The organism is Rathayibacter sp. AY1B7 (assembly GCF_002932735.1).
Lineage (GTDB): Bacteria > Actinomycetota > Actinomycetes > Actinomycetales > Microbacteriaceae > Rathayibacter.
Window position 1 is genome coordinate 108,962 of record NZ_PSWK01000002.1, and the last position, 56,093, is coordinate 165,054.

The window sequence follows — 56,093 nt, forward strand, 5'->3', positions numbered from 1 at the left end:
CCTACCCCTCCGGCACCGGCACCGCCGAGGTGGATGCCGACGCACTCCAGGCCGCGTGGACCGGTGCGCTGGAGCGGTACTCCATCACCTACGCGAGCCGCTCGACCTACGGCAGCGCGCGCGTCCAGTTCGCCGACGGCGCCGTCGACGTCGCGGTGCAGGCGGTCGACCAGCCCTTCGCCGAGATGCACCGGCTGAAGATCGTGGACGGCTCCTGGTTCACCGCCCGCGACTCCCAGCGCCTCGCTCCCGCCCTCGTCGTCAACGAGCGCTTCTGGGAGCGGATCGGGAGCCCGGATCTGCGCACCCACCCGGTGGTCACCCTGCTCGGCTCCGAGCGCGACGTCACGGGCGTGGTGGTCGGCGTGACTCCCTCCTCGCAGTTCGAGACGGATCCGTCGATGATGATGCTCGCGGACGCCTACCCGGCGGTCGCCCGCGACGCCGACCCGCAGTACGGCGGGCAGGGCGTGCCGAACTACGAGATGTGGGTGCCGCTCGACCTGGCCGAGCCCCTCGCCGCGGCGGTGGAGCGCGACGTGGCCGGCGCCCTGGGATCCGACTTCGAGGTGTCGGTCGACCGGCAGGACTACCTGGTCTACGACTCCGACCCCTTCGGCGTGCTGACCTGGGTGATCGGCGGCGTGGCGGGCCTGGTGCTGGCGCTCGGCGCGCTCGGACTGCTCAACATCGCCCTGGTCACCGTCCGGCAGCGGATCCGCGAGATCGGCATCCGACGCAGCTTCGGCGCCTCCTCCGGCCGCATCTTCTTCTCGATCATGATGGAGAGCGTCGTGGCGACCGTGGTCGCCGGAGTGGTCGGCGTGACGATCGCGGTCATCCTCGTCACGAACCCGTGGACCGTGGCCTTCGTGCAGGACAACGGGATCGCCGACATCCCGCCTTTCCCGGCCGAGGCGGCGCTGCTCGGGCTCGGGGCGGCGACCCTCGTCGGCGCGCTCGCGGGCCTGGTGCCGGCGATCGTCGCCGTGCGGGTGAAGGTGATCGACGCGATCCGCTACTGAGGCCCGCCGAGGGTGACGACGAGCTCGTCGCCCTCGAGCACGGCGCGTGCGTCGGAGTAGTGCGCGATCCGGGGCAGACCCCGGGTGCTCGCGCTCTCGTGGCTCCCGACGACGATCACGCGCATGCCGGCGTCCAGACCCGCCCGGATGCCGGCCTCGGCGTCCTCGAACACCAGCGCGTCCTCGGGGGAGACGCCGAGCAGGGCCGCGGCGGCGAGGTAGCCGTCGGGAGCAGGCTTGCCGTTCGCGACGTCGTGCGCGGTGACGACGGTGTCGGGGGAGGGGACGCCCGCCGCGGCCAGACGGGCGGCCGCCAGTGCCGGGCTCGCGGACGTGACCAGGGCGACGCGCTCGCGGGGGAGTGAGGCGAGGAACGCCGTCGCGCCGGAGATCTCGACGGTGCCCTCGGTGTGCTCGAGCTCGTACGCGTCGAGCTCCGCGACGATCGCGTCGACGTCGCTGCCGGCCGGAGCGAAGCGGCGGACGCTGTCGGCGGCGCGGACACCGTGAACGGCGCCGAGCACCGCGTCGTGGTCGAGAGCGAAGCGCTCGGCGAAGGCGCCCCAGATGGTCTCGACGACGGCCGTCGAGTCGACGAGCGTCCCGTCCATGTCGAAGAGGGCGGCGCGGGCTCGCAGGAGGTGGGGCATGCGTCCATCCTGGCGGTCGGCGGCCTCCGGCGTCTGCCGGAGCGGACAGCGCTCGGACAGCGCGCGATCAGCCCGCCCTCAGGCCATGCATCGTGTCGCGGCGCTACGGTGGTCCGAGATCGCGGGCAGACGCCCGGAGGGGAGTGGAGGACGCCATGACGGACGACAACGGAACCGGCACGGACCAGGGCGCGAGCACGGGCGGCGAGGCCTCCGGACCCCGCGCCGGGTGGTACCCGGACCCGGCGGGCTCGTCCCGTCAGCGCTGGTGGGACGGGACCGGCTGGACGGAGTCGCTCCGCGACGCGCCGGCGGCCACTCCCACCGCCCCGGCCGAGAGCGGGTCGGCGCAGGCCGCCGTGACTCCCGTTCCGCCGACCGCACCGACTCCGCCCGCGCCGCTCGCCGAGCGTCCCGCCTACGGGGAGACGTCGAGCGGAGCGGCGACGAGCTACGGGCAGTCGGCCTCGGGTCGGTATCCGCAGCAGCCGTCGTCCGCCGACCCGCAGCAGAGCTACGGGCAGCAGGGCTACGGCCAGCAGGGCGCCGGTCAGCAGCCGCAGCCGCAGCAGCCCTCCGGCCAGCAGCAGCCGCAGCAGGGCTACGGCCAGCAGGCTCCCCAGCAGTACGGCCAGCAGGGGTACGGCCAGCAGCCCTACGGCCAGCAGCCGCAGCAGCCCTACAACCAGCAGCAGCCGCAGTACCCGGCCTACTCCGCGGCTCCCGGAGCACCCGTGCAGCAGCGTGACACGAGCATCGTCACGTCCACCCCGTGGATCTGGGTGGTGGTCCTCCTGCCGCTGCTCTCGGCGCTGTCGATCTTCCTCCTCCCGCCGAGCGCGATCGTCGACTCGTCGATGGCCTCGACCTACGGGCCGAGCTCCTCGATGGGGATGTCGACGGCCTACCTCGTCGGCCTCGGCGTGCTCCAGGTCGTCGGCTTCCTGATCTACGCGGCGGAGGTCGTCTTCGCCTTCCTCGACTGGCGCCAGCTGAAGCGAGCCGGCCTGCAGCGTCCGTTCCACTGGGCGTGGGCCTTCCTCGCCGCTCCCTACGTCTACGTGATCGGCCGCAGCGTGGTCGTGAAGCGCGTGACCGGCGGCGGCCTCCTCCCGCTCTGGGTCTTCCTCGGCGTCGTGGTCGTGTCGTTCCTCATCGCGATCGGCTGGACGGTGTCGCTCTTCTCCCAGATGACGCAGGCCTTCGCTCCCGCGGGCTTCTGAACCCGTGCGCGCCGCCGATCTCGTCCTGACCGGCGGCGCCGTCTTCACCGCCGACGCCGTGCGCTCCCGAGCGCACGGCGTCGCTGTCGTCGGAGGGCGGATCGTCGCGGTCGGCGCCGACGCCTCCGACCTGATCGGGCCGCGCACCGAGGTGGTCGACCTCGAGGGCCGGATGCTCGTCCCCGGCTTCCAGGACGCCCACGTGCACCCGGTCTGGGGCGGCGCCGCGCTGCTGCGCTGCTGGCTCGGAGCGGGTGGATCGCCCGCCGAGCACCTGGCGACGGTCGCCGGGTACGCGGCTCGGGAGAGCGGAGCGGAGTGGATCCTCGGCGGCGGCTGGAACCTGCCCGACTTCCCCGGAGGAACCCCGACCGCCCGCGAGCTCGACACGGTCGTCCCTGACCGGCCCGCCTTCCTCACCAACGCCGACGGGCACGGCGCCTGGGTCAACTCCGCCGCACTGCGCCTCGCGGGGATCGACCGCACGACGCCGGACCCCGCCGACGGCCGCATCGAGCGCCTGGCCGACGGCACCCCCTCCGGCACCCTGCACGAGGGGGCGATGGACGCGGTCCGCCGCCATCTCCCGCCCGCCAGCGCGGACGAGCTCCACCGCGCGCTGCTCCTCGGGCAGGAGACCCTGCACTCGTTCGGAGTGACGGCGTGGCAGGACGCGATCATCGGCTCCTACGGCGATGTGGGCGACCCCGGTCCGGTGTACCGCCGCGCGGCGCTGAGCGGCGAGCTGACCGGGCGCGTCCGCGGTGCGCTGTGGTGGGACCGGGGCCGCGGCGTCGAGCAGATCCCGGAGCTCGTCGAGCGGCGCGCGGCGCTCGCCGCCGACCGCTTCGCGCCGACGACCGTCAAGATCATGCAGGACGGGGTCGCCGAGAACTTCACGGCGGCGATGCTCGAGCCCTACCTCGACGGGCACGGCGGCCACGGTCACGGCGACGGCCTCTCGATGGTCGACCCGCGCCTCCTGAGCGAGGCCGTGCCGCTCCTGGACGCGGCCGGGTTCCAGGTGCACTTCCACGCGATCGGCGATCGCGCCGTGCGCGAGTGCCTGGACGCCGTCGAGCGGGCGATCGAGGCGAACGGGCGCCGCGGCAACCGCCACCACCTCGCCCACCTGCAGGTCGTGCATCCGGACGACCTGCCGCGCTTCCGTGCGCTCGACGTCGCGGCCAACCTGCAGATGCTGTGGGCCTCGCTGGAGCCGCAGATGGTGGAGTTGACGCTGCCGTTCCTCGGTGAGCGGCGCGGCTCGTGGCAGTACCCGTTCGGCGACCTGCTCCGCTCGGGCGCGGTGCTCGCCGCGGGGAGCGACTGGCCGGTGTCGACGGCCGACCCGCTCGCCGCGATCCACGTCGCGGTGAACCGGCTCTCGGCGCCGTCCGAGCGCGAGCCGGGGTGGAGCGAGGAGGTGTTCCTCCCGGGGCAGCGCCTCGACCTCGCCACCGCCCTCTCCGCCTCCACGGCCGGCTCGGCGTGGGTGAACGGCCTGGAGGGCGAGTCGGGCTCGATCGCCGTGGGACTCGCGGCGGACTTCGCCCTGCTGGACCGGGACCCCTTCGCCGGCGACCCCCGGGCGATCGGGGACACCCGGGTGCTGGGCACCTGGATCGGCGGCGAGCGCGTCCACACCGCAGCGGACGCGCCCGCCTGATCCGGGTCGTTCAGGAGGCGGCGCTCAGCAGGTGATCGCTCCGCCGATGATCCCCGCGAGCAGCCCGCCGGTCGCGGAGGCGATCGCGCCGGGACCGGAGATCGCACCGATCACCCCGCCGGTCGCGGCACCGCTGACGCCGCTCCCGGCGACGCAGTGGCCCCATTCGGGCGAGCTCCAGTCGCTGTTCAGGTGCAGGCCGCCCACCGCCGAGCGGGACGCCGAGTCCGGGGCGAAGTGGAAGGTGAGCGTGTCGGAGTCGTCGATCGACCAGTGGCCCGACACGGTGCGGCCGCGTCCGACGTCGATCCTCTCCGGGAGTGCGTCGGACGTCTCGGCGCCGTCCGTGAAGCCGACCCCGCCGCCCGCCAGCTCGACGATCCGCGTGTCGTCGGTGACGTCGAAGGTCACCGTCGACGCCGATCCGCCCCGTGCCTCGAGGTGCACCCGGCTGCTCGTCTCCTGCCTCGCCGGCTCGGCGTGCGCGGCCTGCGCTGTGAACAGCGGCACCGCCAGCAGAGCGGCCGCCGCCGCGACCAGTGCCGTGCTCGTCCTCTGTCGTTCCATCGTCGTTCCCTCCCTCGGATTCCGATCCAGGAGGGAGGGCTCAGCGCCGCCGGTCGACGAGGGCGAGGACGACGGACGCCACCGCTGCCGCGACGGCGGCGGTGACCACGACGTCCCACGGATCCTCGGCGCCCACCGCGGTCGCGACGAGGTGCCCGGCCAGGACGCCGACGAACAGAGCCGGCAGCATCAGCCAGATGCGCCGTCTGCGTCGTGCCGCCGTACCGGCCTGTTCCCTGTCGCTCATGCTCGCCCTCCTGGATTCACCATACAGGTATGGAGTACCAGGCGGTCGCGACGCGCGTCGAGGAGGTGGCGCGATCCGTCAGGCCTCGCTGCGCTGGATGAGGCGGGAGAGGACGATCGCGGAGCGCGTGTGGTCGACGTTGGGCGCGATGCGGACCTTCTCGAGGGCGAGCTCGAGGCTGGGGATGTCGCGCGAGCGGATGTGGACGATCGCGTCGGCGGAGCCGGTGACCGTGCCCGCGTCGACGACCTCGGGGACCGCGGAGAGGATGCGGCGGAGCTCGTCCGGAGCGACGGTGCCGCGGCAGAAGAGCTCGACGTAGGCCTCGGTGGCCATGCCGTCGACCGCGGGGTCGACCTTGATCGTGAAGCCGCGGATCACGCCGTCGGCCACGAGGCGGTCGACGCGGCGCTTCACCGCGGAGGCGGAGAGCCCGACCACGCCGCCGATGTCGCCGTAGCCCGCGCGGGAGTTCTGGCGCAGCAGATCGAGGATCTTCCGATCGATGTTGTCCATGCTCCGAGGATAGGCGCGGCCGGAGCGGCGCCTGGACGGCAGCAGAGTGCCACTGGAGATTCGTGACGCCCGGCTATATAGTTGCTCTCGGTCAATAGTTGATCGCAGTCAACTAGAACCTCCGCCGTGCTGAAGAGGAGCCCATGTCACACCCCGAACACCGCGCCGCATCGCGCGGAACCACCGCGCCGCACGCCCCCGCCGGGCCGGACGGCGCCATGTCGCACCGCCAGGTGCTCGAATCGCTCAGCGGCCTGCTGCTGGGCATGTTCGTCTCGATCCTCGCGGGCACGGTCGTGTCGACCTCGCTGCCCCGGATCATCTCCGACCTCAAGGGCGACCAGAACGCCTACACCTGGGTCGTCACCGCGACCCTGCTCGCGACCACGGTCTCCACCCCGCTCTGGGGCAAGTTCGCCGACCTGTTCAACCGCAAGCTGCTGATCCAGCTCGCCCTCGGGCTGTTCGTCATCGGCTCCGCTCTGGCCGGCTTCTCGCAGGACACGAACATGCTGATCGTCTTCCGCGTGTTCCAGGGCCTGGGCGCCGGCGGACTCGCCGCGCTGAGCCAGATCATCATGGCCGACATCATCAGCCCCCGTGAGCGCGGCAAGTACGCCGGCCTCTTCGGCGGCGTGATGGCGATCGGCACCGTCGGCGGCCCGCTCCTGGGCGGCGTCGTGACCGACGCGTTCGGCTGGCGCTGGAACTTCTTCATCGCGATGCCCGTCGCGATCGTCGCGATCGTCCTCCTCCAGATGACCCTCCGCCTCCCCGCGCACCCGAAGCGCAAGGTGCGGATCGACTACCTCGGCGCCGTGCTCATCGCGGGCGGAGTCTCGCTCCTGCTGATCTGGGTCTCCCTCGCCGGCAAGAACTTCGACTGGGCCTCGTGGGAGACCGCGGTCATGGTCGGCGGTGCCGTCGTGCTGCTGATCGCCGCCGTGATCACCGAGCTCACCGTGGCCGAGCCGATCATCCCGATGGGGATGTTCAAGAACCGCACCTTCAGCCTCGCCGTCGTGGCGAGCATCTCGGTCGGCGTCTCGATGTTCGGCGTCGCCGTCTTCCTCGCGCAGTACATGCAGCTGGCCCGCGGAGCCACGCCGACCCAGTCGGGCCTGCTCACCATCCCGATGATGGCCGGCCTGCTGATCGCGTCGACGATCTTCGGCGGGATCATCTCCCGCACCGGCAAGTGGAAGGCGATCATGATCAGCGGCGGCGTGCTCGCCGTGATCGGAACCTCCCTCCTCAGCACCCTCCGCTACGACACGGACCTGGTCCTCGTCGGGATCTACATGGCCGTCCTCGGCGCCGGCCTGGGCATGCTGATGCAGAACCTCGTCCTGGTGGTGCAGAACTCGATCGAGGTGAAGAACCTCGGCGTCGCGACCAGCGCGGTCACGTTCTTCCGCAGCCTCGGCGGCACCGTCGGAGTCTCGGTCCTGGGCTCGATGCTCGGCACCGTGATCGCCGACCGCATCAAGACCGGCATCGCGGGTCTCGCTCCCGCCGACCAGGCTCTCGCCGCGCAGGCGCTGGGCAGCGGCACGATCCCGCAGCCGGCGACCCTGCCCGACGCCGTGCGCGTCGTGGTCGAGAGCGCCTACGGGATCGGCGTGGGCGACGTGTTCCTCTACAGCATCCCGCTCGCCGTGGTCACGCTGATCGCCGTCGTCCTCCTGCCGAACGTGAGCCTCGGCTCGAAGAACGCGGTGCAGCTCAAGGCGGAGCCGACCACTCCGCTGCAGGCCGCGGAGGACGCCCTCATCGCCGCCTCGGACGGCCAGGCGGCGCTCCGCCCCGTCGGCCAGGCCCGGCGGACGGACGACGCGACGCACGCCCGGGAGGGTCGCGAGGCCACTCCCGCCGGACACGGCCGCCACGCCGACGACGAGCGGCAGGAGGAGCCGGTCGGGCACGCACGCCACGCCGCTCCCACCGGCTCCGTCGACGTGATCGAGCGCTCCTGATGCCCGCCGCCGCGCCCTCGGCCGAGGCGCTGCACGAGGTCGAGGAGCAGATCACCGTGCTCGCCGTCCAGGTGCGCCTCGCCGTCCGGGACGCGGCGGCGTCGATCGACCCGGCGCTGCCGCCCTTCGGACTGCGGCTGCTGCGGATCCTCGAGCGCTGCGGTCCGGTCCACTCCGGCGCCGCGGCGGAGCGGCTCGGGGTCGACCGCAGCGCGATCAGCCGCCAGGCCCGCCAGCTCGCCGAGCTGGGCCTGGTCGAGATGACCTCCGATCCCGCCGACGGCCGAGCGCGGTTCCTCTCGCTCAGCGCGGCCGGATGCGAGCGGATGCGCGACCTCGGCGGCCGTCAGCGGCAGCGGATGCAGGAGGCGCTGAGCGCCTGGCCCGAGGAGGACCTGCGTGCGTTCGCGGGATACCTGGAGCGGCTGACCGCGGCGGAGTGACCCGCGTGATCTGGACGAGTGGCGCGGACCGACGGGGTCCGCGCCACTTCTGCGTGCGGGCCGCCGTACGCGGCGCGGGCGCGCTGACCGCGTGCCGTCTCGCGCCACCCGGTGCCGACGGCGTCGTGGCCGTTCTACATTTCCTGAGATGTTCTCACTCAGGAGGCGATGACCCTGTTCTCTTTCGACCACGCAGCAGCGGCGGAGCTGGTCCGCGCCTCGGACGAGGCGGCGGAGGCGCTCGCCTCCCAGGGGCTGCTGAGGTCCGTCGCTGCCGAGTACGCGCTGGGCGAGTTCCGCGGCGCGTACGCCGAGCTGTTCCGCCGGGTCTGCGTCTGCGACAGGGAGAATCGCGGTCGGCTGAGCGCCGAGCTGCACGAGCTCGCCGACACGGTTCGGCTCGTGGCACGGAAGGCCGAGGAGGAGCGTCGGCGCCGGGAGGAGTACGCGGCCTGGCAGCGGCGGGCGGACGAGCGCGAGCAGCAGCGCCGCCTCGATTCGGTCGCGGCCCTCGCGGCGGGAGTCGAGGAGGTCGTCGACCGGCCGCCGTCCGATCGGCCGGTCGTGCCTCCGCCGATCCGTGCGCTGTTCTCCCCCCGGTCGGTGCCCCGCACGTCCCCGGGCGGCCCCGCCGCGGGAGGCACGACCTCCGCCGACCCCGAGCGCCTCGACGTCTTCGTCTCGCAGACCCGGCAGGCGGACGAGGCGATGCGCTCCCGGCTCCAGGATCTGATGGCCGCCTGGGGAGCCTTCGGCAACCGCTGCTCGTGGGCGCCGGTCGAGTCCTTCTCGGTGCTCCGGGGCTTCCGCGAGCTGCTGTCGATCGGTGCGGCCGACGCGACCTGGGTCGAGCAGATCTCCCTGGCCTTCACCGCCGCGGGGGGAGCGGCGCTCTCCGTTCCGGTCCTCGACGCCGTCGGCACCCTGGCGCGGCCCCGGGGCGGCCGGAGCCTGCTCGACTCCCTCGCGGCGCTCTCGTCCGACGATCTCGCGACAGTCCTGGCGGCGTCGCCCGACCTCGCGGCGCGCCTCGGGCGACTGGCTCCGACCCTCGTGAACGACTGGTGGCGGAGCCTCGACTCCACGGACGGCGCGCGCTTCTCGCCGCAGCAGGAGGCGCTGGTCGCCGGTCTGCCCGGGGTGATCGGAAATCTGGAGGGTGTTCCCTACCGCGCCCGGGTGAGGGCGAACGAGAGGGCGCTGAGGGCGCGGATCGTGGCGCTGAGGAGCGAGGCGGCGGGCCTGCGCGGGAAGGCGGCCGACGGGGAGCGACTCGCGGCGGTGGAGTCGCAGCTGGTGGCGCTGAGGGACGTGCGGGCATCGCTCCGGCGCGGTCTCGGTCAGGACCCGCGCTTCCTCATCTCCCTGACCGCCGACGAGCCTCCGCTCGCCGCCGTCTCGATCGGCGATCCCGACACCGCCACGAACGTCACCTACGCCGTCCCCGGGATGGGACAGACGACGGAGAGCATGACCCGATGGACGAAGGCGTCGCAGAATCTGCAGTCGCTCCTCCCGCCCGGCAGCGCCGTCGTCTCCTGGATCGGCTACGAGACCCCGCCGATGGCGCGGCTCGGCGGGAACGGCATGGACGTCCTCACCTCGAACCAGGCGGTCGCCGGCGGCGCCGCACTCGCCTCGGCTGTCAAGGGGCTCTCCGCGGTCAGGGGCGACGACCTGCCGAAGCCGAACGTCGTCGCCCACTCCTACGGCAGCACCGTCATGGCCGTCGCCGCCTCGCGCTCGGACGTCGAGCTCGGGGTCGTCGTGACGCTGGGCTCGGCCGGCCTCCCGGACAGCGTCGACGAGGCGAGCGACCTGCACGCGGAATCCGTCTTCGCGGGGCAGGCGCGGGACAAGTACCTCGGCGAGACCGAGAGCGGCGACGAGGCCGCGTGGATGGGCCGCGCCTTCAGCTGGAACCACCACACGGATCCCGCTGACGAGGACTTCGGCGCGCGCGTCTTCGGTGTCGAGACCGGAGGCGACGCCGGGAGGATCGTGACGGATCACGCTGCGCTGAAGAGCGACGACGGCGATCTCGCGGGGTACCTCGACAAGAACACCGAGTCCCTGCAGAACGCGGCGTGGGCCGTCTCCCGGCGACTCGACCTGCTGACCGAGAACCGGCCGCTCGGACCGACCGCCTTCCAGAAGGCGGTCGTGGGAGCCTCCCATGGCGGGTAGAGGCTCTCCTCAGCGGACGGGCGTCTCGCTGACCCTCGCCGCTCTGCTCGTGATGTCGATGACCGCTTGTGCAACTGGGAAGGAGACGAGACCGGTGAGCACGATGAGTCCTCGGGAGGGTCGGGACCGGGTGGTGGAGTTCGTGCGGGACTCCGCGGGGCGGCTCGATGTGGAGGGGTGGTGGCCGCGGAGCGGCGCGGCCAGGCCCGATGTGTGCGGCCCCGGCGACCGGGTGAGCGGTGCGAGCTACAGCTACGACTGGTGGGCTCCGGCGGGCACCGATGTCGAGGGGGATGCGCGGAAGGTCGCGGACTACTGGGAGTCGCTGGGGATGACGGTGAGAGTGACCGATTCGACTCCGCGCCCGACGGTCTACGGGCAGGGCGGACCGGTGCTGCGGGCGAGCTTCGTCACCGGCGCTGTCGAGGAGATGTACATGATCGGGGCGGAGATGCCGTGTGCGCCTGGCGATTTCGAATCACTCCTCCTCGAGGACGAGGCTCAGCGCGCGGCGGGCGCGGTCCTTCCGGGTGATGAAGGGGTCGTCCCGAAGCCGGATCCGCGGGACCTCCCAGTCCCCTCCGATCCGTCGGGTTCCGGCTCGGAGGGATGAGCCGCCCCGTCCACCGCGTCCGGATCGGACGATGCCGACGTCGCTTCCGTTGCCGGGGGAGGGGTCGGCCTCAGCGCGGTGCGCCCACCAGCTGCGCGACGTGCACGACGAAGGCGCGGCGGCGGTCGCGCGTCTCCTCCCCGCCTCGGGAGGCGAAGGGGGTGAGGTGCCAGATCTCGCAGAGGCCGAGGAGGGCGATGAAGAGGTCGTCGGCGGACCAGCTCGCGTCGACGACGCCGGTGCGCTGCCACTCGAGGACCCGGGCCTCGGGGGCGGGGACCCCGCCGAGCTGCTCGCCGGCCTCCTCCCAGACGCCGGCTCCCTCCAGGCGCGCCCACGTGAGCAGGCGCAGGAACTCCGGGTGCTCCCACACATGGTCGAACATGCGGCCCGCGAGGTCGGGGAGGTCCGCCGCCTCGGCGAGGAGCGTCTCGTCGAGAGCGCCGAGCGCCTCGACGACGGTCGCGACGAACAGGCCGCGCTTGCCGCCGTAGTAGGCGTAGAGCCGCTCCTTGTTCAGACCCGCCGCCGCGGCCACACGGTCGACCCGGGCGCCCGCGAAGCCGTGGGCGGCGAACTCGACGGAGGCCGCGCGGAGGATCCGCTCGCGCGCGGGCAGCGCCGCATCGGATGTCGGCTCCATGGTTCACCTCCGGGCGCTCGAACGATACACTCTTCTTCGCCCAACCAACTGGTTGGGGTGGTTCGGCCCCGATGACGCGGCTCGGATCCGGACCCGCCGGTCCCGCTCCGCTCCGTGTGAAAGGCCGCCATGCCCTCCCCGTCCGCTCCCTCCTCCGCCCGCCGCTGGTGGGTGCTCGTGATCCTCGCGCTCACGCAGCTCGTCGTCGTGCTCGACGGCACCATCGTCACGATCGCCCTCCCCGCCGCGCAGGCCGACCTCGGCCTCACCGACGTCGAGCGCCAGTGGGTCGTCACCGCCTACGCCCTCGCGTTCGGCGCGCTCCTGCTCCTGGGCGGCCGCATCGCCGACTACACCGGCCGCAAGCGCACCTACCTGATCGGGATGATCGGCTTCGGCGCCGCCTCCGCCTGGGGCGGCCTCGCCACCTCCGGCACCGAGCTGATCGCCGCCCGCGGGCTGCAGGGTGCCTTCGCCGCGCTGCTCGCTCCGGCCGCTCTGGCCCTCCTCACCGTCTCCTTCCCCTCCGGCCGCGAGCGGGGCACGGCCTTCGCCGTCTTCGGAGCGGTCGCCGGAGCGGGCGCCGCCGTCGGCCTCGTGCTGGGCGGGCTGCTCACCGAGTTCGCCGACTGGCGCTGGTGCCTCCTCGTCAACGTCCCCGTCGTCGTGGTCGGCGCGATCGCCGGCCAGCTGCTCGTCACCGAGAGCCGCGCGGAGGGGCGCAACCGCTTCGACGTCGCCGGGACGATCACCGTCGCGCTCGGGCTCGCGAGCGTCGTCTACGGCTTCACCCTCGCCGAGCAGGGCTGGCTCCGCGTCGACACCCTCGGCTTCCTCCTCGTCGGCGTGCTGCTGCTGGCCCTCTTCGTGCGGATCCAGGCCCGCTCCGACCACCCGTCGCTGCCGCTGCGCATCGTCGCCGACCGCGTCCGCGGCGGAGCCTTCCTGGTCCAGGCGATCGTCGGCAGCGTGATGATCGGCTCCACCCTCTACCTGACCCTGCACCTGCAGCTGGTCCTGGGCCTGCCGCCGCTCGAGGCGGGCCTGGCCAATCTGCCGATGACGGTGACGATCACGATCGTCGCCGGAGTCGCCGCCAAGCTGCTGCCGCGCATCGGCCCGCGCGTGCTGATGATCGTCGGCCCGCTGATCGCGGCGGCCGGGCTCCTCTACCTGAGCCGCATCACCCCCGACGGCGGCTACCTCCTCGAGGTGCTGCCCGCGCTGATCCTCCTGGGCGTCGGAATGGCGATGGTCTTCGTGCCGCTGCAGAACCTCGCGCTCACCGGAGTCGCGGCCCACGACGCCGGTGCCGCCGGAGCGACCGCGAACGCCGCCATGCAGATCGGCGGCTCGATCGGGCTGTCGATCTTCACGACCCTCTACGCGGGAGTCGCGGGTGAGCGGCAGTCGCCGGTCGCCTTCGTCGACGGCTACTCCGCGGTCTTCGTCGCGGCCGCGATCGGGCTGGTCGTCGCCTCCGTCGTCGCCGTCGCGATGATCCGGGTGAAGAAGGAGGAGTTCCTCGCTCAGGCTCCGAAGGAGGCCGTCGCCCACCTGGGCTGATCCCGGCCTAGGCTCGGAAGCGCTATGCAGCCACTGACCGAGACCGAGATCCGCGAGTCCTTCGTCAACGCCTCCCGCAAGGAGGTCGCCGATCTCGCGCTGCCGAAGGACTTCGACGCGCTGGACTGGTCGGTCATCGACCACCTCGGGTGGCGCGACCGGAGGATGGGCCGCCGCGCCTACGTCGTCGTGCCGCTGGAGGAGCGCCTCGTCGGGGTCCTGCTCACCCAGGCCGACGCCCTGCCGCGCTCGCGGGCGCAGTGCTCGTGGTGCCGCGACGTGCAGCTCCCGAACGACGTCGTCTTCTTCGGGGCGCGGAAGGCCGGAGCGGCCGGGCGGGCGGGGGACTCGCTCGGCACGCTCGTCTGCTCCCGCTTCGAGTGCTCGGTGAACGTGCGGCGGCGCCCGTCGGTGGCCTACATCGGCTTCGACCTCGAGGCGGCGCGAGCGCAGCGGATCGCGACTCTGCGGGCGCGCACCGAGGGCTTCGCGCGCGAGGTGCTCGGCGAGGCGTGACCGCGCTCAGCGGCGCGTGGACGCGCGCACGTGCATCCGCTCGCCCTGGCGGCCGAAGAGGCTGAGGAACTCGACCTGCTGCTCGTCGGCGCGGCCGAACCAGTGCGGCACCCGGGTGTCGAACTCGGCGGCCTCGCCGGCCGGCAGCACCAGATCGTGCTCGCCGAGTCGCAGGCGGAGCCGCCCGCTCAGCACGTAGAGCCACTCGAAGCCCTCGTGAGCGCGCTGCTCCGCCGGCTCCGTCACCGGCCCGGCCGGGAGCGTGTGCTTGAACGCCTGGAGCGCGCCCGCGTCGCGGCTGAGCGGCTGGATGAGCATGCCGTTCCGGCGCACCGGCCGCCCGTGCACGCGGGGATCCTCCGGCGCGGCGCCGACGAGCTCGTCGAGCGGCGCCCCGAGGGCGCGGGCGATCGGGAGGAGCAGCTCCAGCGTCGCGCGGCGGCCGCCGCTCTCGAGGCGCGAGAGAGTGCTCGCCGAGATGCCGGTCTCGGCCGCGAGGGACGCGAGCGTGCGGTCGCGGCGGGTGCGCAGGTGCCGGAGCCGTGGCCCGACGGCGGCGACGATCTCGTCGTCGGACGGGGCGGGCGGGGTCTCGGGCACGACGCCATCCTGGCACGGGCGGTCGCGCCGCATGCCGGAACGGCACGGATCCTCGCGGCCCGCCCCGGGGCCGCGGACCATCGACCCATGACCTCCATCGACGCCCCCACCGGCCCGTCCGTCCCCGCCCCCGCCGACGTCCTGATCCTCGGCGCCTCCTTCGCCGGCCTCGCCGCTGCCACCGCCCTCGGCCGCAGTCTCCGCGACGTCCTCGTCGTCGACGGCGGACCTCCGCGCAACGCACCCTCGCCCGGTGCCCACAACGTGCTGACCCGCGACGGCGTCCCGCCCACGGAGCTGGTGCGCCTGGCGCGCGCCGAGGCCGAGGGCTACGGTGCCCGGGTGGTCGAGGGCGAGGCGGTCCGCGCCTCCGCGGGTGCCGAGGGCGTGACCGCGACCCTCGCCGACGGCACGGTCCTCCGCGCGCGCCGCCTCCTGCTCGCGACCGGCGTCCGCGACCTGCTGCCGGAGATCCCCGGGCTCGGCGCCCGCTGGGGACGGGACGTCCTGCACTGCCCCTACTGCCACGGCTTCGAGGTGCGCGGCCGGCGGATCGGCGTGCTCGGCAGCTCGTTCGCCGGGCACCAGGCGCAGATGTTCCGGCAGCTCAGCGACCGGACGTCGATCCTGCTCCACGGCGCACCCGCGCCCGCCGGCGACGAGGCGGCGGCGCTGGCCGCCCGCGGGATCACTCTGGTGCCCGGCCGCGTCGAGAGGGTCCTCGTCGAGGACGACCGCCTGGTCGGCGTGGTGATCGACGGTCGGCGGCACGAGCTCGACGCGCTCGTCGTCGGCCCGCGGGTCGAGGGGCGGCTCCCCGAGGGGCTCGGCCTCGAGCTCGCCGACCACCCGTCGGGAGTCGCGCGGCACCTCGCCGTCGATCCGATGGGCCGGACCGGCGTCGCCGGGGTCTTCGCCGCGGGCTCGCTGGTCGAGCCCATGGCGCAGGTCGTCGCCTCGTCCGCCGACGGGCTGCGCGTGGGCGCGGCGATCAACCACGACCTGATCGAGGAGGAGATCGCCGCCGCACTGCGGGCCGCCTGACGCGCGCTCAGCGGCGGCGGTACTCCAGCTCCGGGCGGCCGGGGGAGCCGTAGCGGGGCGCGCGGTCCGCCACTCCGGAGTCGGCGAGGTGCTCGAGGTAGCGGCGGGCCGTCACCCGCGAGATGTCGAGGCGGGTGGCGAGCTCGGCCGCCGAGAGGCCGACGGGGCCCAGCAGTGCGGTGACGGCCTCGAGGGTCTGGGCCGAGAGCCCCTTGGCCAGACCCGGGGCGTTGGAGGTGCGGAGCGCCGCGAAGGCCCCGTCCACCTCGTGCTGGCTGGCGACGTCGGCGCCGTGCATCCGCTCGCGGTACGACCGGTAGCTGGCGAGCTTGGCGGCGAACGCGCTGAAGACGAACGGCTTGATCAGGTACTGCACGATGCCGGCGGCGACGGAGGCGCGCACGTTCGCGGCGTCGCGGACAGCGGTGATCGCGATGACGTCGACGTCCAGGCCCGCCGCCCGGACGGCCCGGCAGAGGTCGAGGCCGCCCATGTCCGGCAGGTTCATGTCGAGCAGGATCAGCGCGATGCCCGGGTCCGCGCGCAGCGCCCGGATCGCCTCCGCCCCGCTGCCGGCGACCGCGGCCACCTCGAAGCCGTCGACCCGCCGGACGTAGTCGGCGTGGGCGCTCGCGGTCAGCGGCTCGTCCTCGACGACGAGCACCCGGATCACGACGCCACCCGCGCGGGCAGCGGCAGCTGCACCGTGAACACCGCGCCGACGTGGCGCGAGACCTCGATCGAGCCGCCGAGGCGCTCCACCACCTGCTGCACCAGCGCCAGGCCGATGCCGCGGCCGAAGCCGTCCGACTCCTTCGTCGAGTAGCCGCGCGCGAAGACGTCGGCGGCGCTCGCGACCCCGGGGCCGGTGTCCGACACCTGCACCACCAGCTCGCCCTCCGCGAGGCCGAGGTAGACCTCCACCCACGGCTCGCGGTCCGGAGCGGACGAGGCGGCCGCGTCGAGGGCGTTGTCGATCAGATTGCCCAGCACCGTCACGAGGTCCCCGGGCTCCAGCCCCTGCGTGCCGGGCTCGAGGTGCGTCTCGAAGTGCAGCTCGACGCCGCGCTCGCGGGCCTGCGCGGCCTTGCCCAGCAGCAGGGCGGCGATCACCGGCTCCTGCACGGAGCCGAGGACCCGGTCGGCCAGGCGCTGGCTGAGGTTCAGCTCGCCGGCGGCGAACGCGAGCGCCTCGTCGGGGCGGCCGAGCTCGATCAGCGACGCGATGGTGTGCAGGCGGTTCGAGAACTCGTGGGTCTGCGAGCGCAGCGCGTCCGAGAGGGTGCGCAGTGACTCCAGCTCGCCGCTCACCCGCTGCAGCTCGGTGCGGTCGCGGAGCGTGACGACCGTGCCCAGGGGGCGGGCGCCGGGGGAGGCGGCGGGCCGCTCGTTCACCACGAGGATCCGCTCCCGGGCCACGACCAGGCGGTCCGAGACGGGCTCGTCGTCCTGCAGCAGCTCGCGCAGGGCGACGGGGAGGTCGAGCTCGGCGACCGGCACCGGCGTCCGCACGCCCTCGAGCCCGAGCAGCTCCAGCGCGTGGTCGTTGGCGAGCACCAGTCGGCCGCGGTCGTCGACCAGCAGCAGCCCCTCCCGCACCGAGTGCAGGACGGACTCGTAGTAGGCGAAGACCTGGCTCATCTGCTCCGGGCCCCGCCCGCCCGTGACCCGCCGCAGGTAGCGGGCGAGGAGCCACGAGCCGAGTGCGCCGAGCGCGACCGCACCGAGCGCGCCCCACGCGACGACCTGCACGCGGGCGGCGAAGGAGGCGTCCACGGCCGAGAGCGTGACGCCCGCCGACACGAGCGCGACGACCGCGCCGTCGGCGTCCTCGATCGGTGCGACGGCGCGGACGGAGGGCCCGAGCGTGCCGGTGTACGTCTCGGTGAAGGTCCGCCCCTCCAGCGCGGGCTCGATCGTGCCCTGGAAAGGCAGGCCGATCCGGTCGCGGTCGCGGTGGGTGTACCGGGTGCGGTCGGGGGCCATGATCGTGAGGAAGTCGACGCCGGTGTCCCGCATGACCTCCTCGGCGTACGGCTGCAGGCTCGCGGAGGGATCCGCACCGGCCGTCGACTCGAGGACGAACGGATTGTCGGCCACCGTCCGCGCCACGACGAGGCTCCGCTGGGCGGCCTCGTCGCCCGCCCGGCTCCGCGCGTCGAGGGCCAGCACCGCGACGGCCGCTGCGGCGATCAGCAGGATGCTCAGCAGCTGCACGGCGAACAGGCGCGCGGCGATGCTGCCGCGCGGTCCGCGTGCGCTCGGCGTCCTGACCATGCCACTCCCTCGTGAGCGAGTGCTCGGGGCGCCCCGCCGTGAACAGTATGAACGCAACCGTGCCGGGCTCCGGAGGCGGGGCCACCATCGTCCTACCCCCTCACCTCGACGAAGAGAAGGACACCCCCATGGCGAAGACGCCTCAGACGCCGTCCGACCGGCTGATCCCCGCGGTCACCCCTCCGAAGACCCGGCGGCGCATCGACCGGAACCACTGGCTCTACATCGCCGTCATCATCGCCGTGGTCGCCGGCGTCGTGGTCGGACTCGTCGCTCCCGCCTTCGCGGCGACGCTCGAGCCCGTCGGCAAGGCCTTCGTCGGACTGATCAAGATGATGATCGCGCCGATCATCTTCTGCACCATCGTCATCGGCATCGGCTCCATCGCGAAGGCCGCCACGGTCGGCAAGGTCGGCGGACTCGCGCTGGGCTACTTCATCGTGATGTCGACCTTCGCCCTGGCGATCGGCCTCGTCGTCGGCAACATCCTGCACCCGGGCGAGGGCCTCGACATCTCGAGCGCCACCTACGACACCAGCGACCTCAAGGCCGAGAGCACCAGCGACTTCGTCCTCGGGATCATCCCCGTCTCGCTGTTCTCCTCGCTCGTGGACGGCAGCATCCTGCAGACCCTCTTCGTCGCGCTGCTCGTCGGCTTCGCGCTGCAGAAGATGGGCGCCAAGGGACAGCCGATCCTCGGAGCGATCAAGCAGCTCCAGGTCCTGGTCTTCCGCATCCTCTCGATGGTGCTCTGGGTCGCCCCGATCGGCGCGTTCGGCGCCATCGCCGCGGTCGTCGGCAAGACCGGCTGGGGAGCGGTCGTCGCTCTCGCCACCCTGATGATCGGCTTCTACATCACCTGCGCGATCTTCGTGGTCGTCGTCCTCGGCCTGCTGCTGCGCCTGGTGACCGGCGTCAGCATCTTCTCGCTGATGAAGTACCTGGCCCGCGAGTACCTGCTGATCGTCGGCACCTCCTCCTCGGAGGCGGCGCTGCCCCGCCTGATCGCGAAGATGGAGCACCTCGGCGTCTCCAAGCCCGTCGTCGGCATCACCGTGCCCACCGGCTACTCCTTCAACCTCGACGGCACGGCGATCTACCTCACGATGGCGTCGCTGTTCATCGCCTCGGCCACCGGAGCGCCGATGTCGATCCCGGAGCAGATCGGCCTCCTCCTCTTCATGATGATCGCCTCGAAGGGCGCCGCGGGCGTCACCGGAGCGGGCCTGGCCACGCTGGCCGGCGGCCTCCAGTCCTTCCGCCCCGACCTGGTCAACGGCGTCGGCGTGATCGTCGGCATCGACCGCTTCATGTCCGAGGCCCGCGCGGTCACCAACTTCACCGGCAACGCGGTCGCCACCCTTCTCGTGGGCACCTGGACCAAGCAGATCGACATGGTGCAGGTCCGCGAGGTCCTCGGCGGGCGCTCGCCCTTCGACGAGACCACGCTCGGAGCGGACGAGCACGAGGCCCCCGCGTCGGGCACCTCGATCACCGAGGGGATCGCCTCGATCCAGGACTCCGATGAGGCGTCGCGGATGCGTGCGGAGATCGCGGCCAAGCGCTAGCCGATCCGATCGCGACGGCCCCGCCTCCCGGAACCGGTCCGGGAGGCGGGGCCTCCGTCGTCCGCGGGTCAGTGCCTCCGCACCCCGAGGAGAGGCAGGGTCACCGAGCAGAGCGGCCCGATCAGCACCGCGAAGAGGAGGGTGCCGAGGCCGGCGTCGCCGCCGAGGGCCCAGCCGATGAGCAGCACCGTGAGCTCGACGCCCGAGCGCGCCACCCAGATCGGCAGGCCCGTGCGGGTGTGCAGGCCCAGCATCAGTCCGTCGCGGGGCCCCGGACCGAGGTGGGCGCCGATGTAGATCCCGCTCGCGACCGCCAGAAGCACGAGGCCTCCGGCGAAGAGCAGGCCGCGGGCCCACCACTCGTCCGGCGTCGCCAGCACGCGCAGCCCGACATCGATCATCGTGCCGACCACGAGCACGTTCAGCACGGTGCCGAGACCGGGCCGCTGTCGGAGGGGGATCCACAGCAGCAGGACGAGCAGGCCGATCACGTTCGTGAGCAGTCCGATCCCGAGCCCGGTCTGGTGCGCGACCCCCTGGGCGAAGACGGTCCACGGGTCCACGCCGATCGCCGCGCGGATCATCATCGCGTCGGCGAATCCGTAGAGGATCAGGCCCACCAGCAGGCGCGGCACGGGTCGGAGGCGCCACTGGCCAGCCGGGGGAGCGGCGGCGGCGACGGGAGCGGTGAGCGTCATGGACTCATCACAGCGCGACATTGGCCTTCTTCGCGCGGTCCAATCCGGCTACCTTGGACGCATGGCTGATGTCCACTTCGGCGCGCGCGCCCTGCAGACCCTCCTCGGCGACTGGCGCGAGCAGCGCGGCACCCGGCCCGCCTACCTCGCTCTGGCCGACCGGATCCGCCTCCTCGGGATCGACGGCCGCATCCCCGCGGGCAGCCGCCTGCCCGCCGAGCGCGAGCTCTCGGCCCGCCTCGGCGTCAGCCGCACGACCGTGGCCGCCGCGTACCGCGAGCTGCGCGACAGCGGCTACCTCGTCAGCGTGCGCGGCTCCGGCAGCGTCACCCGCCTGCCGGGAGCGGCCGTGCACGCGGTGCCCTCGCTCGCGCCGGACTTCCTCGACTTCACCAGGGCGGCCCTGCCCGCCGTCCCCGAGCTGGCCGAGGCGTACACCCGCGCGGCGCAGGCGGCCCCCGAGCACTTCGACTCCGGCTCCTACGACACGGTCGGCCTGCCGGTGCTGCGCCGCGCGATCGCCGAGCGCTACACCGCGCGGGGTCTGCGCACCGAGCCCGGCCAGATCATGGTGACCATCGGCGCGCAGCACGCGATCGCGCTCGTCGCCCGCACCCTGCTCGCGCGGGGCGACCGGGCGCTGATCGAGGCACCGACCTACCCGCACGCCTACGAGGCCCTCCGGCTGGCCGGCGCGCGGCTCGTGCCGGTGAACGTCGACGGGGCGGACGGCTGGGACGGAGAGGGCCTGATCGCCGCGCTGCGCGGCACGAGCCCGAGCCTGGCCTACCTGATGCCCGACTTCCACAACCCGACGGGCCGCTCCATGGCCCCCGAGCTGCGGGAGCGGGCGATCGCCGCCGCGGCCCGGCAGGGCACGCTGATCATCGCCGACGAGACGACGGCCGAGCTCGACATCGACCGGCGGATGACGCCGCTGCCGTTCGCCGCCTACGGGCCCGAGGGGACGGTGCTCTCGATCGGCTCCGTCGGCAAGACACTGTGGGGCGGCATCCGGATCGGCTGGATCCGCGCCGAGCGGGCGGTGATCCGCAAGCTGGCGCTGGCGCGCTCGGCGAGCGACCTCGGCACGCCGATCCTGGAGCAGCTCCTGGTCGCGGACATGCTCGGCCGGATGGACGGCGTGCTGGAGCTGCGGCGCTCGCAGCTGCGCGCGGGCCGCGACCACCTCGAGGCGGCCCTGGCGCGCGCGATCCCGGAGTGGAGCGTGCCGCGGGTCTCGGGCGGTCTCTCCACCTGGGTGGGCCTGGGCCGGCCGGCGAGCTCGCAGCTGGCGCTCGCCGCCCGGACGGCGGGACTGCTGATCACCGCGGGCCCGCGCTTCGGGATCGACGGCGCCTTCGAGCGCTTCCTCCGCATCCCGATCGGCTACTCGCCCGAGGCGACCGACCGGGCCGTGGAGGCGCTCGCGACGGCGTGGGCGCAGGTCGCCCGGCACCCGGCGGCCGACCCGGGGTACCTCGCCGACGTGGTCTGAGGTGGAGTGCCCGCCGGGCGTGTGAGATCGTTCTCTCATGAGCGACGGGTACGGCTACCTGCTGGTCCACTTCGTGGAGGACCGGACCGGCCACAGCGAGAAGATCTTCCTCTCACTCAGCCGGGGCGACGATCCGCTGCGCTGGCGCGCGCTCGGGCCGGTGCTGGAGTGGACCGGCGGCACGGGCGGCGTCCGCGACCCCCACATCGTCCGCGGGCCGCGGGGCTTCCACCTCGTCGCCACCGATCTCCGCGTCTGGCGGCCCGAGGGCCCGGACTGGGACCTCTACCGGCACCGGGGGAGCCGCGACCTCGTGGTCTGGGACTCCCCGGACCTCCTCGAGTGGTCCGAGCCGCGCGCGGTCGCCGTCGCTCCCGAGGGCGCAGGCATGGCCTGGGCGCCGGAGTCGGTCTACGACCCGGTCTCGGGCGACTTCCTCGTGCACTGGTCCTCCGGCCTGGCCGAGGACGGCGACCCCGCCACCGGCGAGACGGGCGACAGCCGCATCCTGATGTCCCGCACGCGCGACTTCCGCACGTTCACCGAGCCCGAGACCTACCTGCGGCTGCCCGGCGGAGTGATCGACATGACGCTGCTGATCGAGCGCACGGCCGTCCACCGTTTCGCCAAGCAGCACGACGAGGCCCCCGACACGATGCAGGTGTTCCAGCAGGTCGGCTCCTCCCTCCTCGCGGACGACTTCACCACCGTCGCCCGGGGGATCGGGCAGGAGCTCGGCCCGAGTATCGAGGGGCCGCTGGTCTTCCGGCACCACCGCGAGGAGCGCTGGTCGCTCTGGGTCGACCAGTACGCCCTCCGCCCCTACGGCTACCGCGCCTACACGAGCACCGACCCGGCCTCGGGCCGGTGGGAGCTCGCGGAGGAGTTCGACCTGCCCGAGGACACCAAGCACGGAGCGGTCCTCCCGCTCACCCGATCCGAGTACACGGCGCTCGACGAGCGCCACCCCGCCTGAGAGGCCCCGCATGACCGACTTCAGCCCCCGTCTCGCCGACGCCCTCGTCGCCGTCCTCGGTGCCGACGGCGCTCCGCTCGCCCACGCCGACGTGACGGTCGAGCAGCGCCGCCACGCCTTCGCCTTCGGCTGCACTCCTCCGAGCACCGACCCCGCCCGCGCCGAGGAGCGCCGGCTCTGGCTCGACCTGTTCGACACGGCGACGCTCCCCGTCTACTGGGGACGCTTCGAGCCGGAGCGCGGCCGCACCGCGACGGAGGAGGTGCGCGCCGAGGCGCGCGCGCTCGCCGCGGACGGCGTCCGCCTGAAGGGGCACCCGCTCGTCTGGCACTACGTGAAGCCGGAGTGGCTCGACGCGCTGCCGCTGGACGAGGCCGAGCAGCTCCTCCGCGCGCGCATCCGCCGGGAGGTGGGCGCCTTCGCCGGGCTGATCGACACCTGGGACGCGATCAACGAGGTCGTCATCATGCCGCGCTTCGCGAACGAGCCGGACGGCGTGACGAACGCCGTCACCCGCCTCGCCCGCGAGAAGGGACGCGTCGGCATGGTCGAGCTGGCCTTCTCGGAGGCGCGCAGCGTCGGCACCGGACCGGTGCTCGTGCTGAACGACTTCGACCTCGGGCCCGAGTACGAGCGGCTGATCGAGGACGTGCTCGAGGCCGGGATCCGGCCCGATGCGATCGGCCTGCAGTCGCACATGCACCAGGGGTTCCGCGGGGAGGAGCAGATCACGGCGATCTGCGACAGGTTCGCGCGCTTCGGCCTGCCGCTGCACTGGACCGAGACCACCCTCGTCTCGGGCGAGCTGATGCCCGCCGAGATCGAGGACCTCAACGACCACGTGGTCGAGCACTGGCCGACCACTCCGGAGGGGGAGGCGCGGCAGGCGGACGAGATGGTGCGGCACTACGAGACGCTGGTCGCGCATCCGGCGGTCGAGGCGATCACCTACTGGGGCTTCGACGACGCCGGCGCCTGGCTCGGAGCGCCGGGCGGGTTCCTCCGCCGCGACGGGAGCCCGAAGCCGGCCTACGAGGCGCTGCGCTCGCGGATCCGCGGGGACTGGTGGCTCGAGCCGACGGTGCTGCGGACGGACGCCGAGGGGCGCGTCGGAGTCCGGGCCTTCGCCGGGGACTTCGCGCTCTCGAGCGCCGGGGCGGGCGCTGCAGTGAGCCTCCCCGTCGGGTCGTCGACGGCGGAGGTCCGCCTGGGCTGAGGGCGTCCGGGGCCGGCCGGTGGCGCCGGTCGCCCCGTCGCGCGCCCCGGAACGCCGCGTCCCTCCCAACACTCAGTCGGCTGATGGAAGACTCGGAGGGTGCATCTCCTCGCGGTCCTCAGCATGAAGAACCGGGCGCTCATCGCGCTCGTCACCGTCGTCATCGCCGTCTTCGGCGGAGTCGCCCTGACCGGGCTCAAGCAGGAGCTCGCGCCGTCGATCTCCTTCCCGCAGCTCGCCGTCGTCACGTCCTACCCGGGCGCCGCTCCGGAGGTGGTCAACGACGACGTCTCGACGCCGATCGAGACCGCCATCCAGGGGGTGCCGGGGCTCGAGACGACCAGCGCGACGTCCTCCACGGACTCCTCCCTCATCTCGGCGTCCTTCACCTACGGCACCGACCTCGCCACCGCCGAGCAGAAGATCCTGCAGGCGATCAACCGGATCAAGAGCACGCTCCCGGACGGCGTCGACCCGCAGGTGGTCACCGGCTCCCTCGACGACCTGCCGGTGCTGCAGCTCGCCGTGTCGAGCGACGGCGACGCGGACGCGCTGGCCGAGCGCCTGCGCACCACGGTCATCCCGGACCTGGAGAAGGTCGAGGGCGTGCGCGAGGCGGCGCTCGTCGGCGAGACCGCCCAGCGCGTCACGATCACCCCGGACGACGCGGCGCTCGCCGCGGCCGGCCTCTCGACCGGCGACATCCGCTCGGCCCTGCAGCAGAACGGCGTGCTCGTCGCGGGCGGACAGATCACCCAGGACGGGTCGACCTTCTCGGTGCAGTCGGGCGTCAAGCTCGACTCGACCGACGCGATCGCGGCGCTGCCGCTGCTGCCGTCCGCAGGTGCCTCCGCGGGTTCGGGCGGCGCCGGTGCGTCAGCGGGCGCGGGTGCCTCCGCGGGTGCCGGGGCTTCCGCCGGCGGCTCCGACGCCGGAGCAGCGGCGGGAGGCGCGGCCGTGACCGCAGAGCCGACGGTCACCACCCTCGGCTCCGTCGCGACCGTCGCCGTCACCGACGCCCCCGTCACCTCGATCTCGCGCGTCAACGGCCAGCCCGCCCTGACCCTCTCGATCACCAAGCTCCCAGCCGCGAACACCGTCGACGTGTCGACCGGCGTGGCCGCGCTGCTCCCGGACCTCGAGGAGTCGATCGGCGACAACGCCGCCTTCACCCCGGTCTTCGACCAGGCGCCCTACATCCAGGAGTCGATCGCGTCGCTCGCGCAGGAGGGGGCGCTCGGCCTCGTCTTCGCCGTGCTGGTGATCCTGCTGTTCCTGCTGTCGGTGCGCTCGACCCTGGTCACGGCCATCTCGATCCCGACCTCGGTGCTGATCACCTTCATCGGCCTGCAGACGGCCGGCTACACCCTCAACATCCTGACCCTCGGCGCGCTCACCATCGCGATCGGGCGTGTGGTCGACGACTCCATCGTCGTGATCGAGAACATCAAGCGGCACCTCGACGCGGGTGAGGACCGGGCCCGGACCATCGCGGTCGCCGTCCGCGAGGTCGCCGGCGCGATCACCGCCTCCACGATCACCACGGTCGCGGTGTTCCTGCCGATCTCGTTCGTCGGCGGCACCACGGGCGAGCTGTTCCGGCCCTTCGCGCTGACCGTGTCGATCGCCCTGCTCGCCTCCCTCGTGGTGGCGCTGACGATCGTGCCGGTGCTCGCCTACTGGTTCCTCCGCCCCTCGAAGCGGCCGGCGGTGCGCCAGGCCGCGCAGGCGGCGCTCGCGGAGGAGCGCGCGGCGGCCGGAGGGGCACCCGCCTCGGGGGTCCCGGCCGACACCGCCGCGCCGGTCGAGGAGGCCCCGCACCACGGCGCCCACGCCGCTCCCCGGCGGGCGCGCGGGCTGCAGTCGGTGTACGGCCCGATCATCCACTGGACGCTGAAGCACTCGGTCGTCACCGTCCTCCTCGCGCTGCTCGTGCTCGTCGGGACCGGTGCGCTGTACCCGCTGATGAAGACGAACTTCCTCGGCTCCAGCGGGCAGGACACCTTCACCGTCACACAGACGGTCCCCGTCGGCCAGAGCCTCGACGCGCAGGACGCGACGGCGCAGCAGGCGAGCACGGCGATCCTCGGCGTCGACGGCGTCGAGACCGTCCAGCTCACCGTCGGCTCCTCCGGCGGCCTGCAGAGCGCGTTCGGCGGGGGAGGCGGCGGCGGCACCTCGATCCGCTACTCCGTCACCACCGACGAGTCGGCCGACCAGGAGGCCGTGCAGGCGGACGTCCGCGACGCGCTGTCGGGCGTCGCCTCGGCCGAGGACATCAGCGTCGCCGCCTCCTCCGGCTTCGGCGCCTCCTCGGACATCGAGGTCGACCTCTCGACCGCCTCGCAGAGCGACCTCCAGAGCGCGAGCGACCAGCTCCTCGAGGCCCTGCGCGGGACCGACGGGATCAGCCAGGCCGAGAGCAACCTCTCCTCCTCGCTGCCCTACATCGCGGTGCGGGTCGACCGCGACGCCGCGGCCCGGGCGGGTCTCAGCGAGGTCGCCGTGGGCACGATCGTCAGCCAGGCGCTCCAGCCCAGCCAGGTCGGCAGCGTCGTGATCGACGACCGCACCCTCTCGATCTACCTGGCCGACGGGCAGCCGCCGGCCACCGTGGACGAGCTGCGGAACCTCGAGGTGCCGACCCTCACCGGCACCGTCGCGCTCTCCACCCTCGCGGCGGTCGAGCAGACGGACGGTCCGGCGAGCATCACCACCGAGCGCGGGCAGCGCACCGCGACCATCACCGTCACCCCGGAGGGCGACGACCTCGCCTCGGCCAACGTCGCCGTGCAGAACGCGATCGACGCGACGGCGCTTCCGGCCGGTGTCGACGCCTCCCTCGGCGGAGTGACCGCCGACCAGGCCGACGCGTTCTCGCAGCTGGGCATCGCGCTGCTGGTCGCGATCCTGATCGTCTACGTCGTGATGGTGGCGACGTTCCGCTCGCTCCTGCAGCCGCTGCTCCTGCTCGTGTCGGTGCCGTTCGCGGCGACCGGCGCGATCCTCCTGCAGGTGATCACCGGCGTGCCGCTGGGCGTGCCGTCCCTGATCGGAGTGCTGATGCTGATCGGCATCGTCGTCACGAACGCGATCGTGCTCGTGGACCTCGTGAACCAGTACCGCGACCGCGGGATGCCGGTGCGGGAGGCGCTGCTGCACGGCACCGAGCGGCGGCTCCGGCCCATCCTGATGACCGCCCTCGCGACGATCTTCGCCCTCCTGCCGATGGCGCTGGGGATCACGGGCCACGGCGGCTTCATCTCGCAGCCGCTGGCGATCGTCGTGATCGGCGGCCTGGTGTCCTCGACGGTGCTGACCCTCGTGGTCCTGCCCGTCGTCTACAACCTGGTCGAGGGGTATCGTGAGCGGCGGCGTGCCGCCCGCGCCGGGAAGGCGTCGGCATGACGGACATCAGGGATGCGGCCGAGACGGTCGGCTCGCGCTGGCGCAGCGGCCCGGAGCGCGCCACCGCGGTCCTCGACGAGATCGGTCCGGAGCGCTTCGTCGCCCGCGACTTCCGCCCGGGCACGCTCCGGCACCTCGTCCTGATCCGCTTCCGCCCGACGGCGCTGGTCGCCGAGGCGGACGAGGTCACCCGCCGCTTCCTCGCCCTGGCCGACGAGTGCGTCCGCGACGGACGGCCCTACATCGAGTCGATCGAGACGGGGCCGCAGCTGAGCATCGAGGGCGCGGGCGAGGGCTTCGACCGCGCGTTCCTGCTGACCTTCTCCTCCGAGGGCGACCTGCACTACTACCTGGGCCGGCCGGCCGTCGAGGACCCCGCGCACTGGGATCCGGCGCACGACGCGTTCAAGGAGTTCGTCGGGCCGTTCGTCGACACGGCCGGCATCGTCGCGTTCGACTTCCGACCCGAAGCGCACTGATGGCGACTCCCGAGTTCGTGCTGCGGCTGCGCGACCGGATCGGGACCGAGCTGCTCTGGCTCACCGGCGTGACCGCGGTGATCCTCCGGGAGGAGCCGGCGCTCGAGGTCCTGCTCGTCCGACGCGCCGACACCGGCGCCTGGACGGCCGTCACCGGGATCATCGACCCGGGCGAGACCGTCGCCGGGACCGCCCGCCGCGAGGCGCAGGAGGAGGCGGGCGTCGAGATCGAGGTCGAGCGCCTCGTGCAGGTGCACACCCTGCCGCCGATGCAGTACCCCAACGGGGACCGTTCGCAGTACCTCGACCACGTGGTGCGCTGCCGCTGGATCTCGGGGGAGGCCCACGTCGCGGACGACGAGTCGACCGAGGTCGGCTGGTTCGCGCCCGACGCGCTGCCGCCGATGTCGGACGAGCACCGCGCGCGGATCGAGCGGGCGCTGTCGGACGAGCCGGGCTGCTCGATCGACTGACGGCGGGGGTGCGCGCCGGACGAGGCGGGGCCGCCTCTCGGGAGCGGCACACGCCTCGGATCGGGCGCTGCTCAGACCGGACGCGCGAAGCAGAGCACCGCGTCGTCGCCGAGGTGGGCTCCGAAGCCGTCGATCGCCGTGAAGCCGAGCGCCCCGGCCGCTGGGGCGAGCTCCGGAGCGGCGGCCAGGCGCAGCGTGCGGATCCGCTGCACCCGCGCCCACGACTCCGCCGCCGCGACGAGCCGTCGGGCGACTCCCGTGCGCCGGTGGACGGAGGCGACCACGAGCTCCAGCACCTCGGCGAAGTCGTCCGGGCCGGGAGCGAGCACCAGCACGCCGGCCGCCGCCCCGTCGATCCGGGCGATCAGGACGCGGGCGTGCGGGGGTGGGACCGCGGCGAGGAGGCCCTCCGCTCCGGCTGCGTCCTCGAGGCGGACGACGACTCCGCTCACGAGCCCAGGTGGGCGCGGAGGAACTCGACGACTCGAGCACGCAGAGCGTCGTCGAGGAGCGCGATCGAGTGCAGCGAGCCGGGGAGGACGAGGAGGTCGACCCTCGAGCCCGCTGAGCGCAGCGCCTCGGCGAAGCGGGCCGACTGGCTGAGCGCGACCCGTTCGTGCGCCGCGTGCGCGATGAGGAACGGCGGCTCGGAGCCGTCCACCTGCGCGAGGGGCGAGGCGGCGGTCGCAGCGGGGCAGGAGGCGAGGTCCGCGCAGTCGAGGTAGCTGCGCACGGCGGCCGCGACTCCGACCACCGGGTCGTCGTCGGCGAGGCCGGCGGCGCTGAGATCGGAGGGGCCGCTCAGGTCGACCACGGCGGCCAGGCGCGACGAGGTCGCCGGCAGCGTGCCGAGCAGAGAGGCGAGGTTGCCGCCGGCCGAGCCGCCGAAGGCCGCCACCCGCTCCGGATCGATGCCGAAGCGCGCGGTCTGCTCCGGCTCGAGCAGCCAGTCGAGGGCGGCCGTCACATCGTCGAGCTGCGCGGGGAACACGGCGGCGGGCGCGAGGCGGTAGTCGACCGAGACGGCGACGAACCCCTCCGATCCGAGCCACTGGCAGATCGGACGCCAGTTCGCGTCGGCCTTGCCTCCACGGGCCCAGCTGCCGCCGTGCACGACGAGGACGGCGGGCCGCGGCTCCGCCGACGGGGCAGGGGAGGAGCAGACGTCGGCGCTCTGCCCAGTGCTCGCGTCGTAGACGACGTCGGCCGTCACGCTCACGCCGGACCAGTCGGGTGCGGGTGCCGCTCCGAGCGCCTGCGCCACCGGCTCCGAGACAGGAGTGGTGCTCGCGCAGCCCGAGAGGAGGAGTGCGAGGGCGGCCAGGACCGCGGCGACGCGTCGCGGGGATCGGGTGGGCTCGCGCATGAGTGCGATCAGCGTACGGGGTGCCCGGCGCCCCGGATGCGGCACCCCCGCGATCAGGGGGTGCCGGGCTCGCGCTGCAGCCGGACCAGGACGACCCCCGCGAGGATCAGCGCGCCGCCGCCGAACTGGATCGGCGCGGGCAGCTCGCCGAGGATCAGCCACGCGGCCGCGATCGAGAACAGCACCTCCGTCAGCCCGACGAAGGAGGCTATCCGCGTGCCGAGACGGCGTCCGCCCTCGATCCCGAGCAGATACGCCAGCACCGTCGACATGCCGAGGATCACGCCCGCGGGGAGGAGCCAGCTGACCTCCGCTCCGACGAACACCACCTCTCCGAACGTCGCGCGCAGCGGTGTGACGCCGAGCGCCCCGAGTGCCAGCAGGATCGCGGCGCCGACCGTCATCGCCCCCGCCGTGAGCGCGATCGGCGGCAGCTCCGGATCCACTCGACCGGCGATGACGTAGTAGACGCACAGGCCGAGCGAGGCGGTCAGCGCCCAGGCGATGCCGACCAGCTCGGGGGTCGACTCGCCGGACAGGTCGAGCACGAGCACCAGGCCGCCGAGCGCGAGCGCGGAGCCGGCGAGGGTGAAGCGGCCGGGGTGCCGGCGGGTGCGCGCCCAGGCGAGGAGGACGAGGAACACCGGCGCGAGGTACTCGATCAGCAGGGCGACGCCGACCGACATGTGCTCGATCGCGCTGTAGAAGCAGAGCTGCGCGGCGATCACGGCGAAGACTCCGTAGAGGGCGATCGTGCCGAGGTTGCGGCGGAGCACGGGCCAGCGGCCGCGGAGGGACAGGATCGCCGGGATCGCGAGGATCAGTGCGGCGCCGCCCGCGCGCCAGAGGACCGCGGACGCCGGCGTCCAGCCCGCCTCGAGGAGCGGCTTCACGAACGGCCCGCCCAGACCGAACGCCGCCGACGCGGCCAGCGCCGCGACGAGGCCGGAGCCGAGGCGCCGTGCAGGCGCGGGCGCGCTCGCGGCGGGGAGGGTGACGGCGGCAGTGCTCTCGGCGGTCATGGCCGGCTCCTTCAGGAGTCAAAAGGATTACACTCGTGACAGCGAGCTGATCGCACATTACTGAGCCGCACTGTCAGGAGTCAACATGGTGTTCGCCTATGACGTCGAGGCGTCACTGACCTCCACCGCCACCCTCGTCAACACGCTCCCCGAGCTGTCGCCGTCCGGCGAGGACGAGATGGCGACGATCGAGCAGCTGGACGACTTCCTCCTCGAGAACCGGTACACGGGCAGCCGCGACGGATCGACCGAGGAGCTGGAGGCCGTGCAGTCGATCCGCTCCTCCCTCCGCACCCTCTGGCTCACGCGGGCCGAGGAGGACCTCGTCCCCGTCGTCAACGGGATGCTCGACTCCGGCCGCGCGCTCCCGCAGCTGGTCCGGCACGGACCCTACGGCTGGCACCTCCACGCGACGCGCGACGAGAGCCCGCTCGCCACGCGCATCCTGGTCGAGGCCGCCATGGCGTTCGTCGACGTGATCCGCGGCGACGAGCGCGAGCGGATCCGCGTCTGCGCGGCGGAGGACTGCGAGGCGGTGCTCGTGGACTTCTCCCGCAACCGCTCGAAGCGCTACTGCGACACGGGCAACTGCGGCAATCGCGCGAACGTGGCCGCGTACCGGGCCCGGCGGGCGTCGCAGTAGCGGACGGGCGGTCGTTGCGCGCGGGCGCGCGTCGATCGTGCTGCGGCTCGGGGCCGGGGGGCTGTATGCGGGGCGACTCCGCGGGGGACCGGTTGCGGAGGTGCACGACTCCCGGGCTTCGCGGCTCCCGACCTGAGCGGCTACCGAACTGAGCGGCTCCTGGCCGCACGTCTCCCCGCCCTAGCCAGGCTCCGGGGCCGCGTGTAGACTCGCTCGGTCGGCTCTTGACACCGTGCGTTCTCGTGCGGATGGGTTTGTTAGTCAAGTGGGCCGAGTCTCCGACAGTCGTCGTGAGACGAATCACATGTGTGAATCGGCCCCGGTCAATGACTCGCCCGGGTTCTCCCCCTGCTGCCCCGCAGCAGTCCAGCGCACGGACGCCCCTCACGACGGGGCTCCTCCGGCGTCGCCTCCTCGCGCACGACCTGAACCCAGGAAGAACTGCCATGCCCAAGAACAAGAAGCCCGCCGGCGGACGTCCGGCCAAGAACTTCGAGCCCAACCGCTTCGGCGCCTCGAGCGGAAAGTCCCAACTCGGCGGCCGCTCGCGCTTCCCCGGCGCCAAGCCGGGCTCGCGCAGCGAGGGCCACCGCGGATTCCGCGCCGTCGACGAGAACGCCCCCAAGAAGGCGCGCTGGAACGCCGACGAACGCGCCGAGCGGGCCACCGAGCGCGCCGATCGGCCCGCCCGCGGGAACGACCGCGACGAGCGGCCCTCGCGCGGCTACGACCGCGACGCGCGTCCGGCCCGCTCGAACGACCGTGACGAGCGTCCGGCCCGCGGGTACGACCGCGACGCACGCCCGGCCCGCTCGAACGATCGCGATGAGCGTCCTGCGCGTTCCTTCGATCGCAGTGACCGTCCGGCCCGTTCCTTCGACCGCGATGCGCGTCCGGCGCGCTCGAACGATCGCGACGAGCGTCCGGCGCGTTCCTACGGGCGCGATGAGCGTCCGGCGCGTTCCTTCGACCGGAGCGACCGCCCGGCCCGTTCCTTCGACCGCGATGCGCGTCCGGCCCGCTCGAACGACCGCGACGATCGTCCGGCCCGCTCCTACGGACGCGACGACCGTCCGGCCCGCACCGGCGACCGCGACGAGCGCCCCTCGCGCGGCTACGACCGCACCGAGCGTCCCGCCCGCTCGTTCGACCGCAGCGACCGTCCGGCTCGCTCCTTCGACCGGGACGCGCGTCCCTCGCGCGGCCACGACCGCGGCGACCGCCCGACCCGCTCGCTCGACCGCGACTCCCGGCCCTCGCGCCGCGACTCCGGCTCGGACTTCTACCCCAGCCGCGACGCCCGTGCGCCGCACCAGGCCGACGACGTCGTGCTCGAGCGCCTCGAGGCGACGGCCACTCTCGCCGTCGACGTCGAGGGCGTCACCTTCGGCGACCTCGGCCTGGGCGGGAACATCGTCCGGATGCTGACCGAGCTCGGAGCGGCCGCGCCGTTCCCGATCCAGGCCGCGACCATCCCCGAGGTGCTCGCCGGCAAGGACGTCCTCGGACGCGGCAAGACCGGCTCCGGCAAGACCATCGCCTTCGGCGCCCCCGTCGTCGAGCGCCTGATGGAGAACAACGGAGCGAAGGGCCGCAAGCCGGGCCGCGCTCCACGCGCGCTCATCCTCGCGCCGACCCGCGAGCTCGCCATGCAGATCGACCGGACCATCCAGCCGATCGCCCGCTCCGTCGGCCTGTTCACGACGACCATCTACGGCGGCGTCCCCCAGTACAAGCAGGTCGGAGCCCTCCAGCGCGGAGTCGACATCGTCATCGCGACGCCGGGCCGCCTCGAGGACCTCGTCGAGCAGGGGCGCCTCGACCTCTCGAACATCACCATCACGGTGCTCGACGAGGCCGACCACATGTGCGACCTCGGCTTCCTCGAGCCGGTGCAGCGCATCCTCCGCCAGACCGCCGACGGCGGCCAGCGGCTGCTGTTCTCGGCCACGCTCGACAAGGGCGTCGCGACGCTCGTGGACGAGTTCCTGGTCGAGCCGAGCGTCCACGAGGTCGCCGGCGAGGACCAGGCGTCCTCGACCATCGACCACCGCGTGCTCCTGATCGAGCACCGCGACAAGGCCGAGATCATCGAGCAGCTCGCCGCCCGCCAGGGCAAGACGCTGATCTTCGCCCGGACCCGCGCGTTCGCGGAGCAACTCGCGGAGCAGCTCGACCACGCGGACATCCCCGCGACGAGCCTCCACGGCGACCTCAACCAGTCGCGCCGCACCCGCAACCTCGCACTGCTCACCAGCGGACGCGTGGACGTGCTGGTCGCGACGGACGTGGCCGCGCGCGGCATCCACGTCGACGACATCGACCTGGTGATTCAGGCCGACGCTCCCGACGAGTACAAGACGTACCTCCACCGCTCCGGCCGCACCGGCCGCGCGGGCAAGACGGGCACGGTCGTGACGCTCATCACGCGCAACCGTCGCCGCCGCATGGAGGAGCTGCTCGACCGGGCCGAGATCGAGGCCGAGATGATCGAGGCCCGCCCCGGCGACCGCGTCCTGCGCGAGATCAGCGCCCCGGCCGAGTAGCCGCCGACCGCACGACGACGAGGCGCGGACCCCCTGCATCGGGGTCCGCGCCTCGTGTCGTTCGTGGTGAGTGCTGTGGTGCGGAGTGACGGCGAGTGCCGGGTCGTGGTGACCCTCCGACTCCGCGCTGCGCAGGGCTCCTCGCTGTGCGGCTTCCCGTTCGGACAGCTCTGCGTTGCGCGGCTCTGTGCTGGACGACTCTGTGCCGGACGACTCTGCAGTGTCCGGCTTCGCGGAGGGCTTCTGCACGCACGAACGCCGAAGGGCGGACACCTCGCGGTGCCCGCCCTTCGGCGTGTTCACCGGCCGGAGCCGGTGAGGGGAATTAGCTGGCCGGGGGGGTCAGCACGGTGTCGATGAGGTAGACGGTCGCGTTGGCGGTCTGGACGCCACCGCAGATGACGGACGCGTCGTTGACCTTCAGGTCGTCGCCGGAACCGGTGACGGTGAGGTTGCCACCCTGGACAGTGGCGTGGTCGCCGGCGATCGCGTCAGGGGCGATCTGGCCGGGGACGACGTGGTAGGTCAGGATCGAGGACAGCGTGGCGGCGCCCTCGGGGGTCTTGAGGGAGCCGACGGTCGCGGCGTCGAGCTTGGCGAACGCGTCGTCGACGGGGGCGAAGACGGTGAACTCGCCGCTGTTCAGCGTGTCGACGAGGTTGACGTCGGGGTTGAGGCCACCGGAGACCGCAGCGGTCAGGGTGGTGAGCAGCGGGTTGTTCGACGCGGCGGTCGCAACGGGGTCGAGCGACATGCCCTCGACCGAGCCGGCGCCGTCCGGAACCTGCTCGGCGTAGGCGGCACAGCCGGGACCGACGAGGTTCGCGGCCGGGTCCATGGTCGCCATGGGGGTCGAGGAGGCGGAGGCCGACGAGGTGGCCATCGGGGTCGACATCTCGGTCGCCGCGTCGCTGGCGGCGGTGGTCGAGCCGCTTCCGCTCGAGCAGGCGGTGAGGCCGAGGGCGGCGGTGCCCAGCAGGGCGAATGCGGCGAGGGCGGAACGCTTGGTGGATCGCATGGGATTACTCCTTCGTGAGACGGCCCCCACGTGATGCGGAGGACCTGTTCTGTGTGGACCGTGTCGCGGCCGTTGACATGTGTTCGGAGCCCTCCCTGCGGGGGTTTGGATTTCTTTCGGTGATCTAGGTAACGGCTTCGTAACGGCAGGGAACCGGGACGGCGGGGAGCTGCTCCGCCGCGTCGATTACCCTGGAGACGTCGCGCGCACGCGTCGACGCGACGACGAGAGGACGGGCGAGTGCAGACCCGAGGTGCACGAGTGGCTCGCGGCATCGCCGCCGCTCTCGCAGCGACCGCCACGGCCGCCGCCTCCCATACGCTCGCGGGCGCCGAGACCCCCGCTCCTGCCGTGCTCGCCCTCGCCGCGGCGTTCGCCGTCGTCGTCTGCGTCCTCCTCTCGGGGCGCCGTCCGTCCCTTCCCCGGCTGACGCTCTCCGTGCTCCTCAGCCAGATCGCGTACCACGGCCTCTTCCTCATCACGGGCAGCGGTGGGGAGGTGAGCGTGGTCGGGACGACGGGCACCGGCGCGCACTTCCACGACGGGTCGACCATCGAGCTCATCGCCGGCGGAGGCGGACACGCGGCTCACGCTCCGGTGATGCTCGTCGCCCACCTCGCTGCGGCTGCCTTCACGATCGCGGCGTTCCGGTACGGCGAGCGCCTCTTCTGGACGCTGGGAGCAGGCCTCCAGCGCGTCGTCGTACGGATCGTCGCCCGCGCGTCCGCGGTCGCGCTCCCGTCGGCACCCGGCGTCTCGATGACGGGCACCCCCGCGCCGCGGGCGACTCGATCCCTCGACGCGGTCCTCTCGATCCTCCGGCACCGCGGGCCGCCGCTGCGGGTCCTCCGCGCCGCCTGACGCCCCTCCCGTGCGGGAGCGGCTCCGGTCGGCGCCCCGCACGCACCGCGAACCCGCGCTGCGTCCAGAACTCCCGGCCCCGCGCCGGATCTCCCCCGAGGACACGACCGTCATGACCCGTTCTTCTTCTTCTTCTTCTTCCTTCTCGCGGCTCCGCCTCGTCGGCAGCGGCGCACTCGTCGCCGCCGGATCGATCGCGCTCGCTGTCGCCGCGCCCACTGCGGCCAGCGCACACGTGACCGCGGCGGCGAGCAGCACCGCCGCCGGCTCGTACACGGTGGTGACGTTCTCGCTGGCCCACGGCTGCGAGGGCTCGCCGACGACGGGACTCACGATCACGATGCCCGACGGCATCAACTCGGTCAGCCCGACGATCAACCCGAACTGGGACGTCGTGAAGAACGAGGTCGCGATCGCCGACCCGGTCACCGACTCCCACGGGAGCACCGCGACCAAGCGGGTCTCGGACGTGGTCTACACGGCGAAGACGCCCCTCGCCGACGGCTACCGCGACACCGTCGCCCTCCAGCTGCAGCTCCCCGAGGACGCGGCGGGCTCCACGCTGGAGTTCCCCGTGCTGCAGACGTGCGAGACCGGCAGCACCGCCTGGGACCAGCCGACCGTCGACGGCCAGGACGAGCCCGAGCTGCCCGCTCCCACCGTCGCGGTGACCGCGGCGGAAGCGGGTTCCGGCCACGGGGGCGGACACGACGACGACGGCGACGGTGACGACGCGGTCGCGACCACCGCCTCGGCGACGACGGCCACGAGCGGCGACGACGTGCTCGCCCGCATCCTCGGAGTCGGCGGGCTCGTCGTCGGCGCGGTCGGCGTGGCCGTCGGGCTCGCCTCCCGCCGCCGCGGACCCCGGGCGTCGGCGTGACCCGTCGGAAGGCCCTCGTCGCCGCGACCGCGATCGGGCTGCTCGGCTCGATCGCGGTGGCGGCGCCCGCCAGCGCGCACAACTACCTCGTCTCGACGACTCCCGCTGCGGACTCGACCGTGACGGAACAGCCGGGAACGCTGGTGCTGACGACGAACGACGACCTGCTCGTCCTCGGGACGGACGGAACGGCGGCGGCTCTCCGCGTCGTCGGGCCGGACGGGCTCTACTACGGCGACGGCTGCGTCAGAGTCGTCGGGCCGGAAGCATCGATGCCGCTCGAGCTCGGCGCGGCGGGGGAGTACGAGGTGACCTGGCAGGTCGTGTCCACCGACGGGCACCCCGTGTCGGGCCAGTACGCGTTCGACTGGGCGCCGGCCGACGGGACCGCGCTCGCCGAGGGGTCGGACTCGGTCCCGGACTGCAACGGCACCGTCGCGGTCTCAGGAGGACATGCCGAGTCAGCCGACGAAGCGCAGGCGACGTCCGGATCGGACCCCGCACTCCTCGGGGACGTCCTGTGGATCGGCGGCGCTCTCGCCGCGGTCGCCGCCGCCATCGGAGTGACGCTCCTCGTGCTGCGACGGCGACCCCGCGACTGAGGCTCGTGAGCCTCCTGGGGTGGCGGTCGGTCAGTTCAGGAGGCTCGCGAGGGGCCCTTCGCCGAGACCGGTCAGGACGGCCGCCGCGTCCTCGTAGACGGCGACGGCCCCGGCCTCGCGGAGTTCGTGCTCCGAGGTTCCGCCGGAGAGGACTCCGACCGTTGCCAGGCCCGCGCGCTCGGCGGCCAGGACGTCCCAGGTCGCGTCGCCGACCATGACGGCGCGGTCGACGGAGACACCCGCGCGGTCGAGCGCGATAGAGATTACGTCGGGTGCTGGCTTGGCGGTGGAGACGTCGGCGCCGCTGGTGACAGCGTGGACGGACCCGCCGAAGTCGAGGACGTCGAGAAGCACGTCCAGCTCGTTCTGCGGTGCCGAGGTGGCGAGGACGACGTGGACGCCTCGACCGACGAGCGTCGCGACGAGCTCGCGAGCTCCCGGAAGTGGAACGATGCGTGCTGTCGTCTCGGTGTAGTTCTTGGTGTGCAGCGACTTCACCAGTGCGCGCTGCTCCTCCTTCACTTCGTCCTCGAGGAGCATGTCGAGCAGCTCCGACGAGTCTGCGCCGATCGCTCGTTGGATGCGCCAGGCGGGCACGACGAGGTCGGCCTGCCAGAAGGCGCGCGACCACGCCTCGACGTGGAGGAAGTTCGTGTCGGCGAGGGTCCCGTCGATGTCGAAGAGCACCGCGGAGGTCCCCGTCGTCGCGTCTTTCCTGTCCTTCGTTCCTGCCATGTCGCTGCCCCTCTTGTCGCTTCCGCGCCTATCGGCCCGTGCCGTCCACGCTACGCGGGCGCGCCGAAGCGGGCCCGCCCCTTGACCTGCCCGTCCACGCCACCCGACCTGCCCCTTGTCACGGCCCGCCGGTCCCGGTCGGATCGTGTCCGCCCTCCGTCCCGTTCCCCGGCTCCCCGGGCCGGGTGACATGCTGCCGTCCCGTCGGGCTCGTCCAGTGCAGCGTGCCGTCCGGCTCCTGCCGGTGGGTCCACCCCGTGGTGTGGCGGAGCCGGTGGTGGTGTCGGCAGAGGTGCGCGAGGTTGTCGACCGACGTGGTGCCTCCGTGGTGCCAGTCGTTCGTGTGGTCGACGTCCGCGTGGCGGGTGCTGCGGGTGCATCCCGGGAACCGGCAGGTCCCGTCGCGGTGCTGGAGGTGGCGACGCAGGTCCGCCGGCACTCGGTAGGAGTCGCGTCCGACGGAGAGGACCGCTCCGCTCTCCGGATGGGTGAGCAGCCGCGTGAACGAGGGAGCACCTGCTGCGAGACGCCGCGCGGTCTCCGGATCGACGGGTCCGTATCCGTCGAGGACGGCGGGCTGGTCGGACCGCCCGAGGAGGGTCAGCGCCGGCACGGTCACCGCGACTTCGGCGCGCACTCCCGCCGGCATCGACGTGCCGTCTCCCTCGGCCGATGTCTCCCCGTCGACCAGCAGCGCAGCGGCGATGTCTGCGCGGAGCTGGCCCAGCGTCCGCTCCTCGTCCGGCAGATCCGCGAGGGAGCGGGCGGCCCGGTCGATCCTGTCCATCGCGCCGAGCACATCGGGAGCTGCGGTGTAGAGGTGCAGGATCGCCATCCCGTCGTCGAGGCCCTCCACCCAGAGCGCGCGACGACGGGCGCAGTCCCGATGACGTTCGCTGAGCGTCTGCGGGTGCAGCCGTTCCCGTAGCGACCGGAGGGCGCGTCGCAGCTGGGGCGGCGTGCAGGCGACCGCGATCGTGGCGGCCTCCTCGTCGAAGCGCCCACGGACCTCGGCGGGGACGTCGAGCGCTCCTCGCACCACGAGTCGCGCGTGCTCGGGGGAGAGCGCTCCGTCCGCGAGTGCGCGCAACGTCGCCGGGAGGTCGTTCACCAGCAGGCGTGCCTCGTCGACCAGTGCAGAGGCGTGCGCCTCCGAGACCCGGAGTCTCGTCGCGAGCTCCGCGATCAGCGCCCGGTGCGCCGCCTCCGCCCGATCCATCTGCACCTGGACGTGCTCGCCGACGAGCGCCGCCGGTGCCGCCATCGCGAGGCGGCGTGCCTCCTCGACTGCCCGGTACCGGGATGCCTCGACGGCGGACCGCTCAGCGTGCCGTGAGCCGGCGAGCGCGAGCGCCTCCGTGAGCGCGTCGTCTACTGTCGCCGATTCCTTCATGCCCTGATCTCACCGGACGAAGTCTCGCCGTGGGCCTCGGGAGCGCCGTTTCATCGGACAGCATCGCGAAGATCCGTCTGTGGAGGAGCGTCGCCCCCTCACACCTTCCGCGGCACCGTGAACACGGTCTCCACTCCCGCCGAGTACAGCACCGAGTCCGGCGCGCGCGTCGCCAGCCCGGGGAAGCCCGCGGCGTCGAGCAGCCCGTCGTCGAGCGCCAGCAGCTCCGCGCGGCGCAGCGGCCACGGCCGGTGCAGGTTGCGGCCGTACCAGGTGGAGCCAAGGTGGCGCTCGTGGTAGGCCCAGCGTGCGGTGAGGAACGAGGCGAGCGGGTCCTCGCCGACCGGGTCGCCCGGGCGGACGACGATCCGGGAGCGGGCGGCCGAGTCCGAGTGCCGGATCGTGTCGTAGATCACCGCGCCGTGGCGGTGCTCGATGCTCATCCGGGCCCAGCGGTAGGGGAGCCCGAACACCGCCTGCGCGGTGAGCACGGGAAGGAGGTGGGAGGCGTCGAGCGAGACGAACACGACTCCGCGTCGTCCCTGCTCGTCGACGGAGTAGAGCCGGACGTTCACCTCGGGGAAGGTGCCGAGCCAGGGCACCCGCGGGCCGCCGAGGAAGGCCGTCCGCGAGAGCCGGAACGGGATCAGGCCCACCCAGGAGGAACCGTCGTGCTCGTCGGGCCTCGTCCCGGCCGGGAGGTGGGGCGCCACCAGGGCGGGGTCGACCCGCCAGTGCAGGAACGTCGCCTCGGTCCAGCGCTGTTTCAGGATGCGCGGTCCGCCGAGCGCGGGCGCGGAACGGGTGACGGGTTCGACGGATCTCACGCGCCCATCGTGCTCCGATGTGCTGCGAGCTCGCCCGTGCAGGCGCGCTCAACGGCGTGCGACGAGTGCCTTCAGTGTCTCCAGCACCAGGGCCACCGGTGCGGAAGAGGCGGCGGAGTTGCGCACGACGGCCTCGAGGGAGCGGACGGGCCGGGGACGGACGACGGGCACGGCGCGGACGCCGTCCGGCAGGCGGTGGGCCGCGAGCTCCGGCAGGACCGTCACTCCCATGCCCGCGGCGACGAACGCGGCGGCGGTGATGTGGTCGTTCGCCTGGACGTGGAAGGGCGGCGCGAACCCGGCGGCGGCGCAGGCCTCCACGACGTTCCGGCGGCACCAGCCGGTGGGCAGGTCGTTGTCGACCCAGCGCTCGTTCGCGAGCTCGGCGAGGTCGATCTCGCTCCGGGAGGCGAGCGGATGACCGTCGGGCAGGACGACGAGGTAGGGGTCGTCGAGGAGGTGGTGCGCCGTGAATCCGGGGGCGGTCGGCTCGGAGGAGGCGACGAGGAGCTGCACGTCGGGGCGCGCGCCGAGGTCGTCGTCGAGCTCCTCTCCCAGGCGCAGGTCGAGGGCGAGGCCCGGGAACGCGGCGCTCAGCCGGCGGGCGACCTCCGGCATCCAGGCGCTGCCGACGGAGGCGAAGTACGTCACGGAGAGGCGGCCGGAGCGGCCCTCGCGCAGCTCCTCCACCACGGCCGCCGCTTCGGCGAGGCGCTCGAGGACGCGGTCCGCCTGGGCGGCGAGGGCGCGTCCGGCGGGGGTCGGGCGGACGCCGCGGCCCACCCGCTCCAGCAGGGTCAGTCCGGTCTCGCGCTGCAGAGCGGAGAGGTGCTGGCTGACGGCGGACGGCGTGTAGCCGAGGCCGGAGGCGGCTCCCGCGATCGAGCCGGAGGCGACGACGGAGCGGAGGATGCGGAGCCGGTGCACGTCGAGCATGAGACGACCGTACAGTTCGGCTGAACGATCCGACAGTGAACGGAACTGGTGCTGAATCCCCGGCAGCGCCACGATGGCCTCATGACCGACGTCTCCTCCTCCGCCCCGCCCTCCACGAGGGACGCCCTCCTGCTGTGGGGCGCGATCGCGGTCACCGTCCTGCTCTGGGCGTCGGCCTTCGTCGGCATCCGCGCCACGACGGAGGACTTCGGCCCGGGCGCGCTGACCCTCGGCCGCATCGTGGTGGGGTCGCTCGCGCTCACGGTGGTGCGCGTCGTCCTCATCGCCCGGAGGCGCCGCTCGGAGGCGGGTCCGGATCCGCGCACGGCGGTCCCGCGCGGGCGCCTCCTCCTGCTCGTGCTGGGCTGGGGGGTCGCCTGGTTCGGGGTCTACAACCTGGCGTTGAACGCTTCGGAGCGGCATGTCGACGCGGGGACGGCGGCGCTGCTGGTGAACATCGCGCCGATGATCACCGCCGTGCTCGCCGGGCTGCTGCTGGGGGAGGGATTCCCCCGCCGTCTCCTCGCCGGGATGCTCGTGGCGCTGACCGGCGTCGCGGTGATCGCGTTCTCCACCTCCACCGGGCAGTTCGACGTGATCGGCGTCGCCCTCGGCCTGGTGGCCGCCGTCGTCTACGGCGGCGCGGCGACCCTCCAGAAGCGCCTGCTGGGCCGGATCGACGCGCCGACGATGACCTGGCTCGGCTGCCTCGCCGGCACGGTCGCGTGCCTGCCCTTCGCACCGGAGCTCGTCGAGGCGCTCGCCGCCGCTCCGCTCTCCTCGATCCTGGCCGTGGTCTACCTCGGGATCTTCCCGACGGCCGTCGCCTTCACGACGTGGGGGTACGTCCTCGCGCGCTCCAGCGCGGGTCGCACCGCGGCGTCCACCTACGCGGTGCCCGCCGTGGTCGTGCTGCTGTCCTGGCTCGTCCTGGGCGAGACCCCGCAGCTCGCCGCGCTGCTCGGAGGCGCGCTCGCCCTGGCCGGAGTCGCGGTGGCGACGCTGCGGAGGCGCCCGAAGGCGGTCTGACCGGCGGCGGATGCTCCTCCACAGCCGCCCGATCGCGTCGAGTCCTCGGACGAGGCGGCTCGCGGGGATCCCGCGGGAGGGCCCGGGATATGCTGGGCGGACGTTCATCCCAGTCGGCGCCGAGCGCCAGGAACGGTGAGGATCCCGATGACCGAGGCCCTGCAGCCGCCCGTCCAGAACGCCCTCTCGCTCACGCCTCCGGAGCCGGTGGCAGCGGTGCCGACCACCTCGGCGCCGTCGATCGCGCCGAAGGTGCCGGAAGCCGCCCTGCCCGGCCTCGAGGCGAAGGTCGACGGCTACCTCGACACGCTCCTGGCGACGGAGTCCCGCAGCCCCGAGTTCGCGACGCGGGCCAACGACATCCGCACGATGGGCGACGCCGACATCCGCTCGGCCGCCGACTCGTCGAACCGGCTGCTGAGCACGCCGGTGCGCGCCCTCCAGGAGGGCGGGCTCTCCGAGGGGTCGACCATCGGCAAGACGCTGCTCGAGCTGCGCCGCACGGTGGAGGATCTGGACCCGTCCGAGGACAACCTGCAGAAGAAGATCCTGGGCTTCATCCCGTTCGGCAACAAGATCACCGACTACTTCCGCCGCTACGAGAGCGCCCAGTCGCACCTGAACGCGATCATCCAGGCCCTGTACGACGGGCAGGACGAGCTGCGGAAGGACAACGCGGCCCTGAATCTCGAGAAGCAGAACCTCTGGGAGACGATGACCCGTCTCAACGAGTACATCTACGTCGCCGAGCGGCTCGACGTGAAGCTCTCGGCGAAGATCGCCGAGCTCGACGCGACCGATCCGGAGCGGGCGAAGGCGCTGCGCGAGGACGTCCTCTTCTACGCGCGCCAGAAGCACCAGGACCTGCTGACCCAGCTGGCCGTGTCGATCCAGGGCTACCTCGCGATCGACGTCGTCATCAAGAACAACGTCGAGCTGATCAAGGGCGTCGACCGCGCGACGACCACGACCGTCTCGGCGCTGCGCACGGCGGTCATCGTGGCGCAGGCGCTCGCCAACCAGCGCCTCGTGCTCGATCAGATCACGGCGCTGAACACCACGACGTCCAACATGATCGAGGCCACCTCGCGCATGCTCGCCGACCAGTCGGCCTCGATCCAGTCGCAGGCCGCCTCGGCCACGGTCGGGCTGCCGCAGCTGCAGGCCGCGTTCGCGAACATCTACCAGACGATGGACTCGATCTCGGACTTCAAGATCAAGGCGCTCGACAGCATGGCCCAGACCGTCGGAGTCCTGCAGACCGAGACGGCGAAGGCCGGCGAGTACGTCGAGCGGGCCCGCCGCAGCAACTCGGACATCGACGCGACGTCCTCGCTCGATCTCGGCCGCTAGCCGATGGGCTGGTTCTCCCGCCTGTTCACGGGTGCCCCCGCGGCGCCGGAGGAGACCGCGCCCGCTCTGCCGAGCGTCCCGACGAGCAAGGACATCCTCGCGGCGCTCGACAGGGTCGGCACGCGGACGGAGGGCCGGGTGCCCGGCATCGTCGCGGCGCGCATCCAGCGGATCGACGAGACGGTCCGCGAGATGGTGCCCCGTCTCGACCGCCTCGGCGGGATGAGCCGTCAGGGCCACACCGTTGTCGCGACCGCGACCAGCTACCTCCCCGAGGCGGTGGAGGGTTACCTCCGCCTGCCGAGGGACTTCGCCGACCGCCGCGCCGTGCACAGGGGGAAGACCTCGCTGATGATCCTCTGCGACCAGCTCGACCTCCTCGGAGGCACGCTCGACCGCATCTCGGACGCCGTCTCGCGGCAGGACGCCTCGGCGCTGATCGCGCACGGGCAGTTCCTGGCCGAGAAGTTCACGGAGTCCTCGCTCTCCCCGAGCGGTCTCGACGCGCCTCCGCAGCCGGGAGCGCCGTCCGGATCCGGCTCGCTGACCCCGCCGAGCGCCTCATGACCGCGCTCGCCCCAGCGCTGGACGCCCTCGTGCTCGCGGGGACGGCCGCCGGCCTCGACGCCGCGGCCGTCCGCGACGAGGGTGCGCGGCTGGCCGCCGCCGTCGCCGAGTCGATCCGCGGCGCCGGACAGGACTGGCTCGCCGCGACCGGCGCGACGGGCGGTCTGGAGGCGTTCTTCACCGCCGCCTCGAGCGGCCGGCGCTGGCGGTCGGGGCCGACCGATCAGCTGGCCGCCCTGGTCGGCGCGGGCTCGCACCACTCCTCCGCCTACGCCCGCGCCCTGACCGAGGTCGTCTCGGCGGCCAGCGCTCTCGGCGACCCGGGCATCGGCGGCATCGCCTCCGCCTCCGCGACCGCCGCGGCCCAGCTCTCCGCCGTCCCGGGCGCCCGGGGCGCCGCTCCGACGACGAGCGGAGGAGTACCGCACACGACCGGCCGGACGCCGGACGGTGCCGCGAGCGCCGACCTGCCGACCGGTCTGCCCGCCGGCGTGCCCGGGGTCGACGAGATCCTCGAGCGCCTCCGCCGGACCGAGCACGACGGTCCGCAGGACGAGCCGGCGCCCGCCGCCGCTCCCGCCGCGGAGCCCGCCTCCGAGCCGGAGCCGCTCGACCCGCCGGAGTCCATCGACGACCTGCTCGCCGAGCTCGACGCGCTGGTCGGCCTCGACCGGGTGAAGAGCGAGATCAAGCGGCAGACGCAGCTGCTCCGGATCGACACCCTGCGCCAGGCCGCCGGACTCAGCACGCCCACGCTCACCCGCCACCTCGTCTTCACGGGGAACCCCGGCACGGGCAAGACGACGGTGGCGCGGCTGGTCTCGCGGATCTACCGCTCGCTCGGCATCCTCTCGAAGGGCGTGCTCGTCGAGGTCGACCGATCGGAGCTGGTGGCCGGCTACCTCGGGCAGACCGCGACGAAGACCGCGGAGGTGATCGCCTCCGCGCGCGGCGGCGTCCTCTTCATCGACGAGGCCTACGCGCTCGCGCTCGACCAGTACGGCGCGGAGGCGGTCACCACCCTCGTGAAGGACATGGAGGACCACCGCGGCGACCTCGTCGTGATCGTCGCCGGCTACTCCGGGCCGATGCAGGGCTTCCTCGACACGAACCCGGGACTCGCCAGCCGCTTCTCGACCACGATCGATTTCGCCGACTACTCCGACGACGAGCTCTCGGCGATCTTCGGCCGCCTCGCCGCCTCCGCGGATTTCGAGCCGACGGAGGAGGCGCTCGCCGCGTTCGCGGGCCTCGCCTCGGCGCAGCAGCGCACGGAGGCGTTCGGCAACGGGCGCTGGGTCCGCAACGTCCTCGACGCGGCGATCGCCCGGCACGCCTGGCGCCTCCGCGACGTGGAGGAGCCGACGCTCGACGAGCTGCGCATCCTGCTCCCCGAGGACGTGGTGGAGAGCCCCGAAGCTTCGAGCAGCCCGGACGGAGCCGGCGACGACGACGAGGGCGCGGTCGACGGCTCTGAGGAGGCCTTCGGGCAGGCGGACGCCGCCCCGAGCGGCACGGCCGTCCCCGTCACCGACGACCCCGAGGAGGAGAGCCGTTGAGCACCGCACCCGCCGCGCCGCCCGCGCAGAGGATCCCCGAGCCGCCCCTCGTCCAGGTCGCCAACCGGCCGGCGCAGCGGAAGCCGTCGCTGCTGGCCCGCGCGACCGCGACCACTCCGGCCACCCTGCGCCTCCTGCTCGCCCTGACGGCGCTGGCGGCCGTGCTGTTCGGCGTGTTCGCGCAGCAGGCAGGAGCGATGCAGGCGCGCGCCGCGACCACGGCCCGGGAGCAGTCGGCGCAGCTGCTCGGCGTGCAGAACGTCCGCACGCTGCTGGTGGACGCCAACGCGATCGCGGCCAACACCTTCCTCGTCGGCGGACTGGAGCCGACCGAGCTGCGGGCGTCGTACGTCTCGAGCCTCACCGGCGCCGCCTCCGCGATCGCCGGGCTCTCGGCCGCCGACTCGGCGGACACCCGGGCCCTCGCCCGGGTCGCCAGCAGCATCACGACCTACAGCGGGCTGATCGAGCAGGCGCGGGCCAACAACCGGCAGGGCTTCCCCGTCGCCTCGGCGTATCTCGACCAGGCGTCGACGGCCCTCTCGGGAGACGGCGGCATCCTCGAGGACCTCGACGGGCTCGTCGACTCCGGTGCCGACCGGGTCGCGGCCGCCTACGACGCCGTCCGCTGGAGCGTCCTGCTCATGATCGGCTCGCTCGTGATGCTGGTCCTCCTCCTGGCGGCGCAGCTCTGGCTCGCCCGCCGCACGCACCGCTACCTCAACCGCCCTCTCGCCACGGGGACCGCCCTCCTGCTTGTCGTCGGCGTCGGCGGGGCGCTCGCCTACGGATCGGTCGCGGCGGACGCGGGGACGGCGCGGGTCGAGTCCTACCGCGAGGCGCTCACCGTGTCGAACGCGCTCATCGCCGCGAGCGACGCCAAGTCGCTCGAGAGCTTCACGCTGATCAAGCGCGGCTCCGGCGCCGCCCTCGAGGAGCGCTACACCCAGGCCGTCGACTCCGCCCGGGAGAAGCTGTCGGGCGACCTGCAGGACGAGCTGGCGAGGACACGGCTCGTCGACGAGTTCGGGCAGTGGCAGTCGTTCCACGAGGAGATCCGGGAGGCGGACGACGCCGGGAACTGGGACCAGGCGGTCCGCGTCGCCACGATCACCGGGAACGGCACGCCGAACGACCTCTTCACCACCTTCTCCGACGACGCCCGCGACGTGGTGCAGGAGAAGGCACTGGCCGCCGCCACCACGCTCGACCGAGGCGCGGAGTTCGCGACCCTCGTCTCGTGGATCCTGCTGGCGGCCGGTCTCGCCGGAGCCGTGTTCGCCTGGCGCGGCATCGCCCAGCGACTGGAGGAGTACCGATGAACCGCCTGCGCGCCGCCGCCCTCGCCCTGGCCACCGCCGCGGCACTCGCCCTCACCGGCTGCACGACGGGGGCGGACGACCTCGGCACGCCCCTCGCCGCGGCGACCCCGACTCCGACGGCGAGCGCGTCCGCTCCCGCCGCTCCTGCCGCGGCGGACTGCTCGCCCTCGGCGGTCACCTCCTACGCGCCGACCGGCGTGACCGACAGCACCAGGCTCGCGGAGATCCGCGGGCGCGGGACCCTGCGCGTCGGCGTCTCGGCCGACACCCTCCTGATGAGCGCCCGCAACCCGATCACGGGGGCGATCGAGGGCTTCGACGTCGACATCGCCCGCGAGGTCGCCCGGGCGATCCTCGGCAGCGACTCCATCGACTACGTCGTGATCACCTCCGCTCAGCGCCTCCCCGCGCTCACCGGCGGCGACGGCGCCCCGCAGGTCGACATGGTCGCCCGCACCCTCACGATGACCTGCGACCGCTGGAGCTCGATCGCCTTCTCGTCCGAGTACTACGACGCCGGCCTCAAGGTGCTCGTCTCCGACGACCCCGACGGCGTCCCGATCACGGGCATCGGCGACCTCGACGGCGAGAGGGTCTGCGCGCCCAGCGGCACCACGACGCTCAGCCGCCTGCAGAACGACTACCCGGAGGTCGAGGCCGTCGAGGCCGCCACGCACTCGCAGTGCCTCGCCCTCTTCCAGGCCGGCGAGGTCGACGCCATCGCGGGCGACGACACGATCCTCGCGGGCTTCGTGGCGCAGGACCCGTACGCGAAGGTCGTCGGCGACGCCCTGAGCTCGGAGCCCTACGGCCTCGGCCTGCCCGCCGACGACCCCGACTTCGTGCGCTTCGTCAACGCCTCGCTCGAGAGCATCCGCAGCGACGGCCGCTGGCAGAGCATCTACGAGCGCTGGCTCGGGGTCCTCGGCGAGGCCTCGCCGCCGGCCCCGGTGTACGGCCGATGAGCACCGGTCTCGCGGAGGGGACCCCCGTCGCTCCGGGCCGGCTGGGGGAGGCCGCGCCGCAGCGCGAGCTCTTCGAGTACCTCGCCGCTCTCACCCGCTGGCTGCAGCGGACCACGCGCGAGCTCTCGCGGCTGGACGCCGCCGCGCTGGCGTCGCCGCAGGCCGAGAACTACACGGCCGACGTGGTGCTCGCCCAGTCGCTCCGCGAGTCCGTCACCCGGCGCCTGGCCGAGCTCGAGGCGGTCTGGGACTCCGGCCGCGTCGACGTCGTGGCGTGCGAGCGGATGTCGCAGCTGATCTGGGGCCGTCTCGACGCCTCCGGGAGCGGCGCGGTCTCGCTGGTGGAGGCGGTGCGCCTCTGCGACGCGGTCGTCGGCCAGCTGCGCTCCCGGCTCGAGCTCGACCCCAGCGGCACCGACGTCGCCGGGCGGATCGTGGGGGTGCGCGCCGAGATCGAGCGCTGCCGCGACCTCACCCGTGACGGCGGCGGCACGGTCGACCGCGAGCGGGCGGAGCGGGTCGCCGTGCTGCGCTCCCGCCTCGACGCGCTCGCCGAGCGGGCGGGCCGGGGAGCCGACGTGTCCGGGCCGCTCGGCCAGCTCGAGAGCGACTCCGCCCGGCTCGAGCGCGACCTGATCATCGCCGCGTCCGAGCGGCGCGGACTCGAGCGCGACCGCCGTCGGGCGCGCGAGCTGGCGGAGGCGGCCGAGCGCCGCGAGGCGCCGCTGCGCGAGCTCGTGGCCCGCTGCCGCCGCGAGATCGCCGACCCGCCGCGGCTGGCCGTGCCCGACGTCTCCCGGCTGGGCGATCCTCCGTCCGACCGTGAGGCGCTCGACGCGCACCTCGCCCGGCTCACCGCCGTCGGCCGCGCGTTCGACGCGGTCGAGGCCGCCTACACCTCGCCGCTGCGCGAACGGGCCGCCCTCGGCTTCCGCCTCCGGGCGCTGCAAGAGCGTGCCGAGGGCAACGGCCGCGCTGCCACCGCCGTCGGTGTCGCGGCCGAGGAGGAGGTGCGCGCAGCCCTCGACGCGGTGCCCTGCTCCGTCCCGCTCGCCCGCCACCTGGTCGAGCAGTACGACGTCGTCACCCGCGACCTCCCGCACCCCGACCCCGCGCACCACCGGAAGGCCACCCCATGAACGGCGCCCCCTGCACCGCGACTCCCGGCTGCACCGGGACGATCGAGGACGGCTACTGCAACGTCTGCGGCCTCCCGCCCGAGGAGGGCGCCGCCGCCTCCACGCCGACCGCGCGTCGCGCCGCTCCGGCCTCCCCGCCCGCCACCGCCACCGCCTCCGCCGCCTTCGGCACCGGCTTCGTCGAGGGCACCCCCGGCGCCACGGCACCCGGGCCTGCCGAGGAGTCGGCCACCGCGCGCAGCACGCGCACCTCCTCCGCCCGCCTCGCCACCGCCGCCCTCGGCTCCGCCCGCACGGCGCAGACCGGCTCGAAGGTCACCCGCCGCGTCGGCACCACCTCGACCCGACTGCGCGGCCCGAGGCTCGGCGCCGGGCTCACCACCGTCCCGTCCCGCCCGGCCGCCGACCCGATGGCCGCTCTGATGACCGAGGCGGTCCTCCCCGAGCGCAAGCGCTTCTGCTCGCACTGCGGCACGGCCGTCGGCCGCGGGCGCGACGGTCGGCCCGGCCGCACCGAGGGGTTCTGCCCCAACTGCCGCACGCCGTTCTCGTTCACTCCGCAGCTGGTGAAGGGCGACGTCGTCGGCGGCCAGTACGAGGTCGTCGGCTGCCTGGCCTACGGCGGCCTCGGCTGGATCTACCTCGCGCGCGACCGGAACGTCTCGGGGCGCTGGGTGGTGCTCAAGGGCCTGCTCAACTCCGGCGACCCCGATGCGTACGCGGCGGCCGTCACCGAGCGCCGATTCCTGGCCGAGGTCGAGCACCCGCTGATCGTCGAGATCTACAACTTCGTCCTGCACGACGGCGCCGGCTACATCGTGATGGAGTACGTCGGCGGGCCGAGCCTCAAGCAGATCCTGAAGGAGCGGCTGGACGCCAACGGCGGCGCCGCGGATCCGCTGCCGGTGGACCAGGCGCTCGCCTTCGTGCTCGAGGTCATGCCCGCCTTCGCCTACCTGCACGACCACGGCCTGCTCTACTGCGACTTCAAGCCGGACAACATGATCCAGGTGGGCGACCAGGTCAAGCTGATCGACCTCGGCGGAGTGCGCCGGATCGACGACGAGGACTCCGCCATCTACGGCACCGTCGGCTACCAGGCTCCGGAGGTCGCCGACCTCGGTCCCTCGGTCGCCTCCGACGTCTACACGATCGGCCGCACGCTGGCCTCGCTGGTGCTCGACTTCCGCGGCAACCAGACGACCTTCGTCGCCTCGCTGCCGCCGGTGTCGGAGACGCCGCTGTTCCAGCGCTACGACTCCTTCTACCGCCTGATCGCGAAGGCGTGCGCTCCCGACCCGCAGGACCGCTTCGCCACGGTGGACGAGATGCGCGGCCAGCTGCTCGGAGTGCTGCGCGAGGTCGTCGCGACCGACCGCGGTCCCGGACACCCCGCGCTGCACTCGACGGAGTCGGCCCTGTTCGAGGCGCCCGTGGCCGACGTGGTCGACCGCGTCCCGCCGTGGGACGCGCTGCCGGCGCTCCGCCGCGACGAGTCCGATCCCGCCCGGTCGTGGCTCGCGGGCGTGAACGTCGCCGACCCGATCGTGCGCCTGCGCGCTCTCGCGCTCGCGCCCACCGTGACGGTCGAGGTGCGGCTCGCCCGCGCCCGGGCGGCGATCGAGGCGCAGCGCTGGGAGGAGGCGGCCCGCGCGACGGGCGAGATACTCACGGAGGACCCGTGGGAGTGGCGGGCGGTCTGGATGAGCGGTCTCGCGCAGCTCGCGCGCGGCGACGACATCGGGGCCCGCGCCTCCTTCAACACCGTCTACGGGCAGGTCCCCGGCGAGCTCGCCCCGAAGCTCGCGCTCGCCGCGGCGTGCGAGGCGAGCGGTGAGCCCGAGGTCGCCGAGTCCCTCTACGTGATCTGCGCCCGCGCCGACGCGAACTACACGGCACCCGCCGCCTTCGGTCTCGCGCGGGTACGGCAGCTGCGCTCCGACCTCGACGGGGCGCTCGACGCGCTCGACATCGTCGCGCCCACGCGCTCCTCCTACTCCGACGCGCGCCGCCGCCGGGCGGAGCTGCTGGCGGAGTCGGGCCGCGGGCTGCCCGCGCTCTCGGCCGCCCTCGCGAGCGTCGACTCCGTGTCGATCGATCAGCGGACCCGCCTCGAGCTCACGACCCAGGTCCTCGCCTCCGCCCTCGAGCTGGTGCGGCGCGACGGCCCGGCCGAGGGAGCGACCCTCGGCGGGGTCGAGGCGAACGAGGCCGCCATCCGCGACGGCCTCGAGGCCTCCTACCGCGCGCTCGCCGCCTCCACTCGCGAGCGCGACGAGCGCCTGCGCCTCGTCGACCGGGCCAACGAGGTCCGACGCTGGACGCTGACATGAGCGGCGCGCTGTCGACTCCCTGCCCGAACTGCGGCGAGCCGGTCACGACGGGCGACGCGTTCTGCGAGGCCTGCGGGACGCCGCTGATCGTCGCGGCCACCCCCTCCGCTCCGCCCGTCGCCGTCGGAGGATCCGCCGCCTGCGTCTACTGCGGGGGAGCGGTCGCCGAGGACGGCTACTGCGAGCAGTGCGGACGCCCCGCTCCGACCGAGCGCGAGCACTGGGCCGAAGCGCCGCACCCGCTGGTCGGCGGCGTCTGCGACCGCGGGCTCCGGCACCCGGCCAACGAGGACGCGATGGCGCTCGGGGCGACCACCGGCGCCGACGGCTCTCTGAGGACGGCGCTGCTCGTGGTCTGCGACGGGGTCTCCTCGACCCCCGACTCCGACAAGGCGTCGCTCGCCGCGGCCCGTGCGGCACTCAGCGCGCTGCAGGCCGAGGTCGGCGGGGAGAGCGCGATAGCGGACCGCTGGCGCGCGCTGCTGCAGATGGCCACCGCGCGCGCCTCCGGAGCGATCGACGCGGCCGTGCCCGAGAAGCGGTCGAATCCGCCCTCGTGCACCTTCACCGCGGCGGTGCTGGACGGCGCGCTGCTCGTCACGGGCAACGTGGGCGACAGCCGCAGCTACTGGATGCCGGACGCGGGCGAGCCGCGGCAGCTCACGGTCGACGATTCGTGGGCGCAGGAGCAGATCGCCTCGGGAGTGCCGCGGGAGCAGGCCGAGACGGCGCCCGACGCTCACGCCATCACCCGCTGGCTCGGCGCCGACGCGCACGACGAGGAGCCGCGGGTCGCCTCCGAGGAACTGACCGAGCCGGGCTGGGTGCTGGTCTGCTCCGACGGGCTCTGGAACTACGCGTCCGCCGCCGAGGACCTCGCGCGCGTGCTGCGCGAGGCGCAGGAGAGGGTGGGCGCGGATCCGGTCACGCTCGCGGAGGCGCTGGTCGCCTGGGCGAACGAGCGCGGCGGGCACGACAACATCACGGCCGCGCTGGCGCGGTTCGACCCGGCGGGTGCGGCGGAGACTGCGGCTGAAGCGTCCGCTGCCGAGGTGAACGGTGAGGAGACCGGTACAGCCGAGCAGCATGCCGCCGACTCCGGGGCCGATCCCGACGGTGCGGAGCCGGACGCTGCCGACACCGGCGCCGCCGACCTCGGCGCTGCGGATCCCAGCGCTGCGGGCCCGAGCGCGGCCGACACCGGTGCTGCGGACCCGAGCGCGGCCGACCCCGCCGCCTCGAGCCCCGACGCGGCCACCCCCTCGCCCGACGCCGACGCCGACGCCTCCCGTCCCACCGACTGAGCGCGCCGATCCGTCCAGACCACCCCTCCACCGCTGGACGGATCGGCACCCCCGCGGCCGTGGTCACGCCCCTACAGTCGTCGCCATGAGCATCGCCGAGCCCGCCACCGCCCTGTCCGTCGTCGGCCACTGGATCGACGGGGCTCCCTCGGCCTCCTCGTCCGGCCGCACCGCTCCCGTCTACGACCCGGCGCTGGGAGTCGCGACCAAGGAGGTCGCGCTCGCCGACTCCGCCGAGGTGGACGCCGCCGTCGCCTCCGCGAAGGCCGCGTTCCCCGCCTGGCGCGACACGTCGCTCGCGAAGCGGCAGCAGATCGTCTTCCGCTTCCGCGAGCTCCTCGAGGCGAAGAAGCAGGAGCTCGCCGAGCTGATCACGTCGGAGCACGGCAAGGTCGTCTCGGACGCGCTGGGCGAGATCACCCGAGGGCAGGAGGTCGTGGAGTTCGCGACGGGGCTCGCGCACCACCTCAAGGGCGAGTACTCGGAGCAGGTCTCCACCGGCGTCGACGTCTACTCGACCAAGCAGCCGCTGGGCGTGGTCGGGATCATCTCCCCCTTCAACTTCCCGGCGATGGTGCCGATGTGGTTCTTCCCCATCGCCATCGCCGCCGGCAACACCGTCGTGGTGAAGCCCTCCGAGAAGGACCCGTCCCCGGCGATCTGGCTCGGCGCCCTCTGGAAGGAGGCCGGCCTCCCCGACGGCGTCTACACGGTGCTCAACGGCGACAAGCAGGCCGTCGACGGGCTGCTCGAGCACCCCGACGTGCGCTCGATCTCGTTCGTCGGCTCCACCCCGATCGCGCAGTACGTCTACGAGACGGGCACGAAGCACGGCAAGCGCGTCCAGGCCCTCGGTGGGGCGAAGAACCACATGCTGGTGCTCCCCGACGCGGACCTGGACCTCGTCGCCGATTCTGCCATCAACGCCGGCTTCGGCTCGGCGGGCGAGCGGTGCATGGCGATCTCGGTCGTCGTCGCGGTCGAGCCCGTCGCCGACGAGCTCATCACCAGGATCCAGGACAGGGCGTCGAAGCTGCGCATCGGCGACGGACGCCGTGGCTGCGACATGGGCCCGCTGGTCACCGAAGTGCACCGCGACAAGGTCGCCTCCTACATCGCGATCGCGGAGGAGGACGGCGCGGAGGTCGTCATCGACGGCCGCGGCATCGAGGTCGACGGGGACGCGAACGGGTTCTGGCTCGGCCCGACCCTGCTCGACAAGGTCCCCACGACCTCCCGCGCGTACACGGAGGAGATCTTCGGACCGGTGCTCTCCATCGTCCGCGTCTCCTCCTACGAGGAGGGCGTCGCACTCATCAACAACGGCGCGTTCGGCAACGGCACGGCCATCTTCACCAACGACGGAGGAGCGGCCCGCCGCTTCCAGAACGAGGTCGAGGTCGGCATGATCGGCATCAACGTCCCCATCCCCGTCCCCGTCGCCACGTTCTCCTTCGGCGGCTGGAAAGCGTCCCTCTTCGGCGACACCAAGGCCCACGGAGCCGAAGGCGTCCGCTTCTTCACCCAGCAGAAGGCCATCACCAGCCGCTGGCTCGACCCCTCCCACGGCGGCATCAACCTCGGGTTCCCGCAGCATTCCTAGGCTCTCTCCTCCTTCGTCGTCGATCGCCCGCAGTCGGCCTGGGAGGGTGGTCGCGTCTCGCAGAGCGTCCTGCGTTCCGCGCACGTCGATCCGCTGAGACGCGGATCACCGGTTGCGCTCCGCGGCGCTTGTGAGGCTCTCTCCTCCTGGCGTCGTCGATCGCCCGCAGTCGCGGCGCTGGTGAGCCTCTCTCCTCCTTCGTCGTCGATCGCCTGCGGTCGGCTGGGGAGGGTGGTTCCGTTCTCGAGGGCGTCGTGCGTACCGCGCACGTCGATCCGCTGGAACGCGGATCGCCGGTTGCGCTCCGCGCCGGCGGGAAGCGCTCGGTCGACGGGAGAGGCTCACCGGGACGGCTGAGTGCAACCGTCGATCCGCGTGTGAGCGGATCGTCGTGCGCGGTACGCGACCCGCTCTTCCCATCGTTCCCGCGTTCTGAGGCCGACCGCGGCCGATCGACGACGCAGGAGGAGAGAGGCTTTCCAGCACCGCGCAACCGGCGATCCGCGTGGGAGCGGATCGTCGTGCGCGGTACGCGACCCGCTCTTCCCAGCGCGACCACCCTCCCCGGCCGACCGCGGCCGATCGACGACGCAGGAGGTGAGAGGCTCTTGAGCACCGCGCAACCGTCGATCCGCGTGTGAGCGGATCGTCGTGCGCGGTACGCGACCCGCTCTTCCCAGCGCGACCACCCTCCCCGGCCGACCGCGGCCGATCGACGACGCAGGAGGAGAGAGGCTCTTGAGCACCGCGCAACCGTCGATCCGCGTGTGAGCGGATCGTCGTGCGCGGTACGCGACCCGCTCTTCCAGCGTCCCCACCTCCTGAGACCGACCGCGGCCGATCGACGACGCAGGAGGAGATCGGCTATGAGTGCAGCCGCAGCGCCGTCCAGAGCTCGGTGCGGGCGGAGACGTCGTCGAGGTCGAGGCCGAGGGCGCGCTCGACGGCGGTGATGCGGTTGCGGAGGGTGTGACGGTGCACGCCGAGGTCGCGGGCGGCGGGCTCCCAGGCGCCGTTGCGGCGGAGCCAGACGCGGGCGCTCTCGAGCAGCACGGCTCCCTCCGGGGTCAGCAGCGGTGCGAGCATCCGGCGGGCGAGCGGTGCGGCTCCGGCGGCGGCGAGGAGCCCGATCATCCCCTCGGCGGCGACGTCCTCGAAGCGGACCACCGTCCCGTCTCCCGTCCGCTCGGCGGCGCGCCGCGCCTCCTCGAGGCCCCGGTCCAGGTCCGACCAGCCGATCGGGGCGGAGGCGCCGGCGCTCGCGCCGTGCCGCTCCAGCACGGCGGTCAGCGGCTCGAGTCCGTCGGCGGCGGCCACGGCGACGAGCGAGCCGTCCCTCTCGGCGAAGAACAGGCGCGCGCCGTCCTCCTCCGCCACGACCTCCAGCTCGTCGAGGAGCGAGTCGCCGTGCACGGGCGCGCTCAGCACGACCACCCGCACGGGCTCGGCGGGCAGCGGGCTCCCCAGGCGCCGTGCGGTGCTCTCGGCGACGTCGAAGGCTCCCGCGGCCAGCAGCTCGAGCAGTCCGGAGCGCAGCTGCCGGCGGGAGGAGTCCAGCGCGCGCCGCTGCTCCAGCGCGATGCTCGCCAGGGCTATGACGCTCGCGACGAGGTCGCTGCCCGCCGGGTCCAGGGGCGTGCCGGTGCCCACGGCGAGCACCCCGCGCAGGTGGTCGCGGCGCCCGATCGTCTGCAGCGTCACTCCGCCGCCGTCGTCGAGTCGGAGTCCCGCTCGGCTGCCGCGGGTCAGGGCGTGCCTCGCGGCCGCGGCGACCGCCTCCTCCGCCGGCACGTCGAGCCGGGTGGGCAGGTGCACCCTCTGCCCGGCGGCGTCGTAGAGGGCGACCCAGCAGTCCAGCTGCCGCTCCAGCTCGGTGAGGATCGCCGCGAGCCCGTCCGGCCGCAGCGCCGCGCGGGCGACCCGCCGCTGCGCCTCGAGCGACCACTCCAGCCGCTCGCGCTGCTCCCGCGAGATCACGTCGGCGACGAAGCGGATGATCCCCATGAACG

The 56,093-nt window shown here is 73.3% G+C and carries 50 protein-coding genes (2 of these 50 running past the window's edge); 32 read left to right on the forward strand and 18 right to left on the reverse strand.

From position 1 onward, the window contains the following. A protein-coding gene (locus C5C95_RS01980) for an ABC transporter permease (RefSeq protein ID WP_104226156.1) crosses the window boundary here: on the forward strand, nucleotides 1–1,025 show its 3' portion. It extends 211 nt beyond the left edge of the window; the window shows 1,025 of its 1,236 coding nt (coding positions 212–1,236); its start codon lies beyond the left edge, outside the window; its stop codon occupies nucleotides 1,023–1,025. Here C5C95_RS01980 and C5C95_RS01985 read toward each other — a convergent pair. Continuing rightward, nucleotides 1,019–1,675, reverse strand: coding sequence for an HAD-IA family hydrolase (locus tag C5C95_RS01985; protein WP_104323677.1), 657 nt, complete (start codon nucleotides 1,673–1,675; stop codon nucleotides 1,019–1,021). The genes C5C95_RS01980 and C5C95_RS01985 overlap by 7 nt on opposite strands. Nucleotides 1,676–1,830: 155 nt before the next feature. Between C5C95_RS01985 and C5C95_RS01990 the strand changes: the two genes are divergently transcribed. Further along, nucleotides 1,831–2,898, forward strand: a complete 1,068-nt coding sequence (locus C5C95_RS01990) for a DUF2510 domain-containing protein (RefSeq protein WP_146087035.1) — start codon at nucleotides 1,831–1,833, stop codon at nucleotides 2,896–2,898. 4 nt (nucleotides 2,899–2,902) lie between these two features. After that, complete coding sequence (locus tag C5C95_RS01995) at nucleotides 2,903–4,567, forward strand: amidohydrolase (protein ID WP_104323679.1); 1,665 nt, start codon at nucleotides 2,903–2,905, stop codon at nucleotides 4,565–4,567. Between the two features lie 24 nt (nucleotides 4,568–4,591). Here the strand turns inward: C5C95_RS01995 and C5C95_RS02000 are convergent, their stop codons facing one another. From C5C95_RS02000 to C5C95_RS02005, 3 genes are all read right to left on the reverse strand, one after another. Then, a complete protein-coding gene (locus C5C95_RS02000; protein WP_104269353.1) occupies nucleotides 4,592–5,134 on the reverse strand; it encodes a hypothetical protein in 543 nt (180 codons plus the stop codon). A 40-nt stretch (nucleotides 5,135–5,174) separates the two neighbouring features. Then, on the reverse strand, nucleotides 5,175–5,381 hold the full coding sequence (locus C5C95_RS17075) for a hypothetical protein (protein WP_146076614.1): 207 nt from the start codon (nucleotides 5,379–5,381) through the stop codon (nucleotides 5,175–5,177). Nucleotides 5,382–5,459: 78 nt separating this feature from the next. Continuing rightward, nucleotides 5,460–5,897 carry an Lrp/AsnC family transcriptional regulator gene (locus C5C95_RS02005; RefSeq protein WP_104222855.1) on the reverse strand — a complete coding sequence of 146 codons (438 nt, stop codon included), beginning with the start codon at nucleotides 5,895–5,897 and terminating at the stop codon, nucleotides 5,460–5,462. A gap of 218 nt (nucleotides 5,898–6,115) precedes the next feature. Between C5C95_RS02005 and C5C95_RS02010 the strand changes: the two genes are divergently transcribed. The 4 genes from C5C95_RS02010 to C5C95_RS02025 all read left to right on the forward strand — a co-directional run bounded on the left by C5C95_RS02010 (nucleotide 6,116) and on the right by C5C95_RS02025 (nucleotide 11,116). Then, nucleotides 6,116–7,873, forward strand: coding sequence for an MDR family MFS transporter (locus tag C5C95_RS02010; protein WP_104222854.1), 1,758 nt, complete (start codon nucleotides 6,116–6,118; stop codon nucleotides 7,871–7,873). Further along, on the forward strand, nucleotides 7,873–8,316 hold the full coding sequence (locus C5C95_RS02015; RefSeq protein WP_104222853.1) for a MarR family winged helix-turn-helix transcriptional regulator: 444 nt from the start codon (nucleotides 7,873–7,875) through the stop codon (nucleotides 8,314–8,316). Before C5C95_RS02010 ends, C5C95_RS02015 begins: the two co-directional genes overlap by 1 nt. 168 nt (nucleotides 8,317–8,484) lie before the next feature. Continuing rightward, nucleotides 8,485–10,503 carry an alpha/beta hydrolase gene (locus C5C95_RS02020; protein ID WP_104323680.1) on the forward strand — a complete coding sequence of 673 codons (2,019 nt, stop codon included), beginning with the start codon at nucleotides 8,485–8,487 and terminating at the stop codon, nucleotides 10,501–10,503. Nucleotides 10,504–10,597: 94 nt separating this feature from the next. Next, a complete protein-coding gene (locus C5C95_RS02025; RefSeq protein WP_104323681.1) occupies nucleotides 10,598–11,116 on the forward strand; it encodes a hypothetical protein in 519 nt (172 codons plus the stop codon). Between the two features lie 70 nt (nucleotides 11,117–11,186). Here the strand turns inward: C5C95_RS02025 and C5C95_RS02030 are convergent, their stop codons facing one another. Next, entirely contained in the window at nucleotides 11,187–11,759 is a 573-nt protein-coding gene (locus C5C95_RS02030; RefSeq protein ID WP_104222850.1) for a TetR family transcriptional regulator, read from the reverse strand. 129 nt (nucleotides 11,760–11,888) lie between these two features. Here C5C95_RS02030 and C5C95_RS02035 point away from each other — a divergent pair, with 129 nt between their 5' ends. Together C5C95_RS02035 and C5C95_RS02040 are read left to right on the forward strand one after the other, a co-directional pair. Next, entirely contained in the window at nucleotides 11,889–13,325 is a 1,437-nt protein-coding gene (locus C5C95_RS02035) for an MFS transporter (protein WP_104323682.1), read from the forward strand. A 24-nt stretch (nucleotides 13,326–13,349) separates the two neighbouring features. Further along, the gene (locus tag C5C95_RS02040; RefSeq protein WP_104222848.1) at nucleotides 13,350–13,841 is read left to right on the forward strand and encodes an FBP domain-containing protein; all 492 of its coding nucleotides are present in this window, start codon (nucleotides 13,350–13,352) and stop codon (nucleotides 13,839–13,841) included. A 6-nt stretch (nucleotides 13,842–13,847) separates the two neighbouring features. Here the strand turns inward: C5C95_RS02040 and C5C95_RS02045 are convergent, their stop codons facing one another. Then, entirely contained in the window at nucleotides 13,848–14,441 is a 594-nt protein-coding gene (locus tag C5C95_RS02045) for a helix-turn-helix domain-containing protein (protein ID WP_258072609.1), read from the reverse strand. Nucleotides 14,442–14,528: 87 nt separating this feature from the next. Between C5C95_RS02045 and C5C95_RS02050 the strand changes: the two genes are divergently transcribed. After that, entirely contained in the window at nucleotides 14,529–15,485 is a 957-nt protein-coding gene (locus tag C5C95_RS02050; RefSeq protein WP_104323684.1) for an NAD(P)/FAD-dependent oxidoreductase, read from the forward strand. A 7-nt stretch (nucleotides 15,486–15,492) separates the two neighbouring features. Here the strand turns inward: C5C95_RS02050 and C5C95_RS02055 are convergent, their stop codons facing one another. After that, nucleotides 15,493–16,158 (reverse strand): response regulator, encoded by a 666-nt coding sequence (locus tag C5C95_RS02055; RefSeq protein ID WP_104223809.1) that lies wholly within the window; start codon nucleotides 16,156–16,158, stop codon nucleotides 15,493–15,495. Beyond that, nucleotides 16,155–17,762, reverse strand: coding sequence for a sensor histidine kinase (locus C5C95_RS02060; protein ID WP_104323685.1), 1,608 nt, complete (start codon nucleotides 17,760–17,762; stop codon nucleotides 16,155–16,157). Before C5C95_RS02060 ends, C5C95_RS02055 begins: the two co-directional genes overlap by 4 nt. Nucleotides 17,763–17,890: 128 nt before the next feature. On the opposite strand from C5C95_RS02060, the gene C5C95_RS02065 reads away from it, so the two are divergent. Then, on the forward strand, nucleotides 17,891–19,330 hold the full coding sequence (locus tag C5C95_RS02065) for a cation:dicarboxylate symporter family transporter (RefSeq protein ID WP_104223811.1): 1,440 nt from the start codon (nucleotides 17,891–17,893) through the stop codon (nucleotides 19,328–19,330). 68 nt (nucleotides 19,331–19,398) lie between these two features. On the opposite strand, the gene C5C95_RS02070 is transcribed toward C5C95_RS02065, so the two are convergent. Further along, entirely contained in the window at nucleotides 19,399–20,028 is a 630-nt protein-coding gene (locus tag C5C95_RS02070; protein ID WP_374952930.1) for a YitT family protein, read from the reverse strand. Between the two features lie 61 nt (nucleotides 20,029–20,089). Between C5C95_RS02070 and C5C95_RS02075 the strand changes: the two genes are divergently transcribed. The 6 genes from C5C95_RS02075 (at nucleotide 20,090) to C5C95_RS02100 (ending at nucleotide 28,078) form a co-directional block, all read left to right on the forward strand. Beyond that, a complete protein-coding gene (locus C5C95_RS02075; protein WP_104233115.1) occupies nucleotides 20,090–21,526 on the forward strand; it encodes a PLP-dependent aminotransferase family protein in 1,437 nt (478 codons plus the stop codon). Between the two features lie 37 nt (nucleotides 21,527–21,563). After that, nucleotides 21,564–22,502, forward strand: coding sequence for a glycoside hydrolase family 43 protein (locus C5C95_RS02080; protein ID WP_104323686.1), 939 nt, complete (start codon nucleotides 21,564–21,566; stop codon nucleotides 22,500–22,502). Nucleotides 22,503–22,512: 10 nt separating this feature from the next. Continuing rightward, nucleotides 22,513–23,718, forward strand: a complete 1,206-nt coding sequence (locus C5C95_RS02085) for an endo-1,4-beta-xylanase (RefSeq protein WP_104323687.1) — start codon at nucleotides 22,513–22,515, stop codon at nucleotides 23,716–23,718. A gap of 99 nt (nucleotides 23,719–23,817) precedes the next feature. After that, complete coding sequence (locus C5C95_RS02090; RefSeq protein WP_104323688.1) at nucleotides 23,818–27,126, forward strand: efflux RND transporter permease subunit; 3,309 nt, start codon at nucleotides 23,818–23,820, stop codon at nucleotides 27,124–27,126. Further along, complete coding sequence (locus tag C5C95_RS02095) at nucleotides 27,123–27,605, forward strand: Dabb family protein (RefSeq protein ID WP_104223816.1); 483 nt, start codon at nucleotides 27,123–27,125, stop codon at nucleotides 27,603–27,605. The genes C5C95_RS02090 and C5C95_RS02095 overlap by 4 nt, the downstream gene beginning before the upstream one ends. Continuing rightward, nucleotides 27,605–28,078, forward strand: a complete 474-nt coding sequence (locus C5C95_RS02100; protein ID WP_104233119.1) for an NUDIX domain-containing protein — start codon at nucleotides 27,605–27,607, stop codon at nucleotides 28,076–28,078. Before C5C95_RS02095 ends, C5C95_RS02100 begins: the two co-directional genes overlap by 1 nt. Before the next feature lie 71 nt (nucleotides 28,079–28,149). Here C5C95_RS02100 and C5C95_RS02105 read toward each other — a convergent pair whose 3' ends face one another. Genes C5C95_RS02105 through C5C95_RS02115 form a run of 3 tightly spaced genes read right to left on the reverse strand, consistent with a single transcriptional unit; the run spans nucleotide 28,150 to nucleotide 30,466 of the window. Beyond that, complete coding sequence (locus tag C5C95_RS02105) at nucleotides 28,150–28,530, reverse strand: GNAT family N-acetyltransferase (RefSeq protein ID WP_104323689.1); 381 nt, start codon at nucleotides 28,528–28,530, stop codon at nucleotides 28,150–28,152. Next, nucleotides 28,527–29,444: an alpha/beta hydrolase gene (locus C5C95_RS02110; RefSeq protein ID WP_104323690.1), complete on the reverse strand. Its 918-nt coding sequence runs from the start codon at nucleotides 29,442–29,444 to the stop codon at nucleotides 28,527–28,529. The genes C5C95_RS02105 and C5C95_RS02110 overlap by 4 nt, the downstream gene beginning before the upstream one ends. 53 nt (nucleotides 29,445–29,497) lie before the next feature. Beyond that, nucleotides 29,498–30,466: a DMT family transporter gene (locus tag C5C95_RS02115; protein ID WP_104323691.1), complete on the reverse strand. Its 969-nt coding sequence runs from the start codon at nucleotides 30,464–30,466 to the stop codon at nucleotides 29,498–29,500. An 85-nt stretch (nucleotides 30,467–30,551) separates the two neighbouring features. On the opposite strand from C5C95_RS02115, the gene C5C95_RS02120 reads away from it, so the two are divergent. Together C5C95_RS02120 and C5C95_RS02125 are read left to right on the forward strand one after the other, a co-directional pair. Beyond that, a complete protein-coding gene (locus tag C5C95_RS02120; protein WP_104269364.1) occupies nucleotides 30,552–31,109 on the forward strand; it encodes a CGNR zinc finger domain-containing protein in 558 nt (185 codons plus the stop codon). A gap of 446 nt (nucleotides 31,110–31,555) precedes the next feature. Then, nucleotides 31,556–33,655: a DEAD/DEAH box helicase gene (locus tag C5C95_RS02125; protein ID WP_104223822.1), complete on the forward strand. Its 2,100-nt coding sequence runs from the start codon at nucleotides 31,556–31,558 to the stop codon at nucleotides 33,653–33,655. Between the two features lie 325 nt (nucleotides 33,656–33,980). On the opposite strand, the gene C5C95_RS02130 is transcribed toward C5C95_RS02125, so the two are convergent. Next, complete coding sequence (locus C5C95_RS02130; protein ID WP_104323692.1) at nucleotides 33,981–34,673, reverse strand: fasciclin domain-containing protein; 693 nt, start codon at nucleotides 34,671–34,673, stop codon at nucleotides 33,981–33,983. 261 nt (nucleotides 34,674–34,934) lie between these two features. Here C5C95_RS02130 and C5C95_RS02135 point away from each other — a divergent pair, with 261 nt between their 5' ends. From C5C95_RS02135 to C5C95_RS02145, 3 genes are all read left to right on the forward strand, one after another. Then, nucleotides 34,935–35,534, forward strand: coding sequence for a hypothetical protein (locus C5C95_RS02135; RefSeq protein WP_104323693.1), 600 nt, complete (start codon nucleotides 34,935–34,937; stop codon nucleotides 35,532–35,534). A gap of 112 nt (nucleotides 35,535–35,646) precedes the next feature. Beyond that, nucleotides 35,647–36,417, forward strand: a complete 771-nt coding sequence (locus C5C95_RS02140; RefSeq protein ID WP_104323694.1) for a YcnI family protein — start codon at nucleotides 35,647–35,649, stop codon at nucleotides 36,415–36,417. Then, entirely contained in the window at nucleotides 36,414–37,019 is a 606-nt protein-coding gene (locus tag C5C95_RS02145; protein WP_104323695.1) for a copper resistance CopC family protein, read from the forward strand. The genes C5C95_RS02140 and C5C95_RS02145 overlap by 4 nt, the downstream gene beginning before the upstream one ends. Nucleotides 37,020–37,049: 30 nt before the next feature. Here the strand turns inward: C5C95_RS02145 and C5C95_RS02150 are convergent, their stop codons facing one another. The 4 genes from C5C95_RS02150 to C5C95_RS02165 all read right to left on the reverse strand — a co-directional run bounded on the left by C5C95_RS02150 (nucleotide 37,050) and on the right by C5C95_RS02165 (nucleotide 40,910). Continuing rightward, nucleotides 37,050–37,754: an HAD family hydrolase gene (locus C5C95_RS02150; RefSeq protein WP_104267141.1), complete on the reverse strand. Its 705-nt coding sequence runs from the start codon at nucleotides 37,752–37,754 to the stop codon at nucleotides 37,050–37,052. 118 nt (nucleotides 37,755–37,872) lie between these two features. Continuing rightward, complete coding sequence (locus C5C95_RS02155; protein ID WP_104323696.1) at nucleotides 37,873–39,147, reverse strand: HNH endonuclease signature motif containing protein; 1,275 nt, start codon at nucleotides 39,145–39,147, stop codon at nucleotides 37,873–37,875. Between the two features lie 98 nt (nucleotides 39,148–39,245). Continuing rightward, nucleotides 39,246–39,974, reverse strand: a complete 729-nt coding sequence (locus tag C5C95_RS02160) for a YqjF family protein (RefSeq protein ID WP_104226183.1) — start codon at nucleotides 39,972–39,974, stop codon at nucleotides 39,246–39,248. A 48-nt stretch (nucleotides 39,975–40,022) separates the two neighbouring features. Then, nucleotides 40,023–40,910, reverse strand: a complete 888-nt coding sequence (locus tag C5C95_RS02165) for a LysR family transcriptional regulator (protein ID WP_104323697.1) — start codon at nucleotides 40,908–40,910, stop codon at nucleotides 40,023–40,025. 81 nt (nucleotides 40,911–40,991) lie between these two features. Here C5C95_RS02165 and C5C95_RS02170 point away from each other — a divergent pair, with 81 nt between their 5' ends. The 10 genes from C5C95_RS02170 to C5C95_RS02215 all read left to right on the forward strand — a co-directional run bounded on the left by C5C95_RS02170 (nucleotide 40,992) and on the right by C5C95_RS02215 (nucleotide 54,084). Further along, nucleotides 40,992–41,939 carry a DMT family transporter gene (locus tag C5C95_RS02170; RefSeq protein ID WP_104323698.1) on the forward strand — a complete coding sequence of 316 codons (948 nt, stop codon included), beginning with the start codon at nucleotides 40,992–40,994 and terminating at the stop codon, nucleotides 41,937–41,939. Between the two features lie 147 nt (nucleotides 41,940–42,086). After that, on the forward strand, nucleotides 42,087–43,292 hold the full coding sequence (locus tag C5C95_RS02175; RefSeq protein WP_104223833.1) for a toxic anion resistance protein: 1,206 nt from the start codon (nucleotides 42,087–42,089) through the stop codon (nucleotides 43,290–43,292). A 3-nt stretch (nucleotides 43,293–43,295) separates the two neighbouring features. Next, nucleotides 43,296–43,859, forward strand: a complete 564-nt coding sequence (locus C5C95_RS02180) for a hypothetical protein (RefSeq protein ID WP_104260379.1) — start codon at nucleotides 43,296–43,298, stop codon at nucleotides 43,857–43,859. After that, a complete protein-coding gene (locus C5C95_RS02185) occupies nucleotides 43,856–45,418 on the forward strand; it encodes an AAA family ATPase (RefSeq protein WP_104323699.1) in 1,563 nt (520 codons plus the stop codon). Before C5C95_RS02180 ends, C5C95_RS02185 begins: the two co-directional genes overlap by 4 nt. Further along, complete coding sequence (locus C5C95_RS02190) at nucleotides 45,415–46,740, forward strand: hypothetical protein (RefSeq protein WP_104226187.1); 1,326 nt, start codon at nucleotides 45,415–45,417, stop codon at nucleotides 46,738–46,740. Before C5C95_RS02185 ends, C5C95_RS02190 begins: the two co-directional genes overlap by 4 nt. After that, nucleotides 46,737–47,705 carry a glutamate ABC transporter substrate-binding protein gene (locus C5C95_RS02195; protein WP_104233136.1) on the forward strand — a complete coding sequence of 323 codons (969 nt, stop codon included), beginning with the start codon at nucleotides 46,737–46,739 and terminating at the stop codon, nucleotides 47,703–47,705. Before C5C95_RS02190 ends, C5C95_RS02195 begins: the two co-directional genes overlap by 4 nt. Continuing rightward, complete coding sequence (locus C5C95_RS02200) at nucleotides 47,702–48,844, forward strand: hypothetical protein (protein ID WP_104323700.1); 1,143 nt, start codon at nucleotides 47,702–47,704, stop codon at nucleotides 48,842–48,844. Before C5C95_RS02195 ends, C5C95_RS02200 begins: the two co-directional genes overlap by 4 nt. Further along, entirely contained in the window at nucleotides 48,841–51,177 is a 2,337-nt protein-coding gene (locus tag C5C95_RS02205; protein WP_104323701.1) for a serine/threonine-protein kinase, read from the forward strand. Before C5C95_RS02200 ends, C5C95_RS02205 begins: the two co-directional genes overlap by 4 nt. Further along, entirely contained in the window at nucleotides 51,174–52,481 is a 1,308-nt protein-coding gene (locus tag C5C95_RS02210) for a PP2C family serine/threonine-protein phosphatase (protein WP_219814737.1), read from the forward strand. Before C5C95_RS02205 ends, C5C95_RS02210 begins: the two co-directional genes overlap by 4 nt. 85 nt (nucleotides 52,482–52,566) lie before the next feature. Continuing rightward, nucleotides 52,567–54,084 carry a CoA-acylating methylmalonate-semialdehyde dehydrogenase gene (locus tag C5C95_RS02215; protein ID WP_104323702.1) on the forward strand — a complete coding sequence of 506 codons (1,518 nt, stop codon included), beginning with the start codon at nucleotides 52,567–52,569 and terminating at the stop codon, nucleotides 54,082–54,084. 864 nt (nucleotides 54,085–54,948) lie between these two features. On the opposite strand, the gene C5C95_RS02220 is transcribed toward C5C95_RS02215, so the two are convergent. Continuing rightward, nucleotides 54,949–56,093 carry the 3' portion of a PucR family transcriptional regulator gene (locus tag C5C95_RS02220; RefSeq protein ID WP_181125514.1) on the reverse strand. Its footprint extends 352 nt past the window's final position, so 1,145 of the gene's 1,497 nt are visible here — the last part of the coding sequence; its start codon lies off the right edge, out of view; its stop codon occupies nucleotides 54,949–54,951.

Excerpts from the sequence above, each read along its gene's own strand:
- C5C95_RS01985 (WP_104323677.1), bottom strand. The coding sequence starts at position 1,675 with ATGCCCCACCTCCTGCGAGCCCGCGCCGCCCTCTTCGACATGGACGGG.
- C5C95_RS01990 (WP_146087035.1), top strand. The coding sequence starts at position 1,831 with ATGACGGACGACAACGGAACCGGCACGGACCAGGGCGCGAGCACGGGC.
- C5C95_RS02000 (WP_104269353.1), bottom strand. The coding sequence starts at position 5,134 with ATGGAACGACAGAGGACGAGCACGGCACTGGTCGCGGCGGCGGCCGCT.
- C5C95_RS17075 (WP_146076614.1), bottom strand. The coding sequence starts at position 5,381 with ATGAGCGACAGGGAACAGGCCGGTACGGCGGCACGACGCAGACGGCGC.
- C5C95_RS02005 (WP_104222855.1), bottom strand. The coding sequence starts at position 5,897 with ATGGACAACATCGATCGGAAGATCCTCGATCTGCTGCGCCAGAACTCC.
- C5C95_RS02010 (WP_104222854.1), top strand. The coding sequence starts at position 6,116 with ATGTCGCACCGCCAGGTGCTCGAATCGCTCAGCGGCCTGCTGCTGGGC.
- C5C95_RS02015 (WP_104222853.1), top strand. The coding sequence starts at position 7,873 with ATGCCCGCCGCCGCGCCCTCGGCCGAGGCGCTGCACGAGGTCGAGGAG.
- C5C95_RS02020 (WP_104323680.1), top strand. The coding sequence starts at position 8,485 with ATGACCCTGTTCTCTTTCGACCACGCAGCAGCGGCGGAGCTGGTCCGC.
- C5C95_RS02030 (WP_104222850.1), bottom strand. The coding sequence starts at position 11,759 with ATGGAGCCGACATCCGATGCGGCGCTGCCCGCGCGCGAGCGGATCCTC.
- C5C95_RS02035 (WP_104323682.1), top strand. The coding sequence starts at position 11,889 with ATGCCCTCCCCGTCCGCTCCCTCCTCCGCCCGCCGCTGGTGGGTGCTC.
- C5C95_RS02040 (WP_104222848.1), top strand. The coding sequence starts at position 13,350 with ATGCAGCCACTGACCGAGACCGAGATCCGCGAGTCCTTCGTCAACGCC.
- C5C95_RS02050 (WP_104323684.1), top strand. The coding sequence starts at position 14,529 with ATGACCTCCATCGACGCCCCCACCGGCCCGTCCGTCCCCGCCCCCGCC.
- C5C95_RS02060 (WP_104323685.1), bottom strand. The coding sequence starts at position 17,762 with ATGGTCAGGACGCCGAGCGCACGCGGACCGCGCGGCAGCATCGCCGCG.
- C5C95_RS02065 (WP_104223811.1), top strand. The coding sequence starts at position 17,891 with ATGGCGAAGACGCCTCAGACGCCGTCCGACCGGCTGATCCCCGCGGTC.
- C5C95_RS02070 (WP_374952930.1), bottom strand. The coding sequence starts at position 20,028 with ATGACGCTCACCGCTCCCGTCGCCGCCGCCGCTCCCCCGGCTGGCCAG.
- C5C95_RS02075 (WP_104233115.1), top strand. The coding sequence starts at position 20,090 with ATGGCTGATGTCCACTTCGGCGCGCGCGCCCTGCAGACCCTCCTCGGC.
- C5C95_RS02080 (WP_104323686.1), top strand. The coding sequence starts at position 21,564 with ATGAGCGACGGGTACGGCTACCTGCTGGTCCACTTCGTGGAGGACCGG.
- C5C95_RS02085 (WP_104323687.1), top strand. The coding sequence starts at position 22,513 with ATGACCGACTTCAGCCCCCGTCTCGCCGACGCCCTCGTCGCCGTCCTC.
- C5C95_RS02095 (WP_104223816.1), top strand. The coding sequence starts at position 27,123 with ATGACGGACATCAGGGATGCGGCCGAGACGGTCGGCTCGCGCTGGCGC.
- C5C95_RS02100 (WP_104233119.1), top strand. The coding sequence starts at position 27,605 with ATGGCGACTCCCGAGTTCGTGCTGCGGCTGCGCGACCGGATCGGGACC.
- C5C95_RS02110 (WP_104323690.1), bottom strand. The coding sequence starts at position 29,444 with ATGCGCGAGCCCACCCGATCCCCGCGACGCGTCGCCGCGGTCCTGGCC.
- C5C95_RS02115 (WP_104323691.1), bottom strand. The coding sequence starts at position 30,466 with ATGACCGCCGAGAGCACTGCCGCCGTCACCCTCCCCGCCGCGAGCGCG.
- C5C95_RS02120 (WP_104269364.1), top strand. The coding sequence starts at position 30,552 with ATGGTGTTCGCCTATGACGTCGAGGCGTCACTGACCTCCACCGCCACC.
- C5C95_RS02125 (WP_104223822.1), top strand. The coding sequence starts at position 31,556 with ATGCCCAAGAACAAGAAGCCCGCCGGCGGACGTCCGGCCAAGAACTTC.
- C5C95_RS02130 (WP_104323692.1), bottom strand. The coding sequence starts at position 34,673 with ATGCGATCCACCAAGCGTTCCGCCCTCGCCGCATTCGCCCTGCTGGGC.
- C5C95_RS02140 (WP_104323694.1), top strand. The coding sequence starts at position 35,647 with ATGACCCGTTCTTCTTCTTCTTCTTCTTCCTTCTCGCGGCTCCGCCTC.
- C5C95_RS02150 (WP_104267141.1), bottom strand. The coding sequence starts at position 37,754 with ATGGCAGGAACGAAGGACAGGAAAGACGCGACGACGGGGACCTCCGCG.
- C5C95_RS02155 (WP_104323696.1), bottom strand. The coding sequence starts at position 39,147 with ATGAAGGAATCGGCGACAGTAGACGACGCGCTCACGGAGGCGCTCGCG.
- C5C95_RS02165 (WP_104323697.1), bottom strand. The coding sequence starts at position 40,910 with ATGCTCGACGTGCACCGGCTCCGCATCCTCCGCTCCGTCGTCGCCTCC.
- C5C95_RS02170 (WP_104323698.1), top strand. The coding sequence starts at position 40,992 with ATGACCGACGTCTCCTCCTCCGCCCCGCCCTCCACGAGGGACGCCCTC.
- C5C95_RS02175 (WP_104223833.1), top strand. The coding sequence starts at position 42,087 with ATGACCGAGGCCCTGCAGCCGCCCGTCCAGAACGCCCTCTCGCTCACG.
- C5C95_RS02180 (WP_104260379.1), top strand. The coding sequence starts at position 43,296 with ATGGGCTGGTTCTCCCGCCTGTTCACGGGTGCCCCCGCGGCGCCGGAG.
- C5C95_RS02185 (WP_104323699.1), top strand. The coding sequence starts at position 43,856 with ATGACCGCGCTCGCCCCAGCGCTGGACGCCCTCGTGCTCGCGGGGACG.
- C5C95_RS02195 (WP_104233136.1), top strand. The coding sequence starts at position 46,737 with ATGAACCGCCTGCGCGCCGCCGCCCTCGCCCTGGCCACCGCCGCGGCA.
- C5C95_RS02200 (WP_104323700.1), top strand. The coding sequence starts at position 47,702 with ATGAGCACCGGTCTCGCGGAGGGGACCCCCGTCGCTCCGGGCCGGCTG.
- C5C95_RS02205 (WP_104323701.1), top strand. The coding sequence starts at position 48,841 with ATGAACGGCGCCCCCTGCACCGCGACTCCCGGCTGCACCGGGACGATC.
- C5C95_RS02210 (WP_219814737.1), top strand. The coding sequence starts at position 51,174 with ATGAGCGGCGCGCTGTCGACTCCCTGCCCGAACTGCGGCGAGCCGGTC.
- C5C95_RS02215 (WP_104323702.1), top strand. The coding sequence starts at position 52,567 with ATGAGCATCGCCGAGCCCGCCACCGCCCTGTCCGTCGTCGGCCACTGG.